The organism is Streptomyces sp. 2323.1 (genome assembly GCF_900221035.1).
GTDB lineage: Bacteria > Actinomycetota > Actinomycetes > Streptomycetales > Streptomycetaceae > Streptomyces > Streptomyces sioyaensis.
This window is the reverse complement of sequence record NZ_LT907981.1, coordinates 1,774,020-1,830,305: the sequence shown is the minus strand read 5'-3', so window position 1 is coordinate 1,830,305 and position 56,286 is coordinate 1,774,020. Positions and strand designations below refer to the sequence as shown.

The window sequence follows — 56,286 nt, the reverse complement described above, 5'->3', positions numbered from 1 at the left end:
GCTCCCGGGCGAAGTCCTCGGAGGCGAGGATCGAGGCGGTGGCGCCGTCGTTGAGACCGGCGGCGTTACCGGCGGTGACGCGGCCGTGCGTACGGAACGGCGTCTTGAGACCGGCGAGGTTCTCCAGGGTGGTCCCCGGGCGCATCGGCTCGTCGGCGGTCACCAGACCCCAACCGGTCTCACCGACCTCGGAGTTGGTGTTCCGCACCGAGACCGGGACGAGGTCCTGCTGGATCTTCCCGTTCGCGTACGCCTTCGCTGCCTTCTCCTGGGAGCGCACGGCGTAGGCGTCCGAGCGCTCCTTGGTGATCTGCGGGTAGCGGTCGTGGAGGTTCTCCGCGGTCATGCCCATGAACAGCGCGGACTGGTCGACGAGCTTCTCGCTCACGAACCGCGGGTTCGGGTCGACGGCCTCGCCCATGGGGTGGCGCCCCATGTGCTCGACACCACCGGCGATGACGGCGTCGTAGGCGCCGAAGGCGATGGAGCCGGCGGTGGCGGTGACGGCGGTCAGCGCGCCGGCACACATGCGGTCGATGGAGTAACCGGGCACGGACTGCGGGAGGCCCGCGAGGATGCCGGCGGTACGGCCCAGGGTCAGGCCCTGGTCACCGATCTGGGTGGTGGCGGCGATGGCGACCTCGTCGATCTTCGCGGGGTCCAGGGCCGGGTTGCGGCGCAGCAGCTCCCGGATGGCCTTCACGACGAGATCGTCGGCGCGGGTCTCGTGGTAGATGCCCTTCGGGCCCGCCTTGCCGAACGGGGTGCGGACGCCGTCGACGAAGACGACGTCCCTAGCGGTACGAGGCACGTTGGCTCTCCTCCAGGTGCGGGGTGGCACTGCTGCGGGGCGCCCCGGGGGACGCTTCACACCGACATGCTACTTACGGGTAACCAAGCTGCACACCCCCACCGGCCGGAGCGGTGAAGGTCACACCGGATGGCGGCGCCGACCGCCGGGTGACCCCTGGGTGTGCGGCGACAGGAGCGGAACGAAATGGACCGAATGTCGTCGGGTCTTGGCGCAATTCGCCCTAAAGCGCACTTAGAGTGACCGTATGGAGACGAAGAGGAGTCATGTCGTGGCCCGGCGCGGGCGTCTGGTGGTGCCGCGCGCGATCGGCCTGGTCTGCGCCGTGGCCGCCGCGGGCGCGCTGGTGTCGGGCTGTGGGAGTACCGGCAAGAAAGAGATTGGAAGCCCCAAGCGTCCGGTGCCCGCCTCGGCCCCCGCCACGCCGAGCGGCTCGCTCAGCGCGGACCAGGCCCGGCGCAAAGCCCTGATCCCCAGCGCCTCGGTGGACTACGTGCAGGCGCTGAAGGCCGCGGTCGCGGCGGTCCCGGCCTCGGAGCCGATCGCCGCGGAGCTCAAGGGGACGCCCGCCAGCCCGTACTGGAACACCGCGGTCGCCACCGCCGACGGGACGGTGAGCGACGTCCGCGTGGACGCGCGCACCGGCAAGGCGGACCAGCCACAGACCGAGTCGGACGACCCCGGCGACAAGCAGCAGCTGGCCGCCCGGCTGTCCAAGGCCACCGTCACCGCCCAGCAGGCCGCGAAGACGGCCACCGACAAGACGAAGGGCACCGTCACCTCCCTGGAGCTCGGCGACGCCGACCACGGCAACACCGACAACCCGGCCTGGTCCGTGGGCGTAGTGACCACCGACGACTGGAACGAGACGGCCTACGAGATCGACGCCACCAACCGCAAGGTCCTGTGGATGCGCGTCGAGCAGAGCTGACCGGCCCGCCGCGCGGCCCGGGCCGGCGTCACCGTCCGGCCCGGGCCGTGCACGTCAGCCCGCGTCCGCCTGCAGCGCCTCGCTGAGGATCGGCGTGACCAGCTCGATCTGCCAGGGCCGGGCGCCGTGGCCGGCCAGCACCTCGGCGACCGACTCCGCAGTCGGCAGCTCCGGCGGCTCCCAGCACAGCCGGCGCACCGTGTCCGGAGTGATGAGGTTCTCCTGCGGGAGATTCAGGCGCTCGGCGAGCGCGGTGACCGAAGCGCGGGCGGCCGACAGCCGGGCCGCGGCGGCCGGATCCTTGTCGGCCCATGCGCGGGGCGGCGGCGGCCCGCTGAGCGGCTGGCCGGGCTGCGGCAGCTCACTTTCGGCCAGGGCACGGGCCCGGTCGACGGCGGCCTGCCACTGCTCCAGCTGCCGTCGGCCCATGCGGTGGCCGAAGCCGGGCAGCGCGGCCAGTGCATGGCTGTTCGGCGGCAGACTCAGCGCCGCCTCCACGATCGCGGCGTCCCCGAGCACCTTGCCGGGCGACACGTCCCGCCGCTGGGCGACCTGGTCGCGGGCCGTCCACAGCTCCCGTACGACCGCCATCTGGCGCCGCCGGCGGACCTTGTGCATCCCGGAGGTGCGGCGCCAGGGGTCCTTGCGGGGCGGCGGCGGGGGAGCGGCGGCGATCGCCGCGAACTCCTGCCGGGCCCACTCCCGCTTCCCCTGCTGCTCCAGCTCCTCCTCCAGCGCGTCGCGCAGGTCCACCAGCAGCTCGACGTCGAGCGCGGCATAGCGCAGCCACGGCTCGGGCAGCGGGCGGGTGGACCAGTCGACGGCGGAGTGGCCCTTCTCCAGGGCGAAGCCGAGGACGTTCTCGACCATGGCGCCCAGGCCGACCCGGGCGAAGCCGGCCAGTCGTCCGGCGAGCTCGGTGTCGAACAGCCGGGTGGGGACCATCCCTATGTCACGCAGGCAGGGAAGGTCCTGGGTGGCGGCGTGCAGCACCCACTCGGCGTCGCCGATCGCCTCCCCCAGCGCGGACAGATCGGGACAGCCGACCGGGTCGATCAGTGCGCTGCCGGCCCCCTCGCGACGCAGCTGTACGAGGTAGGCACGCTGGCCGTAGCGATAACCCGAGGCCCGCTCGGCGTCGACGGCCACCGGGCCCGTACCGCCCGCGAAGGCGGCCACGACCTCGGCGAGTGCCTCGCCGGTGGCGACCACCGGGGGAATGCCCTCGCGGGGCTCCAGGAGAGGGACCGGCGCCGGTCGGGGATCCGGAGGCGAGTCTCCGGGTGCTCGCAGTGTCGTCTCTGCTGCGGTCTTTTGGGCGTCGGTCACCAGTCAAGGGTATCTGTGTATGCACGTCGCCCGTCGAGGGAACGTTCCCTCGACGGGCGGGCCGGTCGGGTGAGCGGTCAGTGGATGATGCCGGTGCGCAGTGCGACCGCCACCATTCCGGCCCGGTCCCCGGTGCCGAGCTTGCGGGCGATGCGGGCGAGGTGACTCTTGACGGTCAGCGCCGACAGCCCCATCGAGACGCCGATGGCCTTGTTGGACTGGCCCTCCGCCACCAGCCGCAAGACCTCGACCTCACGGCCCGACAGCTCGCGGTAGCCACCGGGGTGACCGGGGGCGCCCGGCGGACGGCGCTGCATGCGGGCCGCGTTGGCGCCGATGGGCGAGGTGCCGGGGCGGCCGGGGATGCCCAGATTGGTGCGGGTACCGGTGACGACGTAGCCCTTGACGCCGCCGGCCAGGGCGTTGCGTACGGCGCCGATGTCGTCGGCCGCGGACAGTGCGAGGCCGTTGGGCCAGCCTGCCGCCCGGGTCTCGGACAGGAGGGTGAGGCCGGAGCCGTCGGGAAGGTGGACGTCGGCAACGCAGATGTCGCGCGGGTTGCCGACGCGGGGACGGGCCTCCGCGATGGACGACGCCTCGATCACGTCCCGCACTCCGAGGGCCCACAGGTGGCGGGTGACGGTGGAGCGGACGCGAGGGTCGGCCACGACGACCATGGCCGTCGGCTTGTTCGGGCGGTAGGCGACCAGGCTCGAAGGTTGCTCGAGGAGAACAGACACCGGGCCTCCTGGGGGGAGTGGCGAGTACGGAGCCGGCTTGGGGGCGCCGGAATGATCCGTGTTTGAAGGGTCACTGACCTCTTCGGCAGCAATCCGGCGGGACTTTAGACTTTGATCACGATTTAGTTAGGGGCAATTCGGGCAAATCGGATGCGTGATCGATCACAGTTGGGCACCCGGTGTGCACCTAGATGATCAAAGCCGTACGCGATGCCGCACCGGCACCCACTCAGCACTGCGGCCGGACGGGCGCGAGGCCCGTCCGGCCGCGGACGATGCCCCGGAGCGGCCGTGCGCGAAGCGATCGGCGCCGGCCGGACCGGGCGGGAAAAGTGCAGTTCAGCGGGGCTGTGCGCCACGGCGCTGGGGGAGCGGGACGACGCCGCCGCGCGGTGGCGCGTCGGGCGTGGCCGGCGGCAGGCCCGCCACCTGGCACAGCAGATCGCACCACGCCGCCAGATGGGCCGCCAGATCCGGCACCCCGCCGGGGCCTTCGGCCGGCGTCCACGACGCCCGGATCTCGATCTGGGTCGCGGGCTCACGCGCCGCGAGCCCGCCGAAGTAGTACGAGCCGGCCCGCGTCACCGTGCCGCTCGGCGCGCCGTAGTGCACCCCGCGCGCCTCCAGCGCGCCCGTGAGCCACGACCACGACACCTCCGGCAACAGCGGATCGCTGCCCATCTCCGGCTCCAGCTCCGCCCGTGCCAGTGTCACCACCCGGAACGTGCCCTGCCAGGTGTCGTCCCCGGCCGGGTTGTGCAGCACCACCAGCCGACCGTCCGCCAGATCCCGGTCCTCGCCGTCCGGACCCGCGCCGCGCTCGACGACCGCCGCCTCCAGGGCGTACGCGAACGGGGCGAGCCGTTTCGGCGCGGGCGTCGGATCGATCTCGATCTCCGGCCGCAGTCTGGCCGCGCGGAGCGCTTCGACCGCCTGACGGAAGGGGATCGGGGCCTCGTCCGCGCTGTCCGCGAGGTGTTCATGAGCCGCAGCCATGCCCGGAAGGTTAGGCGGAATCGGGCCCGCATACGGGGAGGACACCCGGTGCGCGCGTCGCCCGTTCGGAGGTGCCTTCGGGCGCATGCGGAGATATCGGCCACCTGCCGAAATCGGCCGCCGACCCGGCATGCGAAGATTTGGGGCGTGAGCGCCAACAACCAGGCCACGGGCCAGCAGCAGACCGCTACATACGACTCGGCATTCCTCAAGGCGTGCCGACGGGAGCCGGTGCCGCACACCCCGGTGTGGTTCATGCGCCAGGCCGGGCGCTCACTGCCCGAGTACCGCAAGGTCCGTGAGGGCATCGCGATGCTCGACTCCTGCATGCGGCCCGAGCTGGTCACCGAGATCACGCTGCAGCCCGTGCGCCGCCACCACGTCGACGCCGCCATCTACTTCAGCGACATCGTCGTCCCCCTCAAGGCCATCGGCGTCGACCTCGACATCAAGCCCGGCGTCGGCCCGGTCGTCGCGAACCCGATCCGCACCCGCGCCGACCTCGCGCAACTGCGTGATCTGGAGCCCGGCGACGTCCCGTACGTCACCGAGGCCATCGGCATGCTCGTCCGCGAGCTCGGCGGCACGCCCCTCATCGGCTTCGCCGGCGCGCCGTTCACGCTCGCCAGCTACCTCGTCGAGGGCGGCCCGTCGCGCAACCACGAGCACACCAAGGCCCTCATGTACGGCGACCCGCAGCTGTGGGCCGACCTCCTGGACCGCCTCGCCGAGATCACCTCGGCCTTCCTCACGGTCCAGATCGAGGCCGGGGCGAGCGCGGTCCAGCTCTTCGACTCCTGGGTGGGCGCGCTCTCGCCGGCCGACTACCGCCGCTCGGTGATGCCGGCCTCCGCCAAGGTGTTCCGGGCGGTCGAGGGCCGGGGCGTGCCGCGGATCCACTTCGGTGTCGGCACCGGCGAACTCCTCGGCCTGCTGGGCGAGGCGGGCGCGGATGTCGTCGGCGTCGACTGGCGGGTCCCGCTCGACGAGGCGGCCCGCCGCGTCGGCCCCGGCAAGGCGCTCCAGGGCAATATCGACCCGGCCGTGCTCTTCGCGCCCCAAGAGGCCGTCGAGACCAAGGCCCGTGAGGTCCTGGATGCGGCCGAGGGTCTGGAGGGGCACATCTTCAACCTCGGCCACGGCGTGCTGCCCAGCACCGACCCGGAGGCACTGACCCGCCTCGTCGAGTACGTCCACACGCAGACGGCCCGCTGAGCGGAGCCGCCCCACCGGTCCGGCCGGGCGCCCTGCGGGACACGACCGGACCGGCGCCCTCCCGTACGGCAGGGCGCGCCGTGCCCGCGAACCGTCAGTCCCCGGCCTCCCGTACGGCCCGGGTCGCCTTGCGGGCCGCCACCAGCACCGGATCCCAGACCGGGGAGAACGGCGGTGCGTAGCCGAGGTCGAGGGCGGTCATCTGCTCCACGGTCATCCCGGCCGTGAGCGCGACCGCCGCGATGTCCACGCGCTTGCCGGCGCCCTCGCGGCCGACGATCTGCACGCCCAGCAGCCGCCCCGTACGGTGCTCGGCGAGCATCTTGACGTGCATCGGGCGGGCGCCGGGGTAGTAGCCGGCGTGGCTGGTGGCCTCGACGGTCGTGGTGACGAAACGCAGCCCGGCGGCGTCCGCGTGGCGTTCCAGCAGTCCCGTACGGGCGATCTCCAGGTCGCAGACCTTGCTGACGGCGGTGCCGACGACGCCGGGGAAGGTCGCATAGCCGCCGCCCACGTTGGTGCCGATGATCTGCCCGTGCTTGTTGGCGTGGGTGCCCAGCGCGATATGGCGGGTGCGGCCGGAGACCAGGTCCCACACCTCCACACAGTCCCCGCCCGCCCAGATGTGGTCCTGGCCGCGGACCCGCATCGCCAGATCGGTGAGCAGCCCGCCGGACTCGCCCAGCGGCAGCCCGGCCGCGGCGGCGAGCGTGGTCTCGGGGCGCACGCCCATGCCCAGCACGACCACATCCGCCGGGTACTCGGCGTCCTCGGTGGTCACCGCGCATGCCCGGCCGTCCGCGCCGGTCAGCACCCCGGTGACCGCCGTACCGCGCACCGTCTCGATGCCCATCGCGCACATCGCCTCGTGGACGAGGGCGCCCATGTCCGGGTCGAGGGTGGACATCGGCTGTGCGCTCCGCTCCAGCACGGTGACCTGGTAGCCGCGGCGGATCAGGGCCTCGGCCATCTCCACGCCGATGTAGCCCGCGCCGACCACCACCGCGCGGCGGCCCGCCGATGCCTCCAGGGTGTCCAGCAGCGCCCGGCCGTCGTCCAGGGTCTGCACACCGTGCACCCCCGGGGCGTCGATCCCCGGCAGCCGGGGGCGGCGCGGCCGCGCTCCGGTCGCCAGCACCAGCTTGTCGAAGCCCGTCCAGGTCTCCCGGCCGCCGTTGTCCAGCTCCCGGGTACGCACCCGGCCGCGGTCCAGGTCGAGTTCCGTCACCTCGGTGCGCATCCGCAGATCGATGTCCCGGGCGCGGTGCTCCGCCGCCGTACGCGCGATCAGCGCATCCGGACCCTCGACCTCACCGCCCACCCAGTACGGAATCCCGCAGGCCGAGTACGACGTGAAATGCCCGCGCTCGAATGCGGTGATGGCCAGCTCACCGGGCTTCCTGAGCCGCCGGGCCTGCGAGGCCGCGGCCATCCCTGCCGCATCACCACCGACGATCACCAGCCGTTCCGCCGTCATGCCGGCCCCCTTGTCGTCCTTGTGGCCCTCATGGCCCTGGCCGTCTGCGTGTCGGTTCGTGCCGCGTGCCGCGCGGCTCTCTCACCGGCCCTCGCTACGTTACGGCTCGTCAGCTGTCCGCGCGGGACCTGTGGACAACGCTGAGCGGGGTGCCGGGCCGGCCGGGGCTGCCGGGTCGGCCGGGGCGTCGGGCGGTGGATCAGCTGGGGACGCTCCGGGGGCTTGCCCCTGATGTCCGGCCTGGGTCGGGTGGTCGCCCGGCCGGGGCCGGGTGGCATCCGCAGCGTTGTGACGACGTGAGGAAGGCCGTCTGCCTGCTCCCCCCACCCCCGAACCCGCCCCCCGCCCCCTCCCCCGAAGGGGGAGGAGGGGGAGGAGGGGGGGAGGGGGGGAGGGGGGAGAAGCCGTGCCGCCGAGGCTCCTGAGCCCCCCTCAGCGCTCCAGCACCAACGCCAGCCCCTGCCCCACCCCGATGCAGAGCGCGGCCAGGCCGGTGCCCGAGCCCTGGGCGGCGAGCTGGTGGGCGACCGAGCCGGCCAGGCGGGCGCCGGAGGCTCCCAGGGGGTGGCCGATGGCGATGGCGCCGCCTTGGGGGTTCACCACCGAGGGGTCGAGTTCCGGCCACTGGGTGATGCAGCCCAGGGCCTGGGCCGCGAAGGCCTCGTTGAGCTCGAAGGTCGCGATGTCGGTGAAGTCGCGGCCGGAGCGCTCCAGGGCGCGGCGTACCGCCTCCACCGGGCCCAGGCCGAACAGCTGCGGCTCGACGCCGGTCACCGCGCTCGCGCGGATACGGGCCAGCGGTTCGCGCCCGGTGGCCCGCAGGCCCTCCTCGTCCACCAGCAGCAGGGCCGCGGCACCGTCGTTGAGCGGCGAGGAGTTGCCGGCGGTGACCGTGCCGCCGGCCGTACGGAACACCGGCTTCAGCTTGGAGAGGGACTCCAGGGAGGAGCCCTCGCGGATCGTCTCGTCGCGTAGCAGGTCCACCTCCGGCAGCGGCACGACCTCCGCGTCGTAGGCGCCCTCCCGCCAGGCGCGCACCGCCTTCTGGTGGCTGGCCAGCGCGAAGACGTCCTGCTGTTCGCGGGTGATGCCGTACCGGTCGGCGATGAGCTCGGCGCCCTCGCCGAGCGCGACCGTCCACTCCGGGCGCATCCGCGAGTTGACCATCCGCCAGCCCAGCGTCGAGGAGAACATCTCCTGATGGCCCGCGGGGAAGGCACGTTCCGGCTTGCGCAGCACATACGGCGCGCGGCTCATCGACTCCACGCCGCCCGCCACCGCGATCCGTGCGTCGCCGTGCGCGATGGCCCGGGCCGCCTGGATGACCGCCTCCAGGCCGGACCCGCACAGGCGGTTCACGGTCACGCCGGGCACGGTCACCGGCAGCCCGGCCAGCAGCACCGCCATCCGCGCCACATTGCGGTTGTCCTCGCCGGCGCCGTTGGCATCGCCGAAGCAGACGTCGTCGATCCGCGCCGGATCGAGGTCCGGGGTGCGGTCCACCAGGGCCTTGAGCACATGGGCGGCGAGATCGTCCGGCCGGACCCCGGCCAGTGCGCCGCCGTACTTGCCGACGGGGGTCCGTACGGCATCGACGATGTACACATCCCGCAGGCGTGGGTCGGTCATCAGGCGCTGTCCTCGCTGTCCCGGGCTCGACGGTCGGCGGGCGCCAAGAAGATCGCCACCCACCGACCATGAGTCTTTGCCCGCCGCTGCCCGCTGTCAACGGGGGCTCTCGGTCACCTTGCCCGCCGCGCCGGGCACCGTGAACGGCGCCGGTGCTGCGGCGCCTTGTCGCCCGGGCCGCGGTCTGGCCGACGCCCCGGTGGGCGGCTCTGCGAGAGTGGGGGCATGAGCGCAGCGCACACCAGTACGGGCCGCGGGCCCGGTCATGCCGTCGTCATCGGTGGAGGCATCTCCGGGCTGGCGGCCGCGCACCGCCTGCTCCAAGGCGGCGCCCGGGTGACCGTCCTGGAGGCGTCCGGCCGGCTCGGCGGCAAGCTGTACGCGGGCGAGATCGCCGGCGTCCCGGTCGATCTCGGTGCCGAGTCGATGCTCGCCCGGCGCCCGGAGGCGGTGGAGCTCGCCCGCGCCGTCGGGATCGGCGGCCGGCTGCAGCCGCCGGCCACCGCCACCGCGGCCCTGTGGACCCGCGACGCGCTGCGCCCGATGCCCAAGGGCCATGTCATGGGCGTGCCCGGGGACCTCGCCCCGCTCGCCGCCTCCGGTGTGATCTCCCCGGAGGGCATGGCGCGGATCGCCCAGGACGAGACCCTGGCCCGGACCGAGACCGGCGAGGACGTCGCGGTCGGCGAGTACGTCGCCGCCCGGCTCGGCCGGGAGGTCGTCGACCGGCTCGTCGAGCCCCTGCTCGGCGGCGTCTACGCGGGTGACGCCTACCGCATCTCGATGCGCGCCGCCGTCCCGCAGCTCTTCGAGGTCGCCCGCACCCGGCGCTCCCTGACCGAGGGCGTACGGGACCTCCAGGCGCGCGCCGCCGCCACCGCCCCGCAGAACGGGCAGGCCGCCCCGGTCTTCATGGGCATCGACGGCGGGATCGGGACCCTGCCGGCCGCCGTCGCCGACGCCGTGCGCCGGGCCGGCGGCGAGATCCGCTGCGGGGCCGCCGTGGACGAGCTGCACTGGGCCGGGGACGACGGCTGGCACATCCGGCTCGGCGACCGGACGCTCACCGCGGACGCGGTCGTCATGGCCGCACCGGCGGGCGCCGCGGCGCACCTCCTGGGCCAGGACTCCCCGGCCGCGGCCGCCGAGCTGGCCACCGTCGACTACGCCTCGATGGCGCTGGTCACCATGGCCTTCCGCCGCGCCGACCTGGACCGGGTGCCCGCCGGCAGCGGCTTCCTCGTGCCGCCCGTCGACGGCCGCCGGATCAAGGCCTCGACCTTCTCCAGCCACAAATGGGGCTGGGTCGGCGACGCGGACCCCGACCTGTTCGTGCTGCGCACCTCCCTCGGCCGCTACCAGGACGATGCCGACCTCCAGCGCGACGACTCCGAGCTGGTCGCGCTCTCCCTCGCCGACCTCGGCGCGGCGGTCGGCCTGACCGCCCGCCCGGTGGCCGCCACCGTCACCCGCTGGGAGGGCGGACTGCCGCAGTACGCCGTCGGCCATCTGGAGCGGGTCGCCAAGATCCGCGCCGCGGTCGCCCGGATGCCGGGTGCGCTGCGGGTGTGCGGCGCGGTCTACGACGGCGTCGGGATCCCGGCCTGCATCGGCTCGGCGCACCGCGCCGCGGACGAGATCCTCGGGACCCTGACGGCGGACCGGGCCCGGGGCGAGTGAGAATGGACGACATGACAGACGCTTCCACCCCCGCTTCGGCGCCGCACACCCCCGCGGCGCCCGAGAAGTCCCCGAACGCCGGCAAGAAGGCCAAGGACCTCAACGAGGTCATCCGCTACACCCTCTGGTCGGTCTTCAAGCTGCGCGAGGTCCTCCCGGAGGACCGCAGCGGCTACGCCGACGAGGTCGAGGAGCTGTTCGCGCAGCTCGCGGCCAAGGACGTGGTGGTCCGCGGCACGTACGACGTGTCCGGCCTGCGCGCCGACGCCGACCTCATGATCTGGTGGCACTCGGAGAGCTCGGACGCCCTGCAGGAGGCGTACAACCTCTTCCGCCGCACCCGTCTGGGCCGTGCGCTGGAGCCGGTGTGGTCGAACATGGCGCTGCACCGCCCCGCCGAGTTCAACAAGTCGCACATCCCGGCCTTCCTGGCCGACGAGGTGGCCCGCAACTACGTCAGCGTCTACCCCTTCGTGCGCTCCTACGAGTGGTACCTCCTGCCCGACGAGGACCGCCGCCGGATGCTGGCCGACCACGGCAAGATGGCCCGCGGCTTCCCGGACGTGCGCGCCAACACGGTGCCGTCGTTCTCGCTCGGCGACTACGAGTGGGTGCTGGCCTTCGAGGCCGACGAGCTCTACCGCATCGTCGACCTGATGCGCCATCTGCGCGGCTCCGAGGCGCGGATGCACGTCCGCGAGGAGATCCCGTTCTACACCGGTCGCCGTAAGCCGGTCGCCGAGCTGGTCGCCGGCCTGGCCTGATCCACGGCCGGAGCACAGCACTGCGGGCCGCCCCCTCGGGGACGGCCCGCAGCGTCTGCTCCCCGGCTACTTGCCCGGTAGCGCGTGCTGCGACCGGGTCGCCTGCTGGCCGGGCACCGGCTCGGCCCGCGGTGCGCAGTACACCCGGCGCGCCGGGACCTTCCCGCGCAGCAGATACGCCTCGGCGTACGCGGTCACACAGGCGTTGTCGTTGAAGGCGATGCCGTGGGTGCCCGCCCCGTTCTCGGTGACCAGCGAGGAGCCGGGCAGCCGCTGCTGGAGCTCCACCGCGCCCCGGTACGGCGTCGCCGCGTCCCGCTCGGCGGCCAGCAGCAGCACCGGCGGCAGCGCCCCCGGCGCGGTGTGGACGTCGAGCGGGCGGCGCTGACCGTGCAGCGCACCGTCGACCGCGGCCTCGGCCGTACGGTCGGCGGCGTTCACCAGATCCCCGCCGGCCTCGGGGCCGTCCGCCCGGTGTGCCGCGGCGTCCAGCTCGGCATCGGCCGACTCCGCCCGGTCGGGCCAGAAGGCGCACGGCAGATTCATCCAGGCGTTGTCCCAGGTCTCGAACGGCGCGTCCCGGGCGATCTCGGTGTTGTCGCGGTTCCAGGTCCGCCAGCTGCGCGGCCAGCGGGCGTCGTTGCACTCGACGGCGGTGTAGACGGCGGCGCTGTTCTCCTCGGCGGCGGCACCCGCGGGCCGGGGCAGGGCCTGGGCGATCAGCGGCTTGGGGTCGCCGTGCAGATACCCCGAGAGCGCCTCGGCGCGCAGCGGCCAGAAGGCGTCGTTGTAGCCGGTCTTGAGGAAGGCCGACTGCAGCTGGCCCGCGCCGATCTTCCCGTTGAGGGGCGCGCGGCGCAGCTTCGTGGCGGCGGTGTCGTAGGCCCGCTGCACCGCCTGCCGGGTGGTGCCCAGGTGGTACTGGCCGTTGTGCCGGGCGACCCAGCGCAGCCAGTCGCCCCAGCGGCGCTCGAAGGCGACGTCCTGGTCGAGGTTGTTGCGGTACCAGATCTGCTCAGGGGCGGGGTTGACCACGCTGTCGAAGATCATCCGCCGGACGTGACCGGGGAAGAGCGTCGCATAGACCGCACCGAAGTACGTCCCGTACGAGGCGCCCATGAAGGTCAGCCGCCGCTCGCCGAGCGCGGCCCGCAGCATGTCCAGGTCGCGGGCGTTGTTGACGGAGTTGTAGAAGGGCAGCGCGGACCCGGCCCGGCGGACGCAGCCGCGGGCGTACGCCCTCGCCTCCGCCACCTTCTTGCGCTTGAAGGCCGCATCGGGGTGCATCCGGCTGTCGGTGGGCGCCTTGGCGAACTCCCCGGGGTCCTGGCACGACAGCGGCGCCGAGCGGCCGACGCCGCGCGGCGCATAGCCCACGAAGTCATAGGCGCGCGCCAGCTTGCTCCACTTGGGCAGCCCGCCGTACAGCGGGAACTCCATGCTGGACGCGCCGGGGCCGCCGGGGTTGAAGACCAGGGAGCCCTGCCGCTCACCGCGCGCGGTGGCCCGGGCCCGGCTGACGGTCAGGTGGATCTTCCTTCCCTCGGGGTGCGCGTAATCGAGGGGAACGGTGAGCGTGCCGCACTCCACGGACGACGGCAGATGTTCCACCGGTGCGCAGCGGCCGAATCGGAGGTGGTGCGCGACCGGTGCGGGTGGCGCGCCGGCGGCCCCCGTGACGCCGCCTGCCGGGGCAGTGGCGAGGGCGGTCACCATCAGCGACCCGATGGTGCCGTACAACGCAAGTGCTCTCACTGGCCGTCCCTTCGTGTGTGCATACAAAAGGGATAGTTGGGGCGCGCATTGTCGATGTAAAGCACCTGGGTCCGGTGTCGGAGGCTATGCCCCGGATGAGTGGAGCGCGGCGCGCAAGGTGGGGTCGGTGAGGGCGGCGGGGCCGCGGAGGGCGAGAGTGATGAGCGAGCCGGCCGGGGCGGCAGGGGAGTCGGGGGCGCTGCGGGAGCCGGCCGCGCCGGGCAGCTGCCGCTCGCCCGCCGTGGTGGCCCAGTCGCTGTACGGGTGGAGCTCGAAGCGGGCCGCGGCCCAGGTGCCGAGGGTGAGGATCAGCGGCACTGCGAACCAGGCCAGGACGGGCCCGCTGTCCGCGCCGGGCGCCGCCTTCCAGTAGGTCGCGAGGGCGGACAGCAGCACCACGAGGGCGGCGCCCCGCACCAGGCGGACGGCACCGCTGATGCCCGGCCGGACCGCGGCCGGCAGCGCCAGCCCCGCCGTCTCCAGCCGGTCCGCCACCTGCCGCACCGCCTCGTCGCTCACCAGGGCGTCCCGTACGGCCGGTATGCGGCGCTGCCCTTCGGGGCCTATCGCGGTGAGGGCGGCGCGCTCGACGGCGTCCGTACCGACCGGATCGACGACGGTGGCCCAGCCGGTGTCGGCGAGCAGCAGCCGCCGCTTCTGCGCCATCAGCACCAGCACCACGTCGGCGAGCCGGTGCGGTCCGCCGGAAAGGTAGGCCATCTCGTACAGGGTCAGCCCGGAGCCGCGGCGCTCCGCGGCGGCCGGAGCCGGGACGGCCTGGGCGTTCGCCCGCGGGGCCGGCGGGGTGATGTGGGCGGCGGCGACCGCGGCACGGCACAGCAGCGCACAGGACAGCACCGCTGCCGACCAGGCGACAAGGAGGAAGAGGAGCGACATAGCCGGTTTTCTACGGTACGGGCCTGCTTACCGCCACAACGTTTCTCAGGATGCGGGCAGCCTTCCGCGGTACGGCACGTTCCGACGGCGCGGCCCGGACCGCACCCTCCTGGGTGGGGCGTGCTGTGCCCTCTTGGACGGCCCGCACCACGCCGTCCTGGGCGGGGCGCCGCGGTTACCTCGGGGGCAGGAGCTGCCGCACCATGCGCGCCAGCCGGGCCAGGGGTCGCGCGGACGGCGGGCGCGGCCCCGAGCGATCCCGCCACCAGTGCCGCAACTGCCGCCGTGCGTCCGCGTCTTCGGGACGCCCCCGGTCCAGCAGATACGCCGCGAACTCCAGGGCGTCCTGGCGGTAGCCGCCGCTCATGGGGCGGTGGCGCGCATAGCCGAGGAACGCGGCCCGGTAGTCCGCGCCGAGGATGCCGGGCAGCTCCGGCGCGACCTTGGCGACGACATCGGCCCGCTTGGCGGTCAGCGCCCGGCTCTGCACCCGGAGCCGGGCGCGGTCGAAGCCCTCGGGGGCCGGCGTCCCGGCGACCAGCGCCGACAGCAGCGCGGTCTGCGCCAGCGCCAGTCGCTGCCGTGCGGCGTCGGTCGTGGTGTCTGCTTCGGTCGTGGTGTCCGTGGCGGGGGGAGCGGTGGCGGGAGCGGCGGTGGCCCCTTCCGCCGCCCGCCGGCCGCGGGCCCGTGCCGCCGGCCCGGCCTCCGGCTCATGCGGCCCGGACATGGCGGGCCTCCTTCAGCACGCTACGGATCGCGTCGAGCTCGCCGGCCAGCTCCCCGCCCCCGGGGAAGTCCTCGTCCCGCTCCAGCAGCACGCCGGGCGGGGTGGTCCGGGCGCACAACTCGGCCAGTACGTCCAGCACCGGCCGGGTCACCGGGTGGGCGTGACTGTCGTGCCACACCCCGTCCCGCTCCACACCGCCCGCGACATGGACGTATGCGAGGGCCTCCAGCGGCAGCCCGTCCAGGGCCACCGCCGGATCCTCGCCCCGGTTGATGTGGTTCGTATGGAGGTTGGCGACATCGATGAGCAGCCGCACCCCGGTCCGCTCGACCAGCTCGGTCAGGAACTGTCCCTCGGTCAGTTCCTCGCCGGGCCAGTTGATGAGCGCGGCGATGTTCTCCAGCGCCAGCGGCACCGGCAGGGCGTCCTGGGCGATCCGCACGTTCTCGCACAGCACGTCCAGCGCGTCACGGGTGCGGGGGACGGGCAGCAGATGCCCCGCCTCCATCCGCGGCGAAGCGGTCAGCGGCCCGCCGGCCCGGACGAAGGCGATGTGCTCGGTGACCATCGGGGCGTCCAGCGCCGCGGCGCGCTCGGCGAGCGCGGTCAGCCGCCCGGCGTCCGGACGCTCGGCGCCGCCCAGCCCGAGCGAGACCCCGTGCGGGATGACGGTGGTGCCCCGCTCACGCAGCTCCCGCAGGGCGTCCGGCAGATGACCGGGGCAGATGTTCTCCGCCACCACCTCGACCCAGTCCACCCCGGGCAACTCCGCTATCTCGGCAGCAATCTCCGGCCGCCACCCGATTCCCGTCCCCAGGCGCTGCATGGCTCCCCCTCTTCCGTGGTGGGGGTACTCCTGACCCGGTACGGTGGCCCGAATCCTGTACCGGCCGGTTCAGAGGTTGATTTGAGCTTCACCGGCGGCGGCGCCCGCCGTCCAGTATCCGCCCGCGCCCGGGCGGGCCCCGCGGCCTCAGCCGGTGGGCGGCAACGCGCTACGCAGCGCCGGGTGGCCGGCCACGACCGTGCAGGAGCCGGGGGCGAGCTCGGCCGGGACCAGGATGTTGCACCTCTGAGCACCTCAGGAACCCGGTGTCGTCCACGATCAGCACCGCACCCGGATCGCCGAGGCGCTCGATGACGTAGTCGACCGAATTGCAGTCCCGTCACCTCAAGCACCGTTGCCGTACAGAACTCCTGGGTCGGGCCTGGTCACTCAGGGCTTCTCCAGGCTGGGCATGCCCAGGTTGGGGATCCGCAGGACCCTGGCGTTGGCCCGCATGAAGGGCTGGATCATGGTGTCGACGACTACCAGGAAGCAGACCGTTCCGACGCCCACAGGCCCGCCCATCAGGTAGCCGCACCCCAGCAGGATGCCCTCCATCGACATCTTCGCGGCCCAGAAAGGCCAGCCCCACTTGTCGACGATGGCAAGGGCGACCAGGTCCATCGCACGGATGCCCACCCCGCTCATGATGATCAGCGACGAGGCATAGGCGCACAGTGTGGTGGCCAGGAGCATCAGCACCACGTGCGGCAGCGGCAGGAACCGTCCGGGATCGGTCAGCCGCAGCAGGTCGATGACGCTGCCGCACAGGAAGAACGTCACAAAGGGCAGGACCACAGGGCGGCGCCGGTACCAGGCGGCCCAGACGAGAATGCACAGCGCCGCGATGAGGGCCTGGGCGACGCCCACCGTCAACTGCACATGCTTCAGCAGACCGAGGGCGAAGACGTCAAGCGGGTCCGTACCGAGGTCGGAGTAGATGAAGAGATAGGAGCCGGAAGAAAAGACCAGGCAGCCGGCGAGGTACGTCAGCAGACGGTGGCCCGTGCCGTGGGGCCGGCGGCTTCCGTGCGCGATGGTGCTGGTGGACACAGATGTGCCTTCCTGCGAGAGGGAGGGTCGGTGGTGTTCCCCCGGGGTCATGGAGCGAGGGCGGCTGTCACGAGGACCACGTTCAGGAGGACCACGACGGCCGCGAGTACGGTCGCGAGCGCCGTGGTCACCCGGGTGTTGACCAGTGGACCCATCAGCCGGGCGTCACGGGTGAACCCGATGAGCGGGATGAGCACGAAGGGGATGCCGAAGGAGAGGACGAGCTGGGACCAGATCAGGGCCTGGGTCGGATCGACTCCGACGGCCAAGACGGCCAGTGCGGGTGTCACCGTGACCACCCGGCGCAGTGCGAGGGGCAGGGAGCGGCCGAGGAACCCGGCCATGACGACCTGGCCCGCGTAGGTGCCGACAGAGGTGGAAGCAAGGCCCGAGGCGAGGAGCGCGAGGGCGAAGGCCAGCGCCGCACCGCCGCCGAGCAGAGTACCGAAGGCGGCGTGGATGCTCTCAAGGGTGTCGATCTCCAGCGGCCCGGCGTGGAACATCTTGGCCGCGACGATCAGCATGGCCATGTTCGCCAGGCCCGCGAAGGCCAGCGCCACGAAGACGTCGAGGCGTACCTGCCACAGGAGCCGCCTGCGTCGGCCGAGGGCGCCGTCCGGGGACGTCTCCCGCGTGTGCCGCCCCGTGAGGTCCGAGTGGAGATGGACGACGTGCGGCATCACGGTCGCGCCCACAATGCCGCCGGCGATGAACAGCCCCTGCGCATCGGGCAGGCGGGGAATGAGCCCGCCCATGAAGTCTGTGGGGCGCACCCCCGACCGCACGAGGTTCCAGGCGAAGCCCGCAAGGATGCATGCCAGACAGGCGGCGATCAGCGCCTCGAACTTCCGCTTGCCGCGCGTCTCGAAAGCGAGAATGACGAAGGAGAACACGGTGATCAGCACCCCGCCCGCCGCCAGCGGCAGGTCGAAGAGGAGCGCCAGGGAGATGGCCCCGCCGATCACCTCGGCCAGATCCGTTGCCATGGCAACCAGTTCGGCCTGCACCCACATGGTCCATACCACTGGCCGCGGGTAGCGATCCCTGCACAGCTCGGCGAGGTTCCGCCCGGTCGCCAGGCCGAGTTTGGCGGCGAGGACCTGCACCAGCATCCCCAGCAGATTGGCGGCGACCACGACCCAGAGCAGCCGGTATCCGAGGTCGGAACCTGCCGCGAAGTTGGTGGCGAAGTTGCCGGGGTCGACATAGGCGATGGCGGCGGCGAAGGCAGGGCCGAGCATGGCCAGCCCCCGGGCGCGCCGCAGGAGAGCCCTGGGCGGTTGCGGGGCGGTTCCTTCGGCCGAGCTCGTCACGGAGGTGCTCGTGCTCACCCGATTCCCCCTTCAGCGGCTCAGCGTCAGCAACTGTTCGAAGAACCCGCCGAAGGTCCGTGCACGGTCGACCAGATGGATCTCCAGAATCCAGTGGCAACGTCGGCCGGCGTCGTCGGTGGAACGCAACGGCCGGTGATTGGAGGGGGTGATGTAGCTGTTGACGAGGTCGTCGTCGATCAATTCGTGCGGGAACTCACCCACCAGATGACCGCTGTGCGGCCCCCCGAACGCCCATCCAGCGGCTTCGGCAAGCGAGACGATGTGCGCATAGAGTTCGGCGCCCGTGATGTCCGGGTGCGTCTCGAAGTACTTCCGCCCGGCCTCCCAGATCCCCGGCAGGTCGTCCCGCAGCCGCAGCTTCTCGGGGTCGTCGCCCAGTACGTACGTACGTCCGAAGTCGGCCTCCCACTCACTGAACACCGGGCCGAAGTCCAGGAAAACGATGTCCCCCGCGGCTATCAGACGGTCCGGGGGGTTGCCCCGGTAGGGGTGGAGGGTGTTCGGGCCGGACCGCACAATGCGTTTGTGCCAGTGCTTGCTGGTACCGAACAGGTCGGCGGCCAGATCCCTGACCTGATTGCTGACCTCGGACTCCCGCTGCCCTGGTGCCACGATTCCCCGTTCGGTCACCTCGTCGAAGAGCGCCACGGCCTTGCGCTCGGCCTCGATCAGGTTGAGCGCCCTGACCTCTTCGTCGATGTCCGCCGGGACGACGGTCTCGTCCATGATCACACCTCCGTGAAACCGGCCGGCTGCCCGGCGTTGACTTGTGTGACGGCGGCCGGCTGCGCACTCGCGATCCGGCCGGTCGGGCTTAACGTGCGTTGGTATACGCAAAGTTGGGAATTCGCGAGGTGGAGCAGCGGGCTGTCCAGCCCGTGCCTTGCTCCCCGCTCGATCATGTCGCCGAGGATGTGGTCACCCTCCACGGCGCTGCCGCGCAGCAGGTCGCGGTAGAGCGAGGAGGCCGCGGTAGAGCCCGGCTCGGTGAGCGTCGCCAGCGTCTCGCGCAGCGCTGTTGCCCTGACGGGGTGGCCGCAGGCGGCGGCGACGGCCGCGCACTCCTCGACCACCCGCTCGGCGAAGTCCGCTCCCCCCGGGGCCGCGACGACCTCACCGACGACTCCGCGCATCAGACAGGTCACCGCGCCGATGGCGGCCACGTACACCCACTTCTCCCACATCTCCTGCCGGATGGCGGGCGAGGGGCGTACGGTGAAGCCGGATCCGCCCAGCCAGGAGTCGAGCTTGGGCAGCGCTGCCGGGCCCGGAGCCCGCCAGCTGCCATACCGCAGCTCCTGGCGGTCGTTGAGCTGGCGGATGCCGCCGTCCGGGTCGAGCGTGGTGGTGACGAGGCAGACGCCGCCCGCGATGCGGTGACCGCCGTACCGTTCCTCGAGAAGCTCGGCGTGACGCAGGCCGTTGAGCACGGGCAGGATCACCGTGCCGGGGCCGACCGCGGGCGCGATGTCCTCGACGGCCTGTTCCAGGGCGTACGCCTTGACCGTGAGCAGTACCAGGTCGTACGTCTCGGTCAGTTCCCGGGCCCTGACCAGCTTCGGGGTCAGTCGTACGTCCCCATAGGGGCTGCGGATCATCAGCCCGCGGGAGTTCAGCTGGGCTGCGCGCCCCGGCCTTACCAGGAAGGTCACGTCTCGGCCCGCCTCGGCCAGCCGTCCGCCGAAGTAGCCGCCGGTGGCTCCCGCTCCGACGACGAGTGCCCTCATGCCAGAGCCATTCCGCGCTCGTCGCGCCGCTCCACCGGGGGCCAGGGGGTGCGCCTGGAGCGGCTGAGGGTGTCCGTGGCGTCGGCGACGATGTCGTCGGCCATCCGGGCCAGGAGCCTCGCATCGTCGGCGAAGCGCTCGGCGGCGTCGACCCCGCCGGTCTTCAGCAGGCCGATGGCGTCGCGCAGTTGCCGGCCCAGCCAGCCCATCGGATCGCGCGCCAGCTCGTCGTCGTACAGGCGCTTGCGGCCCTCGCCATTCGGCATCTCCGGGTGCCAGTGCATCCGGTCCTGTGCGCCCGGGGCCGATTCCAGCAGGTCAAAACGGCATACGCCCCGGGTGATGGAGAGCGCGCGCGATGCGTAGATCGAGCCGGGGAGGGTATCGGGCTCGCTGAGCCGCAGTTCAAGACGGACTCCGCATTCGCGTCCGTCCTGCAAACGGTTCGGATTCACGAAGTCGAGCATTTCCACACTTACACACAGCCTGTTCGCCATATGAATTCGCATGTCCGACAGCACAACAGAGTCATACCGAAAATGTCAACGGCCGCCGAAAGAGAGGGAACCGGCCTGAAAACAGGAATGCCGGTGATGCGGCCGTGAATGATCCACGGCCGCATCACCGGCAATGTTTTACGCCGGCCGCCCCTTTCAGGCGCGCGGTACGGGCAGTCCCTTCCGTATGCGGTGCTCCCGAAAAGCAGCGTGTTGGCCTGCCACCACACTCATCGGTGACAGCGGCCGCGCCGTACACAGCAGCGCGAATCCGGCTGTTTCATCGGCCGGGTAGAAGCGCCGCGCCGCGGAGTGCTCGGCGCGCCCCTCCTCGACGCGTGCCGCACAGGTGGTGCACCATCCCTGGCGGCACGTCCTGGGAAGCCGTATGCCGTACCGTTCCGCCGCATCAAGGAGGGATTCGCCCCGATAGGCATGAATGGTCGAGATCGTTTCCCCGAATTGGATGCGGATCTCGAAACCGGGCTCATCAGGGGTGGCTGAACGGCTTGTTCCTGCTCCAGGGAGCGTCACCGATCTCACCTCGCTTGAAATGTCCGGACGGGCGCGCTACGCCGTCCCTTTCCATACTGAGCAATTCGATGAACCAGGCCTCGTGCTCGATCTCCTCGTTGAGGATGCGCATGGCCAGTTCGTACGTCCTGGGATCCTTGCCGAAGGTCATGTCGCAGATTTCCCACCAGGAGCGCACCGCGCAGCGTTCCGCTTCGAGGAGCACCGTGAGGATCTCCACGGAATTCGCCGGGCTCGTCGCGTCGTCGCCGTCGCTTCCCCATGTCATGCGCCCGTTGTTGGTGTTGGGCAGGTAGGCGTCCGGGCAGCCCGCCCGGTCGGCGAAGTCCCTGATGTCGAACGGGATCGTGCCGCCCAGCTCGAAGATCCGGGGCGTGATCAGCTCGAAGTGCGAGCGATCCTCCAGGCGCGCGTCCTCGGCGATTGCCTTGTAGTCCTCCTTGCCCGCCAGGAAGTGGCGCAGCACGGTGTAGTAGTAGTACGTGGTGAACTCGGCGGCGGCCGCGTCAATGAGCTTCTCGCGCAACGCGACGACATCCACACCGCGCTCTTCCAATTGCTCCACGCCCGCCCGGCGGGTCAGATCACCCTCCGGCACCCGTCCCTTGTAGGGGCGGGCGACGATGTCGGTCGTCGGCGCCGGCGTCAACGCCTCGGCCCGCTCGGCCCGCTCGGCCTGCTGGGCGGCCTTGCGCTCTCCGCAGCAGCCGCTCTGCTCGGCTCGGGCCGCACCCGGCGAGGCGCTGAGCCCGCGCTTTTCGCCGTTGACCAGATACCGGTCGAAAGCCTCCAGCGGGCTCATGCCCGAGCGCACGGCGTCGCGCAGCGCCTCCTCCTTCTCCGCGATCTCGACCGCCTCGTCCGCCACCTTCGCGGCAACTTCCCGGGGGACGATCACCACGCCTGAGGCATCGGCCACCAGATAGTCGCCGGGGGCGATGCGCACGCCTTCGATGTGCACCGGTTCCTTGCCCCAGCTGACCCAGTCGCCACGCTGGATGAAGCCCTGGGGCCGTACGAAGCGGGAGATCACCGGAAAGCCCATCTTGTGCACCGAGTGCAGGTCCCGGGCGCCGCCGTCGATGAGGGCGCCCGCGGCGCCCCGGGCCTGCAGAGCGGTGATGGACAGATCACCGAATATGGAGGCGTCGATGCCGTTCATCTGCACCACGGCGATGTGATCCACCGGCACCGAACTCAGCATCTCGAACAGTCCCCGCGCGCTTTTGCCGTGGGATACCGCCAGTGGGTTCGGCACGCATTCGACGGGGTACGCCGGCCCGACCATCCGCATGCCGGGGTCCTCGAACAGGAAGTCACCGGAAAGACTCTGTTTCACGTAACCGAGTCCGTCAAGAATGTCCGTCAACGCCCCTGTGTAGGCCTGGCGCAGTTTGGCCACGATCTCCGCGTCAACGGACCACTGCCCGTTGGAGACATCGCCCATCTTCATCAACCCCTTCGATATTTCGCGGACTGAGCGCGAACCGAGCAACGCCCGTCGGACCTTGTTCAGAATATCTGTGAGCACTACCGTTCAACGCATCCGAATCTCCGATGGGAGGATTCTCATGCCTTCTCAATCCGGTCCGCAAGACATATACCGGTCGAGTTTCTCCAGCTGGGAGCGCAGGTCAAGCGTCCGGGCCAAGCCACAACGCATCCTCGACGAACTCGAAGAGGGAAAGGTGTTCTTCCCGCCCGAGCTTGTTCGGTGCTCTACCACCCGCTGGTCAGGGAACAGGAACAGCAGGTCATCAACAGCCTGCTGCTCCAACGGCTTTATGTTTATCTCGACTTCACCGCCGATCTGGAACAACTGGTGGTAACTCCTGTTACCCAGCTCATCAGCCGCCGGCGAAGCGGCTTCGAAGTCCCCACGGCCATGCTTCGCGATGCCTACAAGATATGCACGGACGAAGCCTGGCACGCACAGTTCTCCGACGATCTGCAGTGTCAATTGATCGCGGCGACAAAGGAACTACCGGGGGCGGTCGGGGAACCCTACTTCCTGGCTCGTCTCGGCACGGTGAAGTCGGAAATCCAACCCTCTCTCCGGCCGCTTGCTGACCTCTTCTTCACGGTGGTCTCCGAGACGCTGATATCCAGCACGCTGTCCGGTATCCCGAAGGATAAGCGGGTGTTCACGGCCGTACGGGAGACGATCGCCGACCACGCCGAGGACGAGGGCCGTCACCATGCGTTCTTCGCGCGGTTCTTCGAGTACGCCTGGCCCCAGCTGACGCCGGGCCAACAGGGCCTGGTGGGCACCTTGCTGCCCGAGTTCATCGTGGCATTCCTGCGGCCCGATCTAGATGCGACGGCCGCTGTCCTGCGGACCACCGGACTCGGCCCCGAGGCCGTACGGGGCGTGATGGAGGAGACGTATCCGGCCGCGCGGGTGCAGGCGGACATGCGCGCGGCCTCGGCGGCCACACTGCGCCTGCTGGATCGCCAGGGCGTCTTCGAGTCGGACAAGGTAGCTGACTCCTTCTTCCGAAGCGGGTTGCTGGAGTGACGCGAACCGGCCGTGCAGGGGCGTGCACGGCCGGTCTCTCGCGGGTCAGGCCTGACTGGGCGGCACCGGTTCCCGCGCCGTGCTCCGTACGTCCAGAAGAATCTTTCCTCGCGCGGTGCGGCCGATCAAGGCGTCCAGAGCGGCACCGACTCGGTCGAGCGGATAGATCTCGTGCACCGGGATCACCAGGTCTTTCTCCCGCAGTGCGCGCAGCGCCATTTCGGTGCCCGCCTTGATGCGCGCCGGCGGTTCGGCCACCCCTCCGTAGCCGGCGATGACGAGGTTCTTCCGGTAGACGGTGCGCAGGGACAGCATGCTGTCGGGGCCGGCGCTGGTGCCGTACGTGACCAGCCGCCCGTACGGCGCGAGGATGTCCACCGCGGCGCCGGTGAAGGGTCCCCCCAGGGCGTCGAAGACGACCGTGGGCACGATGGGTTCCGCCGCCGCGGCCAGCTCCTTCGCCGAGGTGGCGAGCAGAGGGGCCGCCCCCATGGCGGCGACCGCCTCCAGCTTGTCGGGGCTGCCGGTCTGCCCCCAGGCTTGGGCGCCGGCTGCACGTACCAAACTGCAGACCGCCTGGCCGACCCCGCCCGCGGCGCCGAGCACCAGCACCCGGTCGGTCTCCTCGATCCGGCCGACGTCCAGGGTCGCCCGGATCGCGGTGGTGCCGACCACTGCGGCGGCCGCCGCCTCCTTGAGGTCCACTCCGTCGGGCACCGGGACCAGCGCGTCCCGCGGCGCCACCACCTGCCCGGCCCAGGTGCCGTCCCGGACGATGCCGAGCCCGCTGCCGTGCACGACGACCGGCCGGTCGTCCCACATACCCACCCCCTCGACGCCCGGCGTGCGGGGCCGGGGGGCCTCCCCGCCGACGGCGCCCTTGATGACGTATGTGTCCAGTGGGTTGAGGGAGGCGTAGTACATGTCGACGACGACCTCGCCGTCCAACGGCTCGCGCAGCTCGGTCTTTGCCACCAGGGGTACGGCATCGAGGTCGGTAAGCCGGGCGGCCCGTGTCCGTACTGTCACAGTCCCCTCCGGAAACGGCTCAGTCCTGCCCGCAGTGCGGCGATCGTCCTGGTGATGTCCTCCTCCGCCACCGAGCCCAGGTGCCCGATGCGGAAGGTGCTGCGGCCCATGGGCCGGAAGGTGCCCGCCTGCAGTAGGACGCCCTCGCTCGCGACTGCGCTCAGGAGCTCGCCCTCGCCAAGACCCTGCGGCACCTCGCCCACGGTGACGCCGTAGGCTCGATCGGCCGCTTCCGTAACGAGCAGTTGTACGCCCAGGTCTGCCAGTCCGTCGTGGAGCAGATCCCGCAGGGCGCGGTGCCGGCCGACGCGGGCCGCACGGCCTTCCTCCAGTGCCAGACGCAGTGCCTCGGACAGACCGAGCACGAGGTTTCCGGCAGGCGACTGGAAGTAGCCGAACTCACCCCGCTCCGTAGCTGCCATGACGGGGAGCCAGGGTGCGAGGTCGAGGGAGTACGTATGTGGCCGCCAGGCCCGTTCGCGCAGTCGTCGCACCGCCCGCCGGCTGAATGCGTAGGTCGCGAGCCCTGCCGGTCCGGCGAGCCCCTTCGGTGGTCCTCCGAGGTAGACGTCCAGGTCCCAGGCATCCAGTTCGATCTGTTCCGCGCCGATCGCCGAGACACCGTCGACCAGGATCAGCGCGTCGTACTTCCGGGCCAGCCGGGCCAGTTCGGGAAGGTCGGCCCGTACTCCGCTGCTGGAGTCGACGTGCGCGACCAGCAGGGCCTGATGCTCGCGGCGGGCGAGCAGCTTCTCGATCAGCTCGGGGTCGGGTGCGCGCCCCGCCGGGAACCGTGGTGCGCGGACCGGGATGTCGTGCCGCAGGCAGATGTCGCGCCAGCGGTCGCCCCACATGCCGGTCGAGGCGACCAGGGCAGGGACGCCGGGCTGCAGCAGGCTGGCGGCGATGCTCTCCATGCCGTGTGTGCCGCTGCCCGGCACGATCGCCACCTCCGCCGACGCGGAGCCGACGAGGCGGCGCAGCCGGGCGAGGCAGCGGCCGAACTCGGCAATGAAATCCGGGTCGGTCAGCGGAGGCGCCGGGGTACTCATCCGCTCCAGGACCGAAGCCGGCTGCCGGGTGGGGCCGACCACCATCGCCAGCCGTGCCGCGGGGCTCGTGCGGCTCGTCTCCTGTCGGGTCGCGGTCTGTGTCACCGATCTCCCCTTTCTGGGTGGGGTGTCTGTTGCGGGCCGACCGGCACGCGGGCCGCCGGGGCAGGAGCCCCGCCCCGGCGGCCCGCGCCTTTGGGCGAGGGGCCTGTCACCCGGCCTCGTCGATCCACTCGGCGTAGTCCTCACGGAAGGGCGTGAAGATGTCCAGGGCGACCGACCGCTCGATCGCGTGCACCTGGTGCTCCACACCGCCCTTCACCACGAAGCTGTCGCCCGCGACGGCCTCGAACTCCTCGCCGCCGGCCCGCACCCGGATGTGGCCTGACACGAGATAGGCGAGCTGCTCGTGTGGGTGGCTGTGCAGGGGGAACACCGATCCCTGCTCCATCAGGTGCTCGACCAGCATGAGTTTGTCGTTGTACGCGAGCACCCGCCGCGTCAGGTTCGGGAACGCTTCCCGGCCCTCGACGTCGGCGCCCTTCACTATGGCGACGTCGGCGAACTCCTCGGCCTTGTTGCCAACGGTCATGGTCATCCCTCCATGTCGGGTCCGGGTCCCGTCAGCCGCGTGTTTCGAACAGTGGCAGCGGAGTGATATCGGCGTTCAGCGATCCGCCATCCGCCGCGGTCGTGGGGAAGTGCGCGCGGTCGAACACCTGGTGCAGGGACGAGGTGCAGCCCGGCGGTATCGCGACGGCCACTCCACGCTCGTCCAGTTCGGACTTGGCCGCGATGAACCGGTAGCTCTCCTGCGGCTGCAGCTCCAGGACCGACCAGGGCATCTCCTTGGTGCCCAGGTGGGTACGCCGGTGGTAGACCCGCCGTACGTCGGCGGAGTCATTGCGCACCTGCACATGCAGGGCTCGGACGTCGCCGTACCAGTCGAAGGTGGCTGTGTCGAAGGTGTCCGAGGCCGGGAGCGCGGGGACCGTGCTGGGCTTCTGGCTGCCTCCGGGGATGCGCCGGATGTTGGCGTCGGCGCCGCAGTTGTTACACCTGCCGTCATCGGTGACCGCGAGGATCTCCGCATTCAGGCCGTACCGGGTGATCTGCAGTTCCTGACAGCTGTGGCACCGGGTGCTGGTCGAATCGGTGTCGTAGACGTTGCCGAGGTACACATGGCGCAGGCCCATGTCGAGCCCGACCCGGCGGGCGGCCTCGAGGCGGTCGACGGGGGTACGGATGGTGTCCGTCATCTTGTAGTCCGGGTGGAACCGAACGTAGTGCGTCGGCACTTCGGGGCCCAGCCGGTCGAGGACGAACTTGCCGATGTCGTGGGCGGTCTTTTCGTTGTCGCTCAGGTCGGTGACCATGAGCGTAGAGACCTCTACATGCTTCCCCGCGCGGTACACCTGCTCGGTTCCGTCCAGTACGGGTTCGAGCCAGCCCTTGGTGATCTTTCGGTAGTACTTGGGGTCGATCGACTTGATCGAAATGGAGAAGATGTCGATGACCGGGATGAGTTCCTCGATGGCCTTCTCGGATATGAAGAAGGCCGACTTGTAGAGGTTGACGATTCCGGCCTCTTTGGCCAGGGCCGCCGTTTCCACGACGAACTCGTGCCAGACGACCGGGTCGTTGTACGTCCACGAGATGACGCCTATTCCGTGCCGTTTGGCGATGTCGACGACCTCTTGCGGCGAATAGTAGAAGACGTCCTTGTCCTCCACGTAACGGGCCTGCGACGTCTTCCAGTTGTGACAGTAGTCGCAGTTCAGCATGCACCCGATGTTGCCCATCGAGAGGATGCGGGCACCCGGCTCGTAGTGGAAGACCGCCTCTGTCTCGATCGTCTCCTCCGTGGCGTGCACGGAGCGGCCGTAGTTCAGGCTGACCAGGCGCCCGTCGCGGTTTCCCCGCACCATGCAGAACCCGTGCTGACCAGGCCTGATGCGGCACTTGCGGGGGCTCAGATGGCAGCGGACCACGTCGTCGGGGAGGCGCTCCTCAAGGCGTGCTGGGTAGCCGACTTCCTGCCATTTTTTATCCGCCATCTCTTCTACCTTCCGTTCTTGGCCGTTACGGGCAGGGCATCGACGGCGGAGTGATCTGTCCCCGTAGGCCCCGTTTCTGAGGCCCCGCCGGGGGTTCCGAGGTCGATAAAGAATTCACGGTTGATCTCCGCGTACTGTGACCATTTGTCCGGAAGTTCGGCCTCCGGGAATATGGCCTCGACCGGGCAGGCCGGCTCGCACGCATGACAGTCGATGCATTCATCGGGATGGATGTATAGGGTTCGGTCGCCTTCATAGATGCAGTCCACCGGACACACATCCAGACAGGCTTTGTCCTTGATGTCCACGCACGGTTCCGCGATCACGTAAGTCAATCGAATTCTCCCGCGAGATGGGCGGATGGGATGTGCGAGATGGAGCAGGTCGAAGCGGAATCGACGCTACAGTGTGCAAATTCGATGGGCAATAGAATCCGGTACGGCAGGCGACCGCATAAACCGATCTGCCACACCTGGTAGGTGCAGCGCTAGCATGCCGCTTCCCGGGTCACATCGGCGAAATAGAAGAAAAATAGAAGGGATTCAGTCTTGCCTGTGAAAAGCCGCCCGCATTTCCCTGCCCCGCTGCGTATCGCGGTGCTTCAGCACGCGAGTTGGGAGAAGCCCGGCACCTTCGGCCGGCTGCTGACCGAACGTGGCGCGACGCTGCTTCCGGTCCGGGTCGACGAAGGCGCGCTGCCTCCCGCGCCGGCCTCGGTCGACGGCATCCTGGCGATGGGCGGGCCGATGAGCGTCAACGATCCGTTGCCCTGGCTCGCACCGGAGAAGGAGTACATCCGCACGGCCGTCCGGACCGGCGTCCCCTTCTTCGGAGTGTGTCTGGGGGCCCAACTGCTCGCGGCCGCCTGCGGTGCGCCCGTACAGGCGGCCGAGGCGCACTACGGCATGCATGACGTGCACATGGCGCCCGGGGCCTTCGAGGACCCCGTCTTCGGGGGGCTGCCACGGAGCCTGCGGGTGTTCCAGTGGCACGGCGAGAACGTCGGCCTCCCGCCCGGGGCCACTGCGCTGGCCGGCTCGCCCGGGTGTCCGTACGAAGCCGTCCGGGTCGGAGCGTCCGCCTACGGGGTGCAGTTCCACCTGGAGCTCGACCCGCGGCTTCTCGCGGAGTGGCTGAGCGTCCCCGACTGCGCAGCCGAGCTGGTCGAACGGTGCGGGGCGGATGCGCCGCGCCGGATGACCGATGACCTGTCCGACGCGGCGGTGCGCATGGAGCGGTACGCACAGAGGATCTTCGGCGGCTGGGCCGACCTCGTCGCGCAGCGGGCCCTCTCCGGCGGCGGACGCTTCAGCAGCCCTCAGCTCTCCGCTGCTCCAGCAGGGCGGAGAGCCGGTGATAGTCCTCAGCGCACTTGAGGGCGAACTCGGCGATCCTGCTCAGGCAGTGCTCGGGCAGCAGTTCGGCGATGTGGTGCAGCTGGTCGGCCGCCGCCACGTGCGCGTCCAGCGCGCGCAGCACCAAGCGGCCGGCTTCGCTGTACCTCAAGGACGGGTCGGTACGCAGACGCTGAAGGTTCGCCTTCCAGTCTGTGTCGATGCCGGCGAAGCGTTTCGCAGGCACCGCACCCGGCGCCGATACGGACACCAGGTCGCCCGTCGCGGCGGACCTGTTTTGGGTGGCGGGCACGGCGGTGGACCGTTTGCCCCGCCCGGACGGCGCCACCGAACGGACCCGGCCGTCGCGCCCCACCCGGGCAGTCAACTGGGGAACATCCCCACTAGACCTTCGGATCGCGCCCACGGTCTTGTGCGCGAGGCCGACCTTGGCCGCCACCGCGCGATCGGACAGATGGGGGTGAGCCTTGACGATACGGAGCGCGGCGGCCTTGCGGTCGGCCAGCGTCAGGGGCAGACCGTGTTTGGTGTTCGTCTCGACGGCGAGGATGAAGGCCTCCTCCGCATCACCCTCGAAAAACCGCGCGCGCACCGTGGACTCGCCCCGGATTCTGGCGGCCTCCAACCGGTGCATTCCGTCGATCACGCGCATGCTCGGCCATTGCAGAATGATGGGCGGCAATTCGGCATCGGATTTCGCAAGGAGCCATGCGTGCGCGCTGTCGCTGCCGGCACTGCGCGGTGAATCGGCGGGAAGAATCGACTGGATTGGGATGTCGATGATCTCCTGGCCGGGCGGAGGGGAGAATGGGCAGGTGTCATTCGGCTGCGATATCTCCGTCGTGAGGGAGCGACAGCCTTCAGGGTCTTTCATGGGAACCCCCAATACCGCGGGCCCGGCGTCCAGGCCCCACCCCGTGATCGTCTAGCTGTAAAGCATTCTCAAACGGCACATGGCCGGTAAAAACCGCGAGTCAGGAGAGAAAGAGACGCGCAGCCAGGAAGAGGATGACGCCGTTGCCGATGAGCGCCGTCCCCAACCGCCCCCTATCACTGGTGAGCACCTTGCTCACGAGAGCCCCACCGATCGCGAGAACGGCCTGCCAGCTGGCGGAGGCAGCGAACGCCGCGACCACGAAGATCAGGCTGTTCCAGGACGTCCATGCGTCATCACGGAGGCCGAGCACCAGGGCGGAGAAATAGATGATGGTCAGCGGGTTGAGGATGGTGAGTCCCAGCAGTTGGAGATAGGCGCGCCCCGGCTTCTTCGCCTTGATGCTCTGCGCATCTCCAGAGCTCCGAGACCTCCGGATTGCCCCGGAGATCCCTTTTACTGCGATGACCAGGAGGACTATGGCTGCCGTCCACCTCATCGGCTCGGCGATCGGCTTCAGGACATTGGCAAGGGCCACGCCGGTCGATGCCGCAACAAGCGCATAAAGGCCGTCTGCGGTCGCCGTTCCCATTGCTCCAGCTAATCCGACGCGCAGGGACGTCTGGGCCGAAAGCGTAATGATCAGCACGGTGATCGCCCCTACCGGCATAGCGATTCCGTACCCGGCAAGCATACCGGCAAGCAGTGCCCCACTCATCCATGCCTCCTGCATAGTCCTTGCTGCGCGAAGATCACCGTACCCTCAGCGGCCCCCCGACGAGCAAGCGACTCAACTCGCTGTTTACTCGCCTTATCTGCGGCGATTTTCGGCCAGGGGTAATGCCGAACAAGCGCGTAACTCGCTGTTGACATGCCTCATCTGTGGCGATTCGAAGACAGAAAAATCCGGCCCGCCGGAAATTCCCGACATTCATATCGGGTCGCCATTGCCAATGCCGACGTTTGAATGTGCAGGAAATTGGCCGGAACCATGTCATCCAGGCCTCGTGTGGCCACGCCGTGCCATGCTGCTCTGATAGCTGGGCTGCCAGCCTTCAAGCCGCCCTTGGGCCGTGCCGGCCGGCAAGGGCGCCACCCAGGATCCAGCGCGGGTCGGGAGGGTACGGCCGTGCTTACCGTAGTCAACAACAAACGACGCGCCAAACCTCCCGTTCGTCGACGAGGTCTTCCGTAGAGTGGCCGAACGGACGCCGGCCGCCGCACTGGAGGCCGAAGTCAACGCCTACATCCAGGCCCTGTTGGTCGGCGGCGATGTTCCGTTGCCAGATCTCCGAGTGGAGGAGGCTGTCCGCCGGCTCTCCGGATCGAAGCGCGCGAGAAAGAAGCCCCCGTCAAAACCCACGAGTTGTTTACCGTCGAAGATCAACCGGGGCCGGGTGATATCGGGTTGCGCCTACCAAGCCCGTCGCAGCCACCAGAAACGACGGGGCCACAGCCCGTGAGCTGTGGCCGAGCACTTCAGTTGGCGGATGAGCGCTTCAATGGGCGAGGCTCCTCTTTCGATCTGGCCGACAAGCTGCTCCGAGTACCCTTCGAGTCGCGGATGCGAGCAGTGAGTTTGCCTGGTGGCACGACCTCGCCCGCCGTCACCGCTCACGCCGGGAACGCAGCTGCGCAGTGTCTTCCTGCCGCGTTCCGCGCTCGCTCCGTGTCGGGCCCACGCGCTCGACCTTGGTCCAGCCGGTCCAGCCCCGCGTCTTCAGCAGCTCGATCAGGCGACGGGCCGGCGGTACGGTGTCGAACGCCAGGGTGTCCATGAGGGGGGCCAGCGACGGCTCGATGTCGGCATCGTCGATGTAGTCCTCGCCCTGCTCGTCCGCCAGCTGCGTGAGGTAGGCGGCCAGCTTGTCGGCCAGCTCGGCCAGCCGTGGGTCGTCGTCGGTCCGGTCGAGAGCCTGGCTCAGGGTGAGATAGAAGTCGATGAACTGCGGGTCGGCGCACTGCTCCCGCTTGCGTGCCATCCAATCGGGGACGCGCTCGGGTGCCCGCGCGGCCAGCGGGATCCAGCCGTCGCGTTCGGCCTGCACGATCCGTTCGTCGACTCCGAGCGCCCGCAGCCGGTCGAGGAACTCGACCACCTCCTGGGGCAGTGCCAGACTGTCCCCCGCGACGAGGCGTGCGATCCGCTCGCGGTGCCGCTGCTTCTCACGGATCTCCGCCCGCAGCCGCTCGTCGATGTCTGCGACCACTGCGGCGAACTCCTTCTCATCGGCCTGGAGCAGCTCCCGCACGCGCGCCAGCGGGACCCCGGACTCGGCGAGGGTCCGGATCCTGATCAGCTGGAGCACGGCGGCGGCGTCGTACCTGCGGTATCCGGAGTGGTCCCGCTCCGGCTCCGGCAGGAGCCCCTTGGCGTGGTAGTGCCGCACCGCGCGCACCGTCACGCCGGCGTACGACGCCAGCTCGCCGATGGTCAGCATCGGACCGGTCTCCGGGGTGAGCCTGAGAAATCGGCCTGCCTGGTCACCGGGTAGTCCGGACGATCTCGGCGACTTCCGGGGCGTGGGTGAAGACCAGCCGGTGATCGGCGTCGAGCCACGATGTGGAGATCTGCGGCCGCTCGTCGACGAGCCGCGCTATGCCGGCCCGCCAGAGCCGGTTGTGCCGTGCCGCGCGCCCTTCGGTGCGGTCACCGGCGAGGGAAGCCGACATGATCATGCTGATGGGATGGTCGATCTTCCGATACCGGTCGAGGATTGCGGACCGCACCACATCCATTTCGAGGCTCAGGTCGTGGATGTCCTGTGCGGTGAGCAACACCTGGCGCGCGGTGCCCTTGGACCGCTCGGCCTCCGTCGCCAGGTCATCCGCCATGTCGCGGAACACCGCCAGGTCGGTGTCGGTGATGAAGGGCTCAGGCAGCGGGTTCGCCCCGTCGATGAGGATCAGCTCGGTGATGTCGCCAGGGTGCTCGGAGGCGTAGTGCACGGCCAGGTCCGCCCCCAGTGAGTAGCCCACGAGAACGGGCGGCGAAGGCAGCTCGAGCTCCGCCAGTACGGCGACGAGGTCGCTCAGAAATGCTGCGAAGGAATACCGGTCGCCGGCAGAGGCGAGGCCATGTCCCCTGAGGTCGAAGGTCACCACGTCGTGGTCACGGCGAAGAAGGGCGGTCAGCTCGTGCAGGTCGGCCTGCGTCGAGTTCAGTCCCGGGCACAGGACCAGCGGCCGTCCCCGGCCACCTCGGGAGACCGGAATCGTGACGCCGTCGTGGTGCACGGTGAAGTGCCGCACAGGCCCGTCGCCACTCTCGCTGCGTTCCCCGCCGCCTCCCGGCACGCCGGTACCTGCCCGATCGTGGGGTCCTTGTCCGGCTCCGTCGACCACCGCGCGGGCGCGGTACGACGTGAATTGTCCAGAGACCTCGCTCGTTCTGTTGCTCCTTCTCTTGGCCATGCCCACCATCCTGAGAGGTTGCCCCTGCGGCAGGGTCAACCATTGCAGCGACGTGTTCTCCGCCGTACGTGACGCAGGTCAGGGAAAGCGGTCAACTCACTGCGGAGGGCCGGGAACACGCACGCGCCCACCACTCCCACTGCTCCCACGTCGGGACGTAGGAAGCCTGCCTACGGCCGCCGTATGCGCGGGAGAGGACAGAAGCGCTCGCCCCCCTCGGCGACAACAGTTTCCCCGGGCGCGATCTCCGTGAAGCCGGCATCGTGTACGACGGGCAGACCGCTGTGGGTGAGCGTCTCCCACTCCCCGGCCGCCGCGGACCGTACGGAGAGGGGGAACCCGGCCGCGCGCCAGGCTGCCCGGTCCGCATCGGACAGCTCCCACCACGCCAGCTGCGCGGCGTGTCCGGCCTGGGCCATCTCCTTGCCCGCCGACATCTCCAGGCCGGGATTGAGCCACAGCACCGGCCGGTCGGCCGCGGGCGGTCCGGGCGGCTCCGGATCGTCCAGTTCCGTGCCCGAGACCTGCAGTCGCGCCAGCTCCTTCGGCCAGCCGTCGAGCGGCACCGGGGGGAAGACCCGGACCTCGGCGCGGGCGCCGGTGACCGTGATGCCCGGCAGCGCCCCGGCCCGCCGCCACTCCGCGCCGCGCGCCCGCCGCACCACCTTCCGGATCCGGGCGTCCTGCCAGTCGCGCACCGCCGCGGCCCATTCGCCGTCCCCGGCCGAGCGCTCGTCCGACAGCAGCGCCAGCACCGCCCGCGCCGCCGTCTCCAGCGCGTCGGTACGCGCCGGCGGGTCGGTCTTCTCGATCCGTGCGACGAGCGGCAGCACGAACTGCGGTGCCGCGTCCCGGTCGTTCGCGGCCTGGGTGAACGCGCTGGCGGAGCTGTTGCCGGGCTGCTGCCCGGCGGTCTCGGTGCTGGTCACTCGCCCAGTCTGCCAGCCGCCACCGACAGCGCCCCCCGGCCGTCGCTCCCGCCGACACCGACAGCGCCCCCGCCGGCCCCTCGGTCGCCGCGCACCGGCCACCCGCCCCGCCCGGCCGGAGCGGGCGACTCCGTCGGCACGTCACAGGAACGCCGCTCGCCCCGCAGGGGGTTGCCGTGCGCAGGGCGGGGCGGGGTGCGTCCTCGCGCGGGCGCCGGGCGGCCGGTCCGGCTACCGTCGGGGCGGGGGCGCGGCGGGGAGCCCGCCGGGAGACAGCGGAGGTGCCGGAACGCATGAGGCTGGACGGGGTGGGGCGGCGCTACGGGGTGCGGGGCCCCTGGGTGCTGCGGGAGGTGCAACTCGACGTGCCCGTATCGGCGCTGCTGCGCATCGAGGGGACAAACGGCAGCGGGAAGTCCACGCTGCTGCGGCTGCTGGCCGGGATCGACCGGCCCAGCACCGGACGGATCACCGGCCGCCGGCGCAGCGCCTATGTGCCCGAACGGTTCCCGGTCGCCCTGCCGTTCACCGCCGTCGGCTACCTCACCCACCTCGGCCGCATCCACGGCCTGCGCGGCCCCGAAGCGGCCCGCCGCGCCACCGAGTGGCTCGAACGCTTCGGGGCGGCCGGGCATGCGCGGACCCCGATGGCCGAGCTGTCCAAGGGGACGAGCCAGAAGGTGGCGGTCGCCCAGGCGCTGCTCGCCGAGCCCGGACTCCTGGTGCTCGACGAGGCCTGGACGGGGCTGGACCGCAGCGCGCGCGAGGTGCTCGACCGGGCGGTCGCCGAGCGGGTCGCGGACGGTGGCACCGTCGTCTTCGTCGACCATGATCCGCGGCGGCTGGCGGGCGCGGCCGACGCCCGCTACCGGGTCGAGGACGGGCGGCTGCTGGCCCAGGACGCGCACGCTTCGACGGCGGGCCCGGTGACCGTGACCGGCCCCCGGGTGACCATCGAGGCCGAGGGCGCACCGGGCAGTGTGCTGTCCGCCGGGCCGGACCGGGCATCCGCCGGAGCGCCCCAGCTGCCCGCAGGAACGGAGATCTCGCCGGGACCGGACGGTACGACCCTGCTGACGGTCCCGGCCGTCCACTCCGACGTCGTGCTGCGTGCCCTGCTCACCGCAAACCCGCCCTGGCATATCCGCGCGGTCACCGCCGCCGTGGGGCCGGATGACGGCACTGACGACGGCACCGGCCCCGGAACTGCCACCGGGGGAACCGCCGCCTCCGGAACCACCGCCCCCGGGGCCGACGACCACCCTGCCCCCGCACCCGACGAGGCGCCCCTCCCGTGACCGCTCTCCTCCGCTACCAGGCGGCCCTGCTCATCGGCTCGCACCGCTGGCTGCCCCCGGTCATCCTCTACGCCGCCTGGCTGGCCATCGGTGTGCAGGGCGGCAGCCCGATCCTCGACTCGTTCGGCTATGCCGCCGGAGGCCTGCTGCCGGTCGCCGTATGGCTGACCAGGATCTGCGTCACCAACGAGCCGCCGGCCGCCCGCAACTGCGCCGCCGCGGCCGCCGGCCCCGAACGGGCCCACCTCGCCGCCGTGCTGACCGCGGCCGGCGCCGCGCTGGTGCTCGCGGTGGCCGGCGTGGGGCTGGTCGTGCTGCTGGGCGACCCGCGCTCCCACGACCACCGGGTGGTCCCGGTCCTGCCGGCGGCCGTTGCCGGGCTGCTCACCGCGCTGACATGCCTGCTGATGGGCATCGCGATCGGCGCGCTGAGCAACTGGCCGGTGCTGCGCAGCGCCGCCTGGGGCGTCCCGGCGAGCCTCACCGCCGCCCTGCTGCTGCTCGTACTGGGCGCCTCGCCCGCCAACGCCGCCCTGTCAGGCATGATCACCGGCTCCGCCCACGGCACGGTCCTCGCCCCCTGGCTGCCGCTCGCCGCCACTGTCCTGGTCGCGGCTGCCGCCATCGCCGCGGCCTGCGCCCTCACGTCGCGTCGTAGCTGAACGGGGTGGGGGCGGTAGGCGGTTAGCCGCTGCCGTTGGGGCGGGGCTGTCGGGCGGCTGCCGTTGGGCCGGGGCCGTCGGGGCGGGGCCGTCGGGCGGCTGCCGTTGGGCCGGGGGCTGTCGGGGCGCGGCCGTTGGGCCGCTGCCGTCGAACAGTGGCCGGGCCGGGACCGGGGGCCGCGGAGGGGGTCGGTCCGGGCGGCGCCGGACGACCGGATTCCGGGCCCCTGGCGTCTCCCCCGCCCCCTCCCCCTCCTCCCCCTTCGGGGGAGGGGGCGGGGGTGGGTTCGGGGGTGGGGGGAGCAGGCGTACGCTCGCCAACATGCCCTCCCCCTCCCCTCAAGCCGACCACACCGCAGCCTGCCTCCACTGCGCCCAGCCCACCGAGTACCCCCTAGACCACCCCGGCCCCGTGCTCTGCCCCGTCTGCGAGTGGCAGGAGGCCCAACGGTCCGCCTGCTCCGGCTGACCGGTACCGTGCCGGGTCAGCCGGCCCGTCGCGGCGTCAGTGGTGCCACGGGCCGGTCACCGCGAACGTCGTTCCCGGCGTGTAGCAATTGACGTACATCGTCCGGAAGTCGGGCGAGAACGTCACGCCCGCGAACTCGCCCCACTCCGGCTTCTCCGGTGTGCCGATGTTCTGCCGGCCGCGCGCCATCGGATAGACCTCGCCGCGCCGGGTGAGGCCGAAGACGTGCTGGGCGCCGTCGCCGTCCTCACAGACCATCAGGCCGCCGCTGGGTGCCAGGCAGATGTTGTCGGGTGATTCGCCGGGCAGTTGGAGGTCGGTGTCCGGGCCGAAGACGACGACCTGGGTCAGCTGCCGCTTCCTCGGGTCGTACTTCCACACCTGGCCGTAGTGGTCGGCCGTCGAGCCGGCGGACCGGTGGGCGAAGCTGGAGACGAAGTAGACGCAGGAGCCGCCCCAGTAGCAGCCCTCCAGTTTCTGGGCGTGGGTGATGCCCCCGGGGCCGAAGTCCTGGAAGCGGATCGGGGTCTCGCGGGCGAGCGGGTCGGGCACATCCACCCAGCTGACGTGGTCGAAGACGGTGCCGGGCCGCTGGATCGCGGAGAGGTCGGGCACACCGGGGACCCGCAGCGCCTGGAGCCGGCCGCCGGCCCGGAGGGAACCGCGGCCGCCCCTCGGCTTCTTGGGGAGAAAGCGGTAGAAGAGGCCGAACGGCTTGTCGAAGGCGTCCTCGGTCTCGTAGACGGTGCCGGTGCCGGGGTCGACGGCGACCGCCTCGTGCGAGAAGCGGCCCATCGCGGTCAGCGGGACCGCACCGGTGCGCCGCGGGTCGTACGGATCGACCTCGAAGACGAAGCCGTGGTCCTTGGTGTAGTTCTCCTCACCGGCCCGGAACTCGGTCTCCTCGCAGGTCAGCCAGGTGTTCCAAGGGGTGTGCCCGCCCGCGCAGTTGGTGGAGGTACCGGCGAGGGCGACCCGCTCGGAGCGCACCGTGTTGCCCCGGTCGAGTTCCAGGGCCGTACAGCCGCCCTCGGCCCCCGGGTCGTACGTCAGACCGCGGACCGTGGGGACGGCCTGGCGGGAGTGCGTACGGTTCTCGTGGTTGCGGACCAGGTAGGTGCCCCCGTGGCGGCCGGGGAAAGCCGACATGCCGTCGCAGTTGCCGGGCACCTTGCCCTCCCCGGAGAGCAGCGGGTCGCCCTCCCGGGAGAGGACCCGGTGCCGGAAGCCCCGGGGGAGGTCGAGCAGGCCGTCCGGGTCGGGGACCAGCGGGCCGTAGCCGCGCCGGCCCATGCCCTGGGCGGTCGCGGTCCCCGCGAAGAGCTCCGTGAGGCTTCCGGAGAAGGCGAGGGCCGTCCCCAACGCACCGGTGCGGGCCAGGATCTGACGTCGTGTCGCGGACATGGCGGCTCCCTGTTGGCGGACAGGTGACGTACCCGCCGTGTGTACCACGCAGCCGGGGCGTCGGGAACCATGCGGCGGGCGCCGGCCGGGTGGCGCCCACCGTACTGCTTACCAGGAGCCGGCCGGGTGGCGCGCCCGCCGTACCGCCTACCGGGAGCCGTCGGCCACCAGGGCGCCCGCATCGCGCGCCAGCGCCGTCAGCCGGGAGATCGCCCGGAAGTACTTCTTGCGGTAGCCGCCGCGCAGCATCTCCTCGCTGAACAGCTCGTCGAAGGCCTTGCCGGAGGTCAGCACCGGCACCTCGCGGTCGTAGAGCCGGTCCGCGAGGACGACCAGGCGCAGCGCCGTCGACTGGTCGGGCACCGCCTGGACGTCGGTGAGGCAGACCGCTTCGATGCCGTCGCACATCGCGCCGTACCGGCTGGGGTGCACCGTGGACAGATGCTCCAGCAGGGAGGGGAAGTCGTCGAGCGAGGCGCCGGGCGTGCGGTATGCCGTGCGGGTGACCGTCTCGTCGTCGTACGGGGCGGGCGCGTCGGGCAGGCCGCGGTGGCGGTAGTCCTCGCCGTCGATGCGCAGCGGACGGAACTGGGCGCTCAGCCCCTGGATCTCGCGCAGGAAGTCGGCGGCGGCGAACCGGCCCTCGCCGAGCTTGCCGGGCAGCGTGTTGGACGTGGCGGCCAGCGCCACACCGGCGTCCACCAGCTTGCCGAGCAGGGTGGAGACCAGGACGGTGTCACCGGGATCGTCCAGCTCGAACTCGTCGATGCACAGCAGTCGGTGCTCGCCGAGCGTGCGCACGGTCTGCTGGAAGCCGAGCGCGCCGACGAGGTTCGTCAGCTCGACGAAGGTGCCGAAGGCCTTGCGCTCCGCCGGGGCGGGGGTGGCATGCCACAGGGAGGCGAGCAGGTGGGTCTTGCCGACGCCGTAGCCGCCGTCCAGATAGACGCCGCGCGGGCCCTTGGGGGCCGCCGGCTTCCTGGCGAACCAGCGCCGCTTTTCCGTGGCCCGCCCGCCCTCGATGCTGTCCGCGAAGTCGCTCAGTACCTGGACGGCCTCGGCCTGGCTGGGCTGCTTCGCGTCCGGGATGTAGCTGTCGAAGCGGGCGCCCTGGAAGCGCGGCGGCGGCACCATCTCGGCAACCAGGCGTTCGGCCGGGACGTGCGGGGCGCGGGCGGTCAGTGCGGCGGGGGTCGCGGCGTCCCCGTCGGCCGGCGGAACGGCCGTCGGGTCGGGCTGCGGAGAAGAGGACTCGGAAGGTGACACAGCGCTCCAGCCTATCTCCTGTGCGGGAGGCGGCGGTCCGGTGAGCGAGGCATGTCACACTGCCGCCATGCGACGCCTGTTCCCCCTCCCTGCCCCGCCCGTGCCGACCCCTGAGACCGGGAAGGCCGAGGTGGCGGCGGTCGGCCCGATGGACCGGCCGTGGACGCCGGCCGAGCTGGCGGAGGCTTATGCGTATCCGGCGGCGGACGATCCGGTGCGCGCGGGCCGCCCAGGCTGGCTGCGCGCCAACATGGTGTCCTCCTTGGACGGGGCGGCCCACCACGAGGGCCGCTCGCAGCCGCTCTCCGGCGAAGCCGACATGCGGATCTTCGGGGTGCTGCGGGCGCTCGCGGATGCCGTGGTGGTGGGGGCGGAAACGGTGCGGAAGGAGGGCTACCGCCCGGCCCGCGCCCGGGAGGTGTTCGCCGCCCGCCGGGCCGCCGCCGGCCAGGGCCCGGCCCCGGCCATCGCCGTGGTCACCGCCGGTCTTGATCTGGACTTCACGCTGCCCCTGTTCACCGAGCCGGTGGTGCCCACCCTCGTGCTGACCGGCGCCGGTGCACCGGCGGACGGGGTGGCCGCGGCCCGGGCGGCAGGTGCCGAGGTGCTGTTCGCCGGGGAGGGCGTGGGCGTCGATCCCGCCCGGGTGGCCGGTGTACTGGCCGAACGGGGGCACACCCGGCTGCTGACGGAGGGCGGGCCCAGGCTGCTGGGACAGTTCGCCGCGGCCGATGCGCTGGACGAGATGTGTCTGTCGCTGGCCCCCGTGGTGGCCGTGGGTGGTGCCCCGAGGATCATGAACGGGCCGGCCGTCCCGGTTCCGGCGCGTTTCGCCCTGGCATCCGTGCTGGAGGAGGACGGGTTCCTGTTCACTCGGTACCGCCGGTCGTGACAATCGGCGGAATTATCTGTTCCGCTTAGCTTCCGTTGGGCACACTTAGAGCCAGCAGGCCCCGTGTGGCGACGGGGCGGATGGTTTCTGTCGGGCTCCGCACGATGCGGTGCCCCGAGGAGAAGAAGGGCGTCCGTCGTGTTCACGAGCGTATTGATGATCGAGAAGCCTCTGACGCCCGCCGACGTGGAGTTCGTGACCACGCTGCACGGCGATGACCGGATCTCGTTCGTCGTGCTCATGCAGCCGCGCGGCAAGCAGGACGTCCTGCTGCGGGCGATCGACGACGTCGCCCTCGGCGAGTTCGACGACGCCGTACGGGAGGGCGAGGAACCGGGCGGCGCCCAGGCGGAGGCACCCGCCGAGGTGGCCCTGGCCCACACGCTGCAGGCGCTGCGCGGCACCGGCGCGGAGGCCGTCGGGCAGGTGGTCGAGGACCACCCGCTTGACCTGCTGCGGTCCATCGTCGACGAGACCGGCGCGGACGAGGTGATCGTGCTGACCACCCCGCACTTCGTCGAGGAGTTCTTCCACCGCGACTGGGCCTCCCGCGCCCGCCACATGGTCGGCGTCCCGGTCCTCAAGCTCTTCTCGCACGCGGCGGACGACCAGCCCCAGCAGCCCGCCGGGGGCTGAGCGCCCGCACGACGGGGATCAGGGACGGGCCCCGGTCCGCAGGCGGAGCCGGCCGTCGCGCACCTCGGCGACCTCGTCCGCCAGGCCGAGATGCGCCGGGTCGTGGGTGACCAGCACCGTCGCGGTCGCGCGCTGACGGGTGAGGGTGACCAGCAGATCGAGCACCGCGGCGCCCCGCTCGTGGTCCAGGGCGCTGGTCGGCTCGTCCACCAGCAGCACCGCCGGCTCGTTCATCAGCGCCCGCGCGATATTGATCCGCTGCCGCTGACCGCCCGACAGCTGATGCGGCCGCCGGCCGGCCAGCCCGTCCATGCCGACCGCGGCCAGCAGCTCCAGCGCCCGGGCCCGCGCCTTACGGGGCGAGCGGCCGTCCAGATGGGCCATCACCTGCAGCTGTTCGGCGCCGGTCAGCGACGGCAGCAGATTCGGCTGCTGGAAGACCGTGCCGACGGTGGTGCGGCGCAGCGCCGTCAGCTCCGCGCGGCCGAGCCCGGTGGTGTCCGTGCCGGCGAGCACCACCCGTCCGCGGTCCGAGCGGATCAGCGTGGCGGCGACCGCCAGCAGACTGGACTTGCCGGAGCCGGACGGCCCGATCACCGCCGTCAGACAGCCCGGGGACACGGTCAGCGAGACCTCGTCCAGTGCGGTCAGCCGGCCGTCGCCGTCGGGGTAGGTGAGGGTGACATCGGTCAGTTCGAGGCTCATCGGGCACTTCCCAGCGCGGTCAGCGGGTCGACGGAGGTGATGCGGCGGACGGCCAGCGCGGCGCCCGCGGCGCCCAGCGCGGTCATGATCAGGGCCGGGAGCAGCACGGTGGACGGGGTGAGCACGAAGGGCACCGTGGAGCCGATCCCCGCCCCCACCGCGGCCACCACGGCGCTGCCCAGGCCCGTCCCGAGCAGCAGCAGGACGACGGCCTGGCCGAGCGCGTCCCGCAGTAGCGAGCCGGTCGAGGCGCCCAGCGCCTTCAGCACCGCGACATCACCGCTGCGCTGGATCGTCCACACCGTGAAGAACGCCCCGATGACCAGCGCGGAGATCGCGAAGAGGAAACCGCGCATCAGCTGGAGCGAGCCGTTCTCCGCGCGGTACGAGCCGATGGCCTCCAGCGCGTCGCCGGTGCTGACGGTCCTGGTGCCGAGCCGCGCATCGGCGACGGCCAGATCGGCCGACCCGGTGGTGGACAGGGCGAGCACGGTCGCCTCCGCCCCGTGGGCGTGCCCGGAGCCGTCGGCCGCCCCGGAGCCGTCGGCCGCCCTCCGCCAGTCCGCCAGCGACATCCAGACCACCGGCGTATGGCTGTACATCGCCGCGCCCGACACCGCCGCGACCGTGCAGGTCCGGCCGCCCAGCGTCAGCGCGTCCCCGGCCCGTACCCCCAGCGCCGCGGCGGCCTTCCCGGACAGCACCACCGCCCCGTCACCGACCCCCTCCGGCGCCGGCCGGGACCCCGGCCGCACCCCGAACGCCGACACCGCGGCGCTCCGGCCGCCCGCCGCGGCCTTCACCGGAGTGATCCCCAGCGGCTCGGCGCCCCGTACGCCCGGCACCCGCGCCCAGGCCGCCACGGTCCGCCCGGACAGCCGCGAGTCGGTGAACGCGAGGCCGCTGCCGTCGGCGGGCGCCGAGAACACCAGGTGATCGGCGGGCAGCGCGGTGATCGCCGAGGTGTTCTCCCGGCCCAGGCCCGCGGTCAGGCCCGACAGCAGCCCCACCAGCACCGTGATCAGCACGATGACGGTGCCCATCAGGGCGAACCGTCCCCTGGCGAATGCCAGGTCCCTCCAGGCCACGAACACAGGCGGTGCCCTCCTTGCTGCCGGGCGCCGGACCCACTGCCCGGCGGCCGGACCACCGTCGCCTGCCGGGCGGGTGCCGGACATCGCGCGGGGGAGTGGTCCGCCGGCGCCGGAAGGTGCGCATCGAGGTCAACCCTTTGGTTGATGCCGCAGGTGAGGACGGCCCTTAGCCTGTGGTGGCCGTGACCGAAGAAGCCGTGACCGCACACTCCCTCACCCCCGTCCTGCGGGCCCTGCGCAGCTGCCTCCATCTGCTGGTGGCCGCGCTGCTCGCGCTCGCCTCCGTACGTGCAGTCGCCGGGCGCGCCCCGAACGCCCCGGCCGTCGTCGCCACCGCTGCCGCGCTGCTCGCCCTCTACGGGCTCGGCCCCCGGCTGCCCCGCGTACGCAGCTCCCCGCGCGCCGCGGCCCGCTGGCTCACGGCCGTCGCCCTGGTGTGGCTGGCGCTGCTCGCCCTCACCCCGGACGGCGTCTGGCTGGCGTTCCCGCTGTTCTTCGTCCAGCTGCATCTGCTGCCGCTGCGCCGGTCGCTGCCCGCCGTCGCGGCCACCACCCTCGCCGCCATCGCCGGATTCAGCTGGCACACCCACACCATCAGCGTCGGCACGGTCCTCGGCCCCGCCCTGGGCGCCGCCGTCGCGGTCGCCGTCGTCCTCGGCTACCAGGCCCTCTACCGGGAGAGCGAACAGCGCCGACGCCTCATCGAGGAGCTCACCGCGACCCGCAGCGAGCTGGCCGCCGCGGAACGCGCCGCCGGCCGGCTCGCCGAACGCGAGCGGCTGGCCCGCGAGATCCACGACACCCTCGCGCAGGGGCTGTCCAGCATCCAGCTGCTGCTGCGGGCGGCCGAACGCGTCCTGCCGCAGCAGCCCACGGCGGCCCTCGGACATGTCCGGCAGGCCCGCACCACCGCCGTCGACAACCTCGCCGAGGCACGCCGCTTCGTGCAGGCGCTCAGCCCGCCCGCCCTGGAGTCGGGCTCGCTGCCCGCCGCCCTGGAGCGGCTCTGCGCCACCACGGCCCGCAGCTCCGGGCTCACCGTGCACTGCCAGGTCTCCGGCGTGCCCCTCGCGCTGCCCACCCCGCACGAGGTCGCCCTGCTGCGCATCGCCCAGTCCGCGCTCGCCAACACCGTCCGGCACGCCGCCGCCGGCCGCGTCGAGCTGACTCTCAGCTACATGGACACCGAGGTCGCGCTGGACATCGTCGACGACGGCGGAGGATTCCGACCCGCCGAGCTGCCCGCACCCGGCTCCGCCGCGGCCCGGGGCACCGGCTTCGGGCTCGCCGCGATGCGCGCCCGCGCCCGCGCCCTCCAGGGGACGCTGGCCGTCGAGTCCGCCCCCGGAGAGGGCACCGCGATCGCCGTCACCCTGCCCTGCCCCGCCACCCCGCCCAACGCCGCCCCGGAGGCCGCCTCGTGACCGTCCCGGCCACCACTGTCCGGCTGCTGCTCGCCGACGACCACCCCGTCGTACGGGCCGGGCTGCGCGCCGTCCTGGAGACCGAAGCGGACTTCGAGATCGTCGCCGATGTCCCCACCGCCGAGCAGGCGGTCCGCCGCGCCGCGCAGGGCGACGTCGACGTGGTCCTCATGGACCTGCAGTTCGGCGGCCGGATGCTGGGCTCGCAGGCCACCGCCGAGATCACCGCCCGCCCCGGCGGCCCGCGCGTCCTCGTACTGACCACCTACGACACCGACGCCGACATCCTCGCCGCCATCGAGGCCGGCGCCACCGGCTACCTCCTCAAGGACGCCCCGCCCCAGGAGCTGGCCGCCGCGGTCCGCACCGCCGCCGCCGGACGGTCCGCGCTCGCACCCACCGTCGCGCTGCGCCTGATGGACCGGCTGCGCACCCCCGCCACCGCGCTCTCCCGGCGCGAGACGGAGGTCCTCCAGCTCGTCGCCGAGGGCCACTCGAACGCGGCGGTCAGCAAACTGCTCTTCCTCAGCCAGGCGACCGTCAAGTCCCACCTTGTCCACATCTACGCCAAGCTGGGTGTGGACTCCCGTACGTCCGCGGTCGCCGCCGCCACCGCACAGGGCCTGATCCGCCGCTGACCACCGACGCCGGACCCGGCCGGGGTCCATGGACCGGCGCTGTCGGTGCCGGGTGCGAGAATCATCGACAGCACGACCGAACGGCAGCATCACCGCTCGCGATGATCGACGATCAGGGAGACGCACCATGGCACCCGCCATCCCAGCCTCGATGGACCGGCCGCACTTCATCGGCATCGGCGGAGCCGGTATGTCGGGCATCGCCAAGATCCTCGCGCAGCGCGGCGCCCAGGTGGCGGGCAGTGACGCCAAGGACTCGGCGACCGCCCAGGCCCTGCGCGCCCTCGGTGTCACGGTCCACCTCGGCCATGCCGCCGGGCATCTCGCCGAGGACGCCACCAGCGTCGTCGTCTCCTCCGCGATCCGCCCCGACAACCCCGAGCTGGCCGCCGCCCAGGAGCGCGGCATCCCGGTCGTCCACCGCTCCGACGCGCTCGCCTCCCTCATGGAGGACCTGCGCCCCATCGCCGTCGCCGGCACCCACGGCAAGACGACGACGACCTCCATGCTCGCCGTCTCCCTCGGCGCCCTCGGTCTGAAGCCGTCCTACGCCATCGGCGGCGACCTCGACGCCCCGGGATCCAACGCCGAGCACGGCGCCGGCGAGATCTTCGTCGCCGAGGCCGACGAAAGCGACCGCAGCTTCCACAAGTACGCCCCCGAGGTCGCCATCATCCTCAACGTGGAGCTGGACCACCACGCCAACTACGCCTCGATGGACGAGATCTACGAGTCCTTCGAGACCTTCGTCGGCCGGATCCGCCCTGGCGGCACCCTGGTCATCGCCGCCGACCAGCCCGGCGCCCGCGAGCTGACCGAACGGATCTCCGGCCGTCATGACATCGAGGTCGTCACCTACGGCGAGTCCGCGGACGCCGACGTCCGCATCCTCAAGGTCAACCCCCGCGGCCTGACCAGCGACGTCACCGTCACCCTGACCAGCGGCAAGATCCTCACCTTCACGGTCTCCGTCCCGGGCCGGCACTACGCCCACAACGCCGTCGCCGCCCTGGCCGCCGGCGTCGCCCTGGGCCTCCCGCCGCACAACCTCGCCTCCGCGCTCGGCAAGTACACCGGCGTCAAGCGCCGCCTCCAGCTCAAGGGCGAGGCGGCCGGCGTCCAGGTCATCGACTCCTACGCCCACCACCCCACGGAGATGACCGCCGACCTGGAAGCCATCCGCGGCGCCGCCGAGGGCTCCCGGGTGCTGGTCGTCTTCCAGCCGCACCTCTTCTCCCGCACCCAGGAGCTGGGCACGGAGATGGGCCAGGCACTCGCCCTCGCCGACGCCTCCGTGGTCCTGGACATCTACCCGGCCCGCGAGGACCCGATCCCGGGCATCACCAGCACCCTGATCATCGACGCCGCGCGCGCCGCGGGCGCCGATGTCGCCCCCGAGAGCGACCAGGCCGCCGTCCCGGACGTCATCGCCGGAATGGCCAAGCCCGGTGACCTTGTTCTCACCATGGGCGCGGGCGATGTGACCGACCTCGGCCCCGCCATCCTGTCCCGCCTGGGCAGCTGAGCCAAGGAGCCCCCTGATGCCGTACGAGATCGACAAGCCCGACGAGCAGTGGCGCGCCGAGCTGACCCCCGCGGAGTATCGCGTCCTGCGCGAGGCCGGTACCGAGCCCGCCTTCGTCGGCGAGTACACCGACACCACGACCGAGGGCGTCTACTCCTGCCGCGCCTGCGGCGCCGAACTCTTCCGCTCCGACACCAAATTCGCCAGCCACTGCGGCTGGCCGTCCTTCTACGATCCCCGTGACTCGGACGCCGTGGAACTCGTGTCCGACAATTCGCACGGCATGACGCGGACCGAAGTACGGTGCGCGCGGTGCGGCTCACACCTCGGCCACGTCTTCGAGGGCGAGGGGTATCCGACGCCGACGGACCAGCGTTATTGCATCAATTCCATCTCCCTGCGGTTGGTTCCGGACGAGGGCTGACCTGCTGGTCCCAAGTCACGTAGGCCGGTGCGAAATCCACGGCCGCCGTCCGGATTTCGCTGCGACGGACGGGATCTCTGGCGCGATGAGCCCTCCGTGCGGATGGGAAGCGATCACTGGCCGGAATTGCGCTCTTTCGTCATCAGGCCTCCCCCTTCACCCTTTGACCAGGGGCGATACAGCGGAGTCGATGGGGGAGCCGCGATGGTCGAGCCGCTCTACGTACCCGTACTGCCGATGAAGCAGAATGCACTCGGGGCATACGCATCCCTGGCGCGCTCGGTGCGGGCGAGAACGTCACCGCTGTGGACCATCGCGCCTCGAACGGGCCCGCTGCGTTCGCTGGGTCACCGGCCTGCGACTCCAGTCGACCCCGATCCGGCAGCCCTGACGGAATGGCTGCGCGGCAAGGTCACCGATGTCATGAGAGCCCAACAGGCCGTACCAGCATGGCTGGACGCCTTCCACGTGGAGGACGAACCGGGGCCCGTCACTGCGGGTGTTTGGGCGCTCTTGGCCGACAGCCCGTTGCGGCCGGTGACAGGTATCGAGCGGGCCGAGTGGCAGACGACCGCGTGCGCGGAGCTGGCGCGGGCGAGTGGAAACGGTCTGGGCATACGCGTCTTGCTGACCGGGCTTCCCGATGAGCGGCGTGCCCACGCTGTTCAGGTCTTACTCGATCGCATAGGAACGCCGTCGTCCATCGCCGTCGATCTGCTCCTCGACCTGGGCGCCGTTACCGACGAACACCACCTGGCGGACAAGTGGGCGCGACGTGCCTTGGAGCTGTTCGGCCCGCTTCACCAATGGCGCACCGTAGTCATGATGGCGGGCGCCTTCCCCCGCAACCTGCCGGAGTCATTCCACGCGCCGCCGGAGGAAGCGCACCGCTTCGACTGGGATGCCTGGCACATGGTCCGGCATGCCCGAGCCGAGCACCCGCTCCACGTGACGTACGGCGACTACGGAGCGCATCACACCGGCGGTGCGGATCAGCCCTCGGACGGTGGGGGCGGTCCGCCATGGGGTGTCCTGCGGTACACGACGGAGCGCACCTTTCTCCTGATCAAGGCGCCGACTAAAGGCAGGGATCGTTCTGTGGTCGTTCGTTCCCTCGCCCGGCAGCTCGTCGAAGCGCCCGACTTCCGCGGGCCGCTGGCCAGCGACGGGGAGCGGTGGCTCCGCGATTGCGCTTACGGCGGGGGCGGTCCTGGCTCGGGCAATCCCGCCAAGTGGACCTGGGCAGGACACATTCAGCACATGACGTATGTGCTGCGAGAATTACGAAGGCTGCCCGGATATGCCACAGGCGTGCTTCCAGCTGGCGACTGAGGCGTGTTTCTCTCGCACCCAGCAATTCTTCGAGCTCCGCACGGGAAACCGGAGTTCTCATGGAGGCGAGCGCCTCGGCCGCCTGGAGGCAGGGGAGCGGCAAGCGGTGCAGGGCCTGCGCGACTGCCCCTGGCAGGTGCGGCGGTGGGCGAGCTCGCCGAGGGTGCAGGGGGCCGGTGGCGGGCATCGAGTACGCGCCGCAGCCGATCGCCGTCGAGGGTGCGCAGCCAGGCCGTTAGGGCTGAACCGCAGGAGCCGCTGACGGGAATCACCTGTCCTGTAGGGTCGCCTGGCCGGTTGCATCGGTCACCCTACTGGCCGGCCTGCACCGGACGCCTGCGGCCTTGACGACGGTCGGCTCCCCCTTCTGGCACATCGCCAGCGCGACCGGTGACGGGGTTGTTGATCGCGGCCCACGCGGCAGGCTGCCCGCGCGCATCAACGGAACGCCGGGACGGCGGCGTTCCGGTTTCATAGGGTGTTGCGTCGAGATACTCGGGGAGGGTGAATGGCGAGTCGGCGGTTACCTCCGTTGCCGACGTACCGGACGGACGCGGTGACACGGCGGTTGTGTGCGGCGATGCATCTGGACGATCACTTCGCCCAACAGGTGCATGAGGAGTTCACAGCGGACCGGATGGCCGCGCTCGGGCTGCCGCTCGGCGTCAATCTGGTGGCGATTGTGCGGCATGCCCGGGTGGCGGTGAAGCGTACGGAAACCCGGGACCGTCGACTGGCTTGGCTCTTCGCCGGATGGGGAGCGGCGCTGCTGCTCGCGATGTACGGGCTCGGTAGCGGATCGTCCGTTGTCGCAGCGGCGGGGGGCTGCGGAATCCTCGTCGTCCTCGGCACCGCGTGGTGGCTGGTGCATCAGGCGGAGAGCGAGGCCCGGGCCGCCGCGCTCGCGGTCAGGGATACCGGCTCCAAACCGGGAGACCTTGCACCGCCCGCCCCGCAGGAGGTGGAAGACCAGCTCCGAGAGCTGAAGCGTGCGAATGTGATGCCGTACACGGCGGCCGCCGAGCGCACCAACCCGTTCGTGGGCAGCGGCAGGAAGATCAAAGAGGCGGTCTGGCAGCCCATCGACATCAGCGCCCCGGCCCATGCCCCTGGCGGCGGCAAGCTGACCATCACGCCCTTCGACGCGGTCGATCTGCACACCTACGTCGCCCGTGAGATGGAGAAGGTCGCGGGCCTCGAGGGGCTTCGGGCGCAGAACCGGCTCTATGTGCTGGGCACCCATGTACAGCGCGTCGGCCCGGAGCTGCTGCCAGAGCCGGCCGGCCGGCCCCGTGCGCGGATCCCCACGCAATTGGTGCAAGCCGGTCTCGTCCACCCCGGCGCCGGAATGCGAACCTATCTGAGCCTGGAACGCGTCGGTGAGGGTGGCCGCGTCATCGTGTCCATGTATCTGCGGGCCCGACTGCAGCACCCCAGCCTGTCCTGGGAAGTCGCGGCCTTTGCGATTCCTCCGGTGAGCAGCCGCTACAACCGCGTCGACTATCTGCCGCTCGACGGCTTCGAGCGCTGGTGGAGTCTGGTGCGGTTCGCGACCCGGCAGACCTGGCCGGCGCTCCGCGGTGCGCTGCGACGCAACCACCGCCGCGGTTCCGAACGGAGCCGGAAGGCCAGGGATCTGGAGAAGTGGCGCAAGGAGATCGGCAAGCGCCATGCCGTATACGACTACGGCGCCGTGGACAGCCTTCGCGAACGTGTCGCTTCCTGGGATGCGTTGGGGCACTCGGACCGCACCGATTCCCAGGACTTCCTGCACCGCCTCCAGCAGGGCGTACTGATCGCAACGGAGCGGTTCCTGAAGGACCACAACGTCGACACCAGCTCCTTCGACAAGGCCCAGCAGGTCATCAACACCCAGACATACAACTTCTCCGGAGACATCACCGGGCCCAGTAATTTCGGCAACAACGGCCAGGTCACGGCGTACGGCCAGGGGCCGCTGCCCTCCGGAGCCCCGGGGAATGCCGGCGGACAGCCGTGACCCCGATGATCGCGACACCCCTTCACGCCCAGGAGTACGGATGAGCACGTTCAATTTCCACGGTGAGGTCTCCGGCCCGAGCAACTTCGGGGACGGCGGCAAGATCGAGATCCACCACCACGGTGCGAGCCCCGCCGAGGCCCTGAGCCTCGCCGACGAACTCGTACGGCAGTTGCGCACCGAAGGCCAATCGGCGCTCGTCGCACAGGCGGAGGTGGTGCGCGGCGAGTTGGCGCAGGCCGAGGAGGAGCAGCGTCCCGTCGACCGCGGAAGGGTCCGGCCGGCACTGGAGACCATCTCACTGGGGATTGCGGCGGGAAGCAGCGGTCTGGCACTCGTCCAGGAGCTGGGGCGCCTCATCATCCAGTGAGGGTCTGGGGCCGGGCCTTGATTGGCCGTTGGGACGGGGAGCCCCTTTGGGGACTCCCCGTCCGCTTCACGTTGCGCGTACGACGGCCTGCGCACCGCCGAGATCGAGTTCCAATCCGGAGCGCAGCGGTACGGTCTGGCCCGGCGAGATCTGCTGCGCCGTACCGTCCGAGCGGATCCCGGTCCACGCCTTGCCCGAACGATTGGCGAGCCCGAACTTGCCTGGCTTTTTGGGGTGTTCGGTCAGCTCGGCGACCAGGGTCGCGTCGCTGTAGTCATGCCGTGTGGGCTCCGGTACCAGATGGTGGGCATGCACCCGTGCGGTGCGGTGCAGCCGGATATGGTGCTCGGCGCGCGGTGGGGGCGTGGTGACGATCAGCTGGGGCGGCAGGATCAGCGCCTTGTCGCAGGACCAGCATGTTCCGGCAGCCGTTGCCCCGGGCTCGGTCATGTTCTGCCGCCCGCAGTGCGCGCAGTCGACGACCGAGTCGAGTACGGCCCGCAACACGTCCCGCCACTGCGATTCGCGTACCCGCGCCGCAGGATCCCGCAGTCCGACGGTGAAGTTGTGCGTGAAGAGATCCCGCAGCGCCCGGGGAGCCACGGTCCATGTGGCGAGAACGGTGGCGTGCTCGAACGGGTCGGGCGCGTTCGCGTCGTCGTCGGGATCGAAGACGAACAGCGGCTGTTTGCCATACAGCTTCTTTTCCGCCGCCTCGTCGAGACAGCGGATGGCCAGCTCACGCCTCCCCTCAAGCGGATGGTGGTTCATGAGCAGCATGAACAGCAGTACCGAGAGGGAGTGGAGATCGGTCTGCGTGCCGGGCCGGGCACCTGTCTCCCCGCGGACCAGCTCGGGCGCCATGAATTTCATGGTCCCGGAGATACCGCTGCTGTCCCCCTCCACCACGGCGTTGTCGTTGTCGCACACCAGGACGTCGCCGGTCGCCGGATCGAAGAGGATGTTGCCCCACGAGATGTCACGGTAGGCGATGCCCCGGGAGTGCAGCGCCTGGTACGCCTCCACCGTGTAGAGGCAGGCCGTCAGCAGCGCTCGGGGCGTGGTGCGCAGTTGCCTGGTGAAAAGCGCGGGGAGGCGCTTGAAGCGGGCCGGCAGGATGTCCATCAGATAGCCGAACCCACCCCGTCCGTCGCGGACGTACGCCGTCGGCCACAGAAAGCGGTCGTCGTCGAAGTCACGGGCCACCAGCTCCTGGACGATGGCCTCCTGCTCGGGTGTCGCGCACGTGGGGTAGTACCACTTGAGCGCCTTGTCGCCGCTCGGGGTCTTCGCCCGGTAGACCTCGCCCTGGCCACCGGCCCCGAGCATGTCGGTGACCTGGACCTCCTCGCCGTCGTCCGCGGTGAGGAGGGTGCCGCTGTCGAGCATGCCGGTCATGATCTCTCCGTTATTCGTCTGCTTCGGGGTGGAGGAGGAGCCGCCGCCCGGCCACCAGGGTGGTGTCGTCCCCGGAGTGCCGTGCGGCCTTGGCCAGCCACTCGGGAAGGACGGCCTGTACACCTTCGGTGCCCGCTTCGGACAGCCGCTGGTCCAGTCCGGTCATGAACTGGCTGAACCCCTCGTCCGAGGCGAAGCTCTTGGACAGCCCGTCCGTGGACACGGCAACGAGACGGGGCGTACGGGCCGGGCCGGCGATCGGCGCCCAGTGCATCCGCAGCAGTCGCCACGCGTCACGGGAGCACAGGGACTCCGTTTCGTCCCCGAGGTCTGCCTCTGCCGGCGCGAGCGGCAGGACCACCTCGCCGTTGTGATCGACGACCGTCAGCTCGCCGTCGCCGAGCTGCCAGGCGGCGAAGAGCTGCGGCGTCACGACGGCGCCGATCAGCGTGGCGCCGTACAGCAGCAGCTTCTGCTCGTCGCTCGGCACGGCCTCCGTCCCGCCGGGGTCCGCTTCGTACTGACGCTGCCAGTGCCCCCGCACGCGATGCTGCCACTCGGCGACGAGGCGGCGTGGCATGGTGTGCCGGGCAAAGTTCATCAACCAGCTGAGACTTCGGGGCCCGTCGAGCCCCTCGCTCCCGGCCAGGGCCGCGAACTCCCTGGCGTGCGCGGCGAACAGGTCCACCGCGTACCGGGCCCCGATGTCACTGCGGGCGTGCGCCGCCGCACCGTGCCCGTCCGCGGCGACGAGGATCAGCGGCTCCTCCGGGGCTCCGTTCCCCTCGGCCCTCCACCAGTCCTGATTCTGTTGTTTGTTGACGCCCTGAACGCTCTCGCCGACCGTCTCCCAGTGCGGCACGTAAGGCTCGTTCACCACACGTCGTCATCGTCGTCGTCCAACACCGGCGGGGCGTACGCGGGCTGCTTCACCAAGGGGTCCGAGGAGCCCGCGACCGGTTGTGACGCTGCCTTGACCGCGGCCGTCGAGGCCCATCGGATCGCGGCGGCCAGCTGCTTGGGGCTGTTCGCGTCCAGCGGCTGGAGCTCGGGGTTGCCGAGGAATTCCCGCAACACGCTCCGGTCGGCGTCCGCACCGATGGCGATCGCGACCCGGACCGCCTTCTTGCCCCACGGTGTGGCATCGATGGCTCTCAGGCCGGTCTTCCAGTCGTCGGTGGGCCCACCGTCCGAGACGAGTGCCAGCACCGGCTTCAGCGCACGCTGGGGCATGGGCGGCGTCTGGAGCTCACGCGCCACGAGGTGCAGCGCCTCACCGAGATTGGTCGTCCCGTCCACCTGGACGTCCTGCCAGGTGAAGTCGTCGACTGGGACGGGGTCCTTGTGATGCCACTCGGCGGTGGTGGAGAAGACGAGGGTGCGCACCAAGAGCTGGGCCGCGGGATTGTCGTGCGCGACCGAGCGCATCTCAGGGATCGCCTCCCGGATCGCGTAGTTGAGCTGGCCGATGCGATCGCCCTGCATGGAGTACGAGCAATCCAGCAGCCAGATGAAATGAACCGGCCGGTTGGCCATCGGCCCGCCCGGGATGTCACTCATTACATGTCCTCCGTTTCGTCGTTCCCGCCCGAACGATGCACCACGTGCCTCATGTGCATCAGCTGCCGAGCTCCCTCAGTACGTACGGGACCAGCGCCACCACCAAGGCCACCGAGATCACCCCGGCCGTGATGAACAGTCCCAGCGCAAGTCGCCGTCCTCGTGCGATATGCGGCGTCACACTCTGCATGCAAACTCCCAACCACCCTGATGTCGCGTTTGGTTGACTCTCACTGCCGTCCTGCACATGCGTCAGCGAATTGATTGATCGGCTACCGCCCCACCACCCGGTCGGGGAACGCCCTGCTCGGGTGGTTCCGCGGCGAACTCGCCCACGCGTAGCCCCGAGTGAGCCAGGATCCAGAGAACCGGCTCCGCCGCCCGGCGCTGCTCGCTTTCGAGAGCCCCCGTGCCGGTGGCCGCATACGCACTCACTGCCCAGTAGCGAGCGGCGCCGAAGTCGTGGCCCACGCCTCGGACCAGGGCGCCGAGGCCGATCGCCTCCAGCCAGCTGTCGATCCGCGCCCCCGGCACCGGCAGGGAGCCGATCTGGTCCAGCACATCCCGTTTGGTGACCAGCGTGGCCATGGGGATGCGCCGCCGCCGTCCGGTGAGCGCCGCAAGTTCTCCGGTGAGCCGCTGGTAGGTGTCCAAGGGGCTCTGGTCGGAGGGCCGGGCCGCGGTTGCCCGCTCCACGTCACCGCCGTGCAGCGCACGTCGGACCTGTGGGGCCGCGAGGACGTCGGCGATCAGGATCACACCATCGGTATGGGCCAGGTACTGCTGCTGCCGTACGGAGCCCGCGTCACGCAGCGATTCCCCCATGGGGTCGTACAGATACAGCAGCCGGTGCCGCCTGCCGTGTCCGACGCGGAGCATGAAGGCCCGGGGCTCGCCGCCCTGCGTCTTGAGGGCCCAACCCGTCTGGCTCAGCTGCTGGTTGAGCGTCCCTGCGTCCTTGCGGTCGGCCGCGGAGGCGTACTCCACGGTCAGCGCGCTGCGCCTCGACCATGCCTGCAGCCCGGCGACCATCGCCGCCATCACCATCGTCTTCCCTGACGATGTACCGCCGACCAGCGGCAGATGCACCACGCGTGTGCTGCCGACCGCCTCAGGGAGCTGCTGGTCGCAGTACGGGCAGTGGGCGGCGAGGCGGCCCCGGCCCGCGAGCGAGGTGGTGACCAGCCGCTGTCCGCAGACGCAGATGTGCCACAGCGCTCCGTACCGTCCGGGGCGCAGCTCGCCGTGCGCCACGCGGCAGCTCGGGCAGCGGTGGACGGCCAGCGGGAAGGGCCGGTAGCAGCCGGGGTAAGGGCATTTCATACGGATGCCTCGGACGAGTAGCCACAGCCGTTCCGTCCCGCGGAGGACCGCCACGCTCGCCATGACGAGCAGCCATACCAGACCGAGCAGCAGGCCGAACGCGAGCAGGACCGTGGAGGTGAGCAGCGCCGCGAGCAGGGCTCCCAAAGCTGCTCCGGTGGCCGTTCCCGGCGCAGTGGCACGCATCACGGTGCGGGTGAACCAGTTCTCCCCGCGTTGCCTCGTGGTGGGCCGTCGGCCGGACAACAGCTGCTTGGCGTACCGATGGAGCCACAAAATCGTCAGCCGGTACCAGATGGTTTTCCCCGCACCGACCGCGGCGTCGCGGGCGTCCTGCCACATCCGCTGTGACCAGTACGCCCGATGGCTCGGCTCGCGGGTGCCGACGCCGGCGATACGCGGGTCGGGCGCCCCGGTCTGCCATGGGCCGAGGGTGCGCCCGGCAGCTGTCAGGGAAAGGCCGAGAAACTGCACGGTCGTGTAGAGGCACAGCGGGGCCGCCACCAGAGCGGTGAACCACAGGGCGAGCGCCAACACATGGGGAGGGTTCATGACGAGTGCCCATCCTTTCGCGGTGGTTCCACGTCACCCCAGCGCTGCCCTCTCACGGTGCTTCGCTGCCCCCGGCTGCCGAAGCGCCGCCCGAGCCGCCCTAAGGCCCCCGGCCGGTTCCACGCGCGGAACCCGTCGGCCCACCTGCCTCCCGTTCGTTCGAGGTGGCGCTCGACGGCGGAGACCTCCTCGTCGGGCAGTGCCCGCACGATCGGGCGCAGCACCTTGTCGAGCAGCACCGTGCGCGTCTCGTGCCAGGCCCCACCCGCCTGCGGGTGGGAGGTCCAGGAGATGAAGCAGTCGGCCACGTACTCCGGGACGACGCGCAGCCGGTCGCGTACCCGGTCTTCCTGAGCGGCCCGGCCGTATGCCGCGATCAGATCCCGGTCGCTGCTGTGGATCAGCGCGTACAGCTCTCCGTCCGGTCGGTCCTTGGACAACAAGCGGCGGGTGAGCGCTCCGAAGGCATGTTCCAGTACGGCGGGCGGCAGCGGTTCGGCGGCATTCCGCAGCGCCAGTGCGCGGTCGGTCCACCCTGTGCCGGCCTGCCCTTCGCGCAGGTCCCGGGCGAACTCGAGAAGCAGCAGGGCCGCGCGCTGGCGTGGTTCGAGCTCGCCGGAGAAGCAGCGCAGTACCTCGGGCGCGAGATGTGCGGCGTCCGAGTCGTCGGCGGGTGCCTCCAGTGCGGCTTGGACGATCTCGCGCCAGGTGTCGGCCGCGCGATGGACATCCGAACCGAGCCCGGCGAGCAGCAGCCGCGCCTCACCGGCGGTCGGCGTGCAGTCGTCCCACACCAGCCGTACGGCGGTGCGCAGCACGAGCGGCTCGGCGAACGCGGAGACCCCACCGGCGCGCAGCACGTTGTGCAGGGTGGCGACGCGGTCGTCGCCGCCCGCTGTTGCTCCTGGCGACCCGGCACACATCCGCAGATGGGGCAGAGCCTGAACTCCGTCGAGCGACAGGCCGGTTCGGGCGAGCAGCCGGGCGGCCGAGCGCGGATCGCCTGCGGCCGCATCATCGCACTTGGCGAGCAACGCCGCCCGCAGATCGAACTGCTCCTCCAGCGCGGAGCGTACTCCGGGGGTGTACTCCGTGTCCGGATCGGCGAGCAGCGCCCGGCACAGTCGGCGCGCCACATCGGGCAGCAGATCCGTGCAGTCCACCG

General features: G+C 71.0%; 52 protein-coding genes and 1 pseudogene (2 of these 53 running past the window's edge). 17 read left to right on the top strand and 36 right to left on the bottom strand.

Annotated elements, in window-relative coordinates:
* Positions 1–811, bottom strand: partial view of a thiolase family protein gene (locus tag CPH93_RS07300; RefSeq protein WP_096212336.1) — the 5' portion only. 416 nt of this gene lie to the left of the window's left edge; 811 of the gene's 1,227 nt are visible here — the first part of the coding sequence; its start codon is at positions 809–811; its stop codon lies beyond the left edge, outside the window.
* Positions 812–1,058: 247 nt separating this feature from the next.
* Here CPH93_RS07300 and CPH93_RS07295 point away from each other — a divergent pair, with 247 nt between their 5' ends.
* Positions 1,059–1,742, top strand: a complete 684-nt coding sequence (locus CPH93_RS07295) for a PepSY domain-containing protein (protein WP_231977219.1) — start codon at positions 1,059–1,061, stop codon at positions 1,740–1,742.
* A 54-nt stretch (positions 1,743–1,796) separates the two neighbouring features.
* Here the strand turns inward: CPH93_RS07295 and CPH93_RS07290 are convergent, their stop codons facing one another.
* The 3 genes from CPH93_RS07290 to CPH93_RS07280 form a co-directional block, all read right to left on the bottom strand.
* Positions 1,797–3,071: an HRDC domain-containing protein gene (locus tag CPH93_RS07290; RefSeq protein ID WP_093485925.1), complete on the bottom strand. Its 1,275-nt coding sequence runs from the start codon at positions 3,069–3,071 to the stop codon at positions 1,797–1,799.
* A 77-nt stretch (positions 3,072–3,148) separates the two neighbouring features.
* Positions 3,149–3,811: a response regulator transcription factor gene (locus CPH93_RS07285; protein WP_006602452.1), complete on the bottom strand. Its 663-nt coding sequence runs from the start codon at positions 3,809–3,811 to the stop codon at positions 3,149–3,151.
* A gap of 339 nt (positions 3,812–4,150) precedes the next feature.
* Entirely contained in the window at positions 4,151–4,807 is a 657-nt protein-coding gene (locus CPH93_RS07280; RefSeq protein ID WP_093485927.1) for a DUF3000 domain-containing protein, read from the bottom strand.
* A gap of 147 nt (positions 4,808–4,954) precedes the next feature.
* Between CPH93_RS07280 and hemE the strand changes: the two genes are divergently transcribed.
* Positions 4,955–6,022, top strand: coding sequence for a uroporphyrinogen decarboxylase (hemE, locus tag CPH93_RS07275; protein ID WP_096212334.1), 1,068 nt, complete (start codon positions 4,955–4,957; stop codon positions 6,020–6,022).
* Between the two features lie 94 nt (positions 6,023–6,116).
* Here the strand turns inward: hemE and CPH93_RS07270 are convergent, their stop codons facing one another.
* Positions 6,117–7,499, bottom strand: a complete 1,383-nt coding sequence (locus CPH93_RS07270) for an FAD-dependent oxidoreductase (protein ID WP_096212333.1) — start codon at positions 7,497–7,499, stop codon at positions 6,117–6,119.
* 432 nt (positions 7,500–7,931) lie between these two features.
* On the bottom strand, positions 7,932–9,128 hold the full coding sequence (locus CPH93_RS07265) for a thiolase family protein (RefSeq protein WP_096212332.1): 1,197 nt from the start codon (positions 9,126–9,128) through the stop codon (positions 7,932–7,934).
* Positions 9,129–9,353: 225 nt separating this feature from the next.
* Between CPH93_RS07265 and hemG the strand changes: the two genes are divergently transcribed.
* Positions 9,354–10,808, top strand: coding sequence for a protoporphyrinogen oxidase (hemG, locus tag CPH93_RS07260; protein ID WP_093485935.1), 1,455 nt, complete (start codon positions 9,354–9,356; stop codon positions 10,806–10,808).
* A gap of 2 nt (positions 10,809–10,810) precedes the next feature.
* Complete coding sequence (gene hemQ, locus CPH93_RS07255) at positions 10,811–11,572, top strand: hydrogen peroxide-dependent heme synthase (protein ID WP_006602446.1); 762 nt, start codon at positions 10,811–10,813, stop codon at positions 11,570–11,572.
* A 66-nt stretch (positions 11,573–11,638) separates the two neighbouring features.
* On the opposite strand, the gene CPH93_RS07250 is transcribed toward hemQ, so the two are convergent.
* The 10 genes and pseudogenes from CPH93_RS07250 to CPH93_RS07205 all read right to left on the bottom strand — a co-directional run bounded on the left by CPH93_RS07250 (position 11,639) and on the right by CPH93_RS07205 (position 22,369).
* The gene (locus CPH93_RS07250; protein ID WP_096212331.1) at positions 11,639–13,312 is read right to left on the bottom strand and encodes an alpha/beta hydrolase; all 1,674 of its coding nucleotides are present in this window, start codon (positions 13,310–13,312) and stop codon (positions 11,639–11,641) included.
* Positions 13,313–13,411: 99 nt separating this feature from the next.
* Positions 13,412–14,224: a TIGR04222 domain-containing membrane protein gene (locus CPH93_RS07245; protein ID WP_096212330.1), complete on the bottom strand. Its 813-nt coding sequence runs from the start codon at positions 14,222–14,224 to the stop codon at positions 13,412–13,414.
* Between the two features lie 175 nt (positions 14,225–14,399).
* Positions 14,400–15,777, bottom strand: a pseudogene (locus tag CPH93_RS07240) (DUF692 domain-containing protein).
* Positions 15,778–16,167: 390 nt separating this feature from the next.
* Positions 16,168–16,830 (bottom strand): YczE/YyaS/YitT family protein, encoded by a 663-nt coding sequence (locus CPH93_RS07235; protein ID WP_197708741.1) that lies wholly within the window; start codon positions 16,828–16,830, stop codon positions 16,168–16,170.
* 47 nt (positions 16,831–16,877) lie between these two features.
* Positions 16,878–18,161, bottom strand: coding sequence for an Nramp family divalent metal transporter (locus CPH93_RS07230; protein WP_231977218.1), 1,284 nt, complete (start codon positions 18,159–18,161; stop codon positions 16,878–16,880).
* A gap of 12 nt (positions 18,162–18,173) precedes the next feature.
* The gene (locus tag CPH93_RS07225) at positions 18,174–18,890 is read right to left on the bottom strand and encodes a M24 family metallopeptidase (RefSeq protein WP_096212329.1); all 717 of its coding nucleotides are present in this window, start codon (positions 18,888–18,890) and stop codon (positions 18,174–18,176) included.
* 2 nt (positions 18,891–18,892) lie between these two features.
* The gene (locus CPH93_RS07220; RefSeq protein ID WP_096212328.1) at positions 18,893–19,891 is read right to left on the bottom strand and encodes a ketopantoate reductase family protein; all 999 of its coding nucleotides are present in this window, start codon (positions 19,889–19,891) and stop codon (positions 18,893–18,895) included.
* Complete coding sequence (locus tag CPH93_RS07215) at positions 19,888–20,358, bottom strand: hypothetical protein (protein WP_096212327.1); 471 nt, start codon at positions 20,356–20,358, stop codon at positions 19,888–19,890. The genes CPH93_RS07220 and CPH93_RS07215 overlap by 4 nt, the downstream gene beginning before the upstream one ends.
* A gap of 186 nt (positions 20,359–20,544) precedes the next feature.
* Positions 20,545–20,922 carry a 2Fe-2S iron-sulfur cluster-binding protein gene (locus CPH93_RS37565; RefSeq protein WP_159394976.1) on the bottom strand — a complete coding sequence of 126 codons (378 nt, stop codon included), beginning with the start codon at positions 20,920–20,922 and terminating at the stop codon, positions 20,545–20,547.
* Positions 20,879–22,369: a ferritin-like domain-containing protein gene (locus tag CPH93_RS07205; RefSeq protein WP_159394975.1), complete on the bottom strand. Its 1,491-nt coding sequence runs from the start codon at positions 22,367–22,369 to the stop codon at positions 20,879–20,881. The genes CPH93_RS37565 and CPH93_RS07205 overlap by 44 nt, the downstream gene beginning before the upstream one ends.
* 72 nt (positions 22,370–22,441) lie before the next feature.
* Here CPH93_RS07205 and CPH93_RS07200 point away from each other — a divergent pair, with 72 nt between their 5' ends.
* The gene (locus CPH93_RS07200) at positions 22,442–23,440 is read left to right on the top strand and encodes a diiron oxygenase (RefSeq protein WP_096212324.1); all 999 of its coding nucleotides are present in this window, start codon (positions 22,442–22,444) and stop codon (positions 23,438–23,440) included.
* Between the two features lie 45 nt (positions 23,441–23,485).
* Here CPH93_RS07200 and CPH93_RS07195 read toward each other — a convergent pair whose 3' ends face one another.
* From CPH93_RS07195 to fdxA, 5 genes are all read right to left on the bottom strand, one after another.
* On the bottom strand, positions 23,486–24,469 hold the full coding sequence (locus CPH93_RS07195; protein ID WP_096212323.1) for a quinone oxidoreductase family protein: 984 nt from the start codon (positions 24,467–24,469) through the stop codon (positions 23,486–23,488).
* A complete protein-coding gene (locus CPH93_RS07190; protein ID WP_159394973.1) occupies positions 24,466–25,626 on the bottom strand; it encodes a pyridoxal-phosphate-dependent aminotransferase family protein in 1,161 nt (386 codons plus the stop codon). Before CPH93_RS07190 ends, CPH93_RS07195 begins: the two co-directional genes overlap by 4 nt.
* Positions 25,627–25,732: 106 nt before the next feature.
* Positions 25,733–26,113, bottom strand: a complete 381-nt coding sequence (locus tag CPH93_RS07185; protein ID WP_096215342.1) for a cupin domain-containing protein — start codon at positions 26,111–26,113, stop codon at positions 25,733–25,735.
* 31 nt (positions 26,114–26,144) lie between these two features.
* Positions 26,145–27,578: an AmmeMemoRadiSam system radical SAM enzyme gene (amrS, locus tag CPH93_RS07180; protein WP_096212321.1), complete on the bottom strand. Its 1,434-nt coding sequence runs from the start codon at positions 27,576–27,578 to the stop codon at positions 26,145–26,147.
* Between the two features lie 5 nt (positions 27,579–27,583).
* On the bottom strand, positions 27,584–27,913 hold the full coding sequence (gene fdxA, locus CPH93_RS07175; protein ID WP_096212320.1) for a ferredoxin: 330 nt from the start codon (positions 27,911–27,913) through the stop codon (positions 27,584–27,586).
* 261 nt (positions 27,914–28,174) lie between these two features.
* Here fdxA and CPH93_RS07170 point away from each other — a divergent pair, with 261 nt between their 5' ends.
* Positions 28,175–28,954 (top strand): type 1 glutamine amidotransferase, encoded by a 780-nt coding sequence (locus tag CPH93_RS07170; protein WP_159394972.1) that lies wholly within the window; start codon positions 28,175–28,177, stop codon positions 28,952–28,954.
* On the opposite strand, the gene CPH93_RS07165 is transcribed toward CPH93_RS07170, so the two are convergent.
* The 5 genes from CPH93_RS07165 to CPH93_RS07145 all read right to left on the bottom strand — a co-directional run bounded on the left by CPH93_RS07165 (position 28,887) and on the right by CPH93_RS07145 (position 34,150).
* Entirely contained in the window at positions 28,887–29,807 is a 921-nt protein-coding gene (locus CPH93_RS07165) for a ParB/RepB/Spo0J family partition protein (RefSeq protein WP_096212318.1), read from the bottom strand. The two genes, CPH93_RS07170 and CPH93_RS07165, sit on opposite strands and share 68 nt — an antisense overlap.
* A gap of 100 nt (positions 29,808–29,907) precedes the next feature.
* Entirely contained in the window at positions 29,908–30,525 is a 618-nt protein-coding gene (locus tag CPH93_RS07160; RefSeq protein ID WP_096212317.1) for a LysE family transporter, read from the bottom strand.
* Between the two features lie 889 nt (positions 30,526–31,414).
* Positions 31,415–32,248 (bottom strand): MerR family transcriptional regulator, encoded by an 834-nt coding sequence (locus tag CPH93_RS07155; RefSeq protein WP_096212316.1) that lies wholly within the window; start codon positions 32,246–32,248, stop codon positions 31,415–31,417.
* A 43-nt stretch (positions 32,249–32,291) separates the two neighbouring features.
* Positions 32,292–33,230: an alpha/beta fold hydrolase gene (locus tag CPH93_RS07150; protein WP_231977217.1), complete on the bottom strand. Its 939-nt coding sequence runs from the start codon at positions 33,228–33,230 to the stop codon at positions 32,292–32,294.
* Between the two features lie 161 nt (positions 33,231–33,391).
* Positions 33,392–34,150: a peptidyl-tRNA hydrolase gene (locus tag CPH93_RS07145; RefSeq protein WP_096212314.1), complete on the bottom strand. Its 759-nt coding sequence runs from the start codon at positions 34,148–34,150 to the stop codon at positions 33,392–33,394.
* A 293-nt stretch (positions 34,151–34,443) separates the two neighbouring features.
* Here CPH93_RS07145 and CPH93_RS36690 point away from each other — a divergent pair, with 293 nt between their 5' ends.
* Together CPH93_RS36690 and CPH93_RS36685 are read left to right on the top strand one after the other, a co-directional pair.
* A complete protein-coding gene (locus CPH93_RS36690) occupies positions 34,444–35,448 on the top strand; it encodes an ABC transporter ATP-binding protein (RefSeq protein WP_231977216.1) in 1,005 nt (334 codons plus the stop codon).
* Complete coding sequence (locus CPH93_RS36685; RefSeq protein WP_231977215.1) at positions 35,445–36,110, top strand: ABC transporter; 666 nt, start codon at positions 35,445–35,447, stop codon at positions 36,108–36,110. The genes CPH93_RS36690 and CPH93_RS36685 overlap by 4 nt, the downstream gene beginning before the upstream one ends.
* A gap of 505 nt (positions 36,111–36,615) precedes the next feature.
* On the opposite strand, the gene CPH93_RS07135 is transcribed toward CPH93_RS36685, so the two are convergent.
* Positions 36,616–37,983: an alkaline phosphatase PhoX gene (locus tag CPH93_RS07135; protein WP_093485945.1), complete on the bottom strand. Its 1,368-nt coding sequence runs from the start codon at positions 37,981–37,983 to the stop codon at positions 36,616–36,618.
* A 147-nt stretch (positions 37,984–38,130) separates the two neighbouring features.
* Positions 38,131–39,249, bottom strand: a complete 1,119-nt coding sequence (gene zapE, locus CPH93_RS07130; RefSeq protein WP_173909739.1) for a cell division protein ZapE — start codon at positions 39,247–39,249, stop codon at positions 38,131–38,133.
* A 67-nt stretch (positions 39,250–39,316) separates the two neighbouring features.
* Here zapE and CPH93_RS07125 point away from each other — a divergent pair, with 67 nt between their 5' ends.
* On the top strand, positions 39,317–40,141 hold the full coding sequence (locus CPH93_RS07125) for a pyrimidine reductase family protein (protein WP_096212313.1): 825 nt from the start codon (positions 39,317–39,319) through the stop codon (positions 40,139–40,141).
* Positions 40,142–40,279: 138 nt separating this feature from the next.
* Positions 40,280–40,777: an indole-3-glycerol phosphate synthase gene (locus tag CPH93_RS07120; RefSeq protein ID WP_093485949.1), complete on the top strand. Its 498-nt coding sequence runs from the start codon at positions 40,280–40,282 to the stop codon at positions 40,775–40,777.
* An 18-nt stretch (positions 40,778–40,795) separates the two neighbouring features.
* Here the strand turns inward: CPH93_RS07120 and CPH93_RS07115 are convergent, their stop codons facing one another.
* On the bottom strand, positions 40,796–41,482 hold the full coding sequence (locus CPH93_RS07115) for an ABC transporter ATP-binding protein (RefSeq protein ID WP_096212312.1): 687 nt from the start codon (positions 41,480–41,482) through the stop codon (positions 40,796–40,798).
* A complete protein-coding gene (locus CPH93_RS07110; RefSeq protein WP_096212311.1) occupies positions 41,479–42,576 on the bottom strand; it encodes an ABC transporter permease in 1,098 nt (365 codons plus the stop codon). Before CPH93_RS07110 ends, CPH93_RS07115 begins: the two co-directional genes overlap by 4 nt.
* Before the next feature lie 182 nt (positions 42,577–42,758).
* Between CPH93_RS07110 and CPH93_RS07105 the strand changes: the two genes are divergently transcribed.
* The 7 genes from CPH93_RS07105 to CPH93_RS07075 all read left to right on the top strand — a co-directional run bounded on the left by CPH93_RS07105 (position 42,759) and on the right by CPH93_RS07075 (position 50,288).
* The gene (locus CPH93_RS07105; RefSeq protein WP_096215340.1) at positions 42,759–44,000 is read left to right on the top strand and encodes a sensor histidine kinase; all 1,242 of its coding nucleotides are present in this window, start codon (positions 42,759–42,761) and stop codon (positions 43,998–44,000) included.
* Positions 43,997–44,638 (top strand): response regulator transcription factor, encoded by a 642-nt coding sequence (locus tag CPH93_RS07100; protein ID WP_093485955.1) that lies wholly within the window; start codon positions 43,997–43,999, stop codon positions 44,636–44,638. The genes CPH93_RS07105 and CPH93_RS07100 overlap by 4 nt, the downstream gene beginning before the upstream one ends.
* 127 nt (positions 44,639–44,765) lie before the next feature.
* Positions 44,766–46,163: a UDP-N-acetylmuramate--L-alanine ligase gene (gene murC / locus CPH93_RS07095; RefSeq protein ID WP_096212310.1), complete on the top strand. Its 1,398-nt coding sequence runs from the start codon at positions 44,766–44,768 to the stop codon at positions 46,161–46,163.
* Between the two features lie 16 nt (positions 46,164–46,179).
* Positions 46,180–46,587: a peptide-methionine (R)-S-oxide reductase MsrB gene (gene msrB, locus CPH93_RS07090; RefSeq protein ID WP_093485959.1), complete on the top strand. Its 408-nt coding sequence runs from the start codon at positions 46,180–46,182 to the stop codon at positions 46,585–46,587.
* A 204-nt stretch (positions 46,588–46,791) separates the two neighbouring features.
* Complete coding sequence (locus tag CPH93_RS07085) at positions 46,792–47,919, top strand: beta family protein (protein ID WP_159032265.1); 1,128 nt, start codon at positions 46,792–46,794, stop codon at positions 47,917–47,919.
* 580 nt (positions 47,920–48,499) lie between these two features.
* Entirely contained in the window at positions 48,500–49,918 is a 1,419-nt protein-coding gene (locus CPH93_RS07080; protein ID WP_231977214.1) for a hypothetical protein, read from the top strand.
* A 40-nt stretch (positions 49,919–49,958) separates the two neighbouring features.
* Complete coding sequence (locus CPH93_RS07075; RefSeq protein WP_093485965.1) at positions 49,959–50,288, top strand: hypothetical protein; 330 nt, start codon at positions 49,959–49,961, stop codon at positions 50,286–50,288.
* A gap of 66 nt (positions 50,289–50,354) precedes the next feature.
* On the opposite strand, the gene CPH93_RS07070 is transcribed toward CPH93_RS07075, so the two are convergent.
* From CPH93_RS07070 to CPH93_RS07050, 6 genes are all read right to left on the bottom strand, one after another.
* Positions 50,355–51,686 carry a protein kinase domain-containing protein gene (locus tag CPH93_RS07070; protein WP_096212308.1) on the bottom strand — a complete coding sequence of 444 codons (1,332 nt, stop codon included), beginning with the start codon at positions 51,684–51,686 and terminating at the stop codon, positions 50,355–50,357.
* 10 nt (positions 51,687–51,696) lie between these two features.
* Positions 51,697–52,566: a protein phosphatase 2C domain-containing protein gene (locus tag CPH93_RS07065; RefSeq protein ID WP_231977213.1), complete on the bottom strand. Its 870-nt coding sequence runs from the start codon at positions 52,564–52,566 to the stop codon at positions 51,697–51,699.
* Positions 52,560–53,222: a vWA domain-containing protein gene (locus CPH93_RS07060; protein WP_093489310.1), complete on the bottom strand. Its 663-nt coding sequence runs from the start codon at positions 53,220–53,222 to the stop codon at positions 52,560–52,562. Before CPH93_RS07060 ends, CPH93_RS07065 begins: the two co-directional genes overlap by 7 nt.
* A gap of 82 nt (positions 53,223–53,304) precedes the next feature.
* Positions 53,305–53,436, bottom strand: a complete 132-nt coding sequence (locus tag CPH93_RS37230; RefSeq protein ID WP_256332047.1) for a hypothetical protein — start codon at positions 53,434–53,436, stop codon at positions 53,305–53,307.
* A gap of 62 nt (positions 53,437–53,498) precedes the next feature.
* Positions 53,499–55,121, bottom strand: coding sequence for a TRAFAC clade GTPase domain-containing protein (locus CPH93_RS07055; protein WP_197708740.1), 1,623 nt, complete (start codon positions 55,119–55,121; stop codon positions 53,499–53,501).
* A protein-coding gene (locus tag CPH93_RS07050) for a GTPase-associated protein 1-related protein (protein ID WP_096212307.1) crosses the window boundary here: on the bottom strand, positions 55,118–56,286 show its 3' portion. Its footprint extends 1,300 nt past the window's final position; only the last 1,169 of its 2,469 coding nucleotides appear in the window; its start codon lies off the right edge, out of view — the gene reads right to left on this strand; its stop codon occupies positions 55,118–55,120. Before CPH93_RS07050 ends, CPH93_RS07055 begins: the two co-directional genes overlap by 4 nt.

What these genes read in the sequence shown, in the direction of transcription:
- CPH93_RS07295 (WP_231977219.1), top strand. Translation starts at nt 1,059, where the DNA reads ATGGAGACGAAGAGGAGTCATGTCGTGGCCCGGCGCGGGCGTCTGGTG.
- CPH93_RS07280 (WP_093485927.1), bottom strand. Translation starts at nt 4,807, where the DNA reads ATGGCTGCGGCTCATGAACACCTCGCGGACAGCGCGGACGAGGCCCCG.
- CPH93_RS07270 (WP_096212333.1), bottom strand. Translation starts at nt 7,499, where the DNA reads ATGACGGCGGAACGGCTGGTGATCGTCGGTGGTGATGCGGCAGGGATG.
- CPH93_RS07265 (WP_096212332.1), bottom strand. Translation starts at nt 9,128, where the DNA reads ATGACCGACCCACGCCTGCGGGATGTGTACATCGTCGATGCCGTACGG.
- hemG (WP_093485935.1), top strand. Translation starts at nt 9,354, where the DNA reads ATGAGCGCAGCGCACACCAGTACGGGCCGCGGGCCCGGTCATGCCGTC.
- hemQ (WP_006602446.1), top strand. Translation starts at nt 10,811, where the DNA reads ATGGACGACATGACAGACGCTTCCACCCCCGCTTCGGCGCCGCACACC.
- CPH93_RS07245 (WP_096212330.1), bottom strand. Translation starts at nt 14,224, where the DNA reads ATGTCGCTCCTCTTCCTCCTTGTCGCCTGGTCGGCAGCGGTGCTGTCC.
- CPH93_RS07225 (WP_096212329.1), bottom strand. Translation starts at nt 18,890, where the DNA reads ATGGACGAGACCGTCGTCCCGGCGGACATCGACGAAGAGGTCAGGGCG.
- CPH93_RS07220 (WP_096212328.1), bottom strand. Translation starts at nt 19,891, where the DNA reads ATGAGGGCACTCGTCGTCGGAGCGGGAGCCACCGGCGGCTACTTCGGC.
- CPH93_RS07215 (WP_096212327.1), bottom strand. Translation starts at nt 20,358, where the DNA reads ATGCTCGACTTCGTGAATCCGAACCGTTTGCAGGACGGACGCGAATGC.
- CPH93_RS07205 (WP_159394975.1), bottom strand. Translation starts at nt 22,369, where the DNA reads ATGGGCGATGTCTCCAACGGGCAGTGGTCCGTTGACGCGGAGATCGTG.
- CPH93_RS07185 (WP_096215342.1), bottom strand. Translation starts at nt 26,113, where the DNA reads ATGACCGTTGGCAACAAGGCCGAGGAGTTCGCCGACGTCGCCATAGTG.
- amrS (WP_096212321.1), bottom strand. Translation starts at nt 27,578, where the DNA reads ATGGCGGATAAAAAATGGCAGGAAGTCGGCTACCCAGCACGCCTTGAG.
- CPH93_RS07165 (WP_096212318.1), bottom strand. Translation starts at nt 29,807, where the DNA reads ATGAAAGACCCTGAAGGCTGTCGCTCCCTCACGACGGAGATATCGCAG.
- CPH93_RS07160 (WP_096212317.1), bottom strand. Translation starts at nt 30,525, where the DNA reads ATGAGTGGGGCACTGCTTGCCGGTATGCTTGCCGGGTACGGAATCGCT.
- CPH93_RS07155 (WP_096212316.1), bottom strand. Translation starts at nt 32,248, where the DNA reads ATGCTGACCATCGGCGAGCTGGCGTCGTACGCCGGCGTGACGGTGCGC.
- CPH93_RS07150 (WP_231977217.1), bottom strand. Translation starts at nt 33,230, where the DNA reads ATGGTGGGCATGGCCAAGAGAAGGAGCAACAGAACGAGCGAGGTCTCT.
- CPH93_RS36690 (WP_231977216.1), top strand. Translation starts at nt 34,444, where the DNA reads ATGAGGCTGGACGGGGTGGGGCGGCGCTACGGGGTGCGGGGCCCCTGG.
- CPH93_RS07135 (WP_093485945.1), bottom strand. Translation starts at nt 37,983, where the DNA reads ATGTCCGCGACACGACGTCAGATCCTGGCCCGCACCGGTGCGTTGGGG.
- CPH93_RS07125 (WP_096212313.1), top strand. Translation starts at nt 39,317, where the DNA reads ATGCGACGCCTGTTCCCCCTCCCTGCCCCGCCCGTGCCGACCCCTGAG.
- CPH93_RS07115 (WP_096212312.1), bottom strand. Translation starts at nt 41,482, where the DNA reads ATGAGCCTCGAACTGACCGATGTCACCCTCACCTACCCCGACGGCGAC.
- murC (WP_096212310.1), top strand. Translation starts at nt 44,766, where the DNA reads ATGGCACCCGCCATCCCAGCCTCGATGGACCGGCCGCACTTCATCGGC.
- msrB (WP_093485959.1), top strand. Translation starts at nt 46,180, where the DNA reads ATGCCGTACGAGATCGACAAGCCCGACGAGCAGTGGCGCGCCGAGCTG.
- CPH93_RS07085 (WP_159032265.1), top strand. Translation starts at nt 46,792, where the DNA reads ATGGTCGAGCCGCTCTACGTACCCGTACTGCCGATGAAGCAGAATGCA.
- CPH93_RS07080 (WP_231977214.1), top strand. Translation starts at nt 48,500, where the DNA reads ATGCATCTGGACGATCACTTCGCCCAACAGGTGCATGAGGAGTTCACA.
- CPH93_RS07075 (WP_093485965.1), top strand. Translation starts at nt 49,959, where the DNA reads ATGAGCACGTTCAATTTCCACGGTGAGGTCTCCGGCCCGAGCAACTTC.
- CPH93_RS07070 (WP_096212308.1), bottom strand. Translation starts at nt 51,686, where the DNA reads ATGACCGGCATGCTCGACAGCGGCACCCTCCTCACCGCGGACGACGGC.
- CPH93_RS07060 (WP_093489310.1), bottom strand. Translation starts at nt 53,222, where the DNA reads ATGGCCAACCGGCCGGTTCATTTCATCTGGCTGCTGGATTGCTCGTAC.
- CPH93_RS37230 (WP_256332047.1), bottom strand. Translation starts at nt 53,436, where the DNA reads ATGCAGAGTGTGACGCCGCATATCGCACGAGGACGGCGACTTGCGCTG.
- CPH93_RS07055 (WP_197708740.1), bottom strand. Translation starts at nt 55,121, where the DNA reads ATGAACCCTCCCCATGTGTTGGCGCTCGCCCTGTGGTTCACCGCTCTG.